This is a genomic window from Xanthomonas sp. 1678 (genome assembly GCF_031455575.1).
Classification (GTDB): domain Bacteria; phylum Pseudomonadota; class Gammaproteobacteria; order Xanthomonadales; family Xanthomonadaceae; genus Xanthomonas_A.
Window position 1 is genome coordinate 114,583 of sequence record NZ_JAVDSZ010000011.1, and the last position, 57,671, is coordinate 172,253.

Consider the following 57,671-nt stretch of genomic DNA (forward strand, 5'->3'; position numbering starts at 1 on the left):
CCAGGCGGTGCCGTGGACGATCCAGGTGCCGGTCAACTTCACCGTGCCGCAACCGCGCCCGGACCGCTGCTTCGCGCTCGACGCGCAGGCGCACGGCGCCGGCTGAGCCAAGCCGCCGGCCGCCCCCGAACGCACCGCCGACGCGGCGGCGCGCCGTCTTCACACTCCGCCAGCCTCGCGCCCGCTTTCATCGCTGTCCCGACACAGGAGCCGCCTGGCGCATGCTGGAAATTTCGTCGCACAACGTCTGGATCGCCTTGGCGGTCACCCTGGCCGCCGGCCTGGCCACCGCCCTGGGCAGCGTGCTGGTGCTGTTCACCAAGGGTCCCAACCCGCGCCTGCTCGCGTTCGGCCTGGCCTTCGCTGGCGGCGCGATGGTGTACGTATCGCTGACCGAAATCCTCGGCAAGTCGATCACCTCGTTCACCAAGGCGTTCGATCCGAACCTGGGTTACGCCTACGCCACGCTGGCGTTCCTGGCCGGCATGGCGCTGATCGTGGTGATCGACCGGCTGGTGCCCAATCCCCACGAAAGCCTCAACGCCAAGGATCCGCTGTTCCGCGACGACAACCGCGCCTACATCAAGCGCGTCGGCCTGCTGACCGCGGTGGCGATCACCGCGCACAACTTCCCGGAGGGCCTGGCGACGTTCTTCGCGACCCTGGAAAATCCCACCGTGGGCATGCCGCTGGCGTTCGCGATCGCCGTGCACAACATCCCCGAAGGCATCGCCATCGCGGTGCCGGTGCACTACGCCACCGGGCGCAAGTCCTATGCGTTCGCCGCCAGCCTGTTGTCCGGCCTGGCCGAGCCGATCGGCGCGATCATCGGCTATGCGGTGCTGTCGCGGTTCCTGTCCGAAGCCATCTTCGGCGCGGTGTTCGGGGTCATCGCCGGGGTGATGGTGTTCCTGGCCCTGGACGAACTGCTGCCCGCGGCCAAGCGCTACGCCAAGGGCCACGAGACCGTGTACGGCCTGGTCGCCGGCATGGCCACGCTGGCGCTGAGCCTGGTGCTGTTCCGCCTGTCCACCACGCCCTGAGCCGGCTGTCGCGCACTGGCTGAACGGACACCAGGCACGTCGTCGTGGCGATGCGGCGAAGAAAGCTGGCAGACATGCAACCCGGAGCATGCTGCGCGCGTCTTCAGCAATGCCACGTCGAAGAGGTGCCGCATGGATCTCCGCTCCCTGCCATCAACCAGGTCGGCGTTGGCGCTGGCCACCGCCATGAGCGTGCTGACGCTGGGTGCATGCCAGCAGCAACCGACACCAACGCCCGCACCCGCCACATCTGTGGCCGCACCCTACGTGCCGCCCAGCGCCGACCAGTTGTACAAGCTGGTGGCGCCGATCGCGCTGTTTCCCGACAAGTTGCTCGCGCAGACCCTGGCCGCTTCGGTCTACCCGGACCAGGTCGCCGACGCACAAGGCTGGTTGCGCAGCAACAGCGGCCTGGCGGCGGCCAACCGTCTGCAGGCCGCCGCGGCGCAGCCCTGGGATCCCAGCGTCAAGGCGCTGATCGCGTTTCCCGATGTGATCGAGCAGTTGGCCGGCAACGGCGACTGGACCCGCGCGCTCGGCGATGCCTATGCGCACGACCCCAACGAGGTCCTCGACGCGATCCAGGTCATGCGCGGACGCGCGCAGGCGCAAGGTCATCTGCGCAGCAGCCCGCAGCAACGGGTGCAGGTGGTGCAACGCACGCTGGTGGAACCGACCTATGCCGATGCGCGGATCCCGCCGCCGCGCCAGACCATCGTCGTCGAACCGGCGCAACCGGATGTCGTCTACGTCCCGCGCTACGATCCGGACGTGGTCTACGGCGCGCCGGTCGACGTCTACCGCGAGTATCGCTACCGCCCGCGCTACTACAGCGAAGGCGATCTGGTGACCGCCGGCATCGTCTCCTTCGGCGTCGGCGTGCTGGTCGGCGACGCGCTCGAGCATCGCCGTCACGGCCCGATGGCCTGGCTGGAGCCGGAACCGGCCTGGCATCGCTGGGGCTGGAACAGCTGGGGCATGAACTGGAACGGAGCGCCCTCGGCACCGCACTACGTGGTCTACCAGAACCATGTCTACGCGCCGCGCACCACCATCATCAACAACACCATCACCAACAACCGCATCGACGCGCGCAGCTTCGTGCACAACGACAACCGCAGCTTTCCACAGCAGGCGGCGCTGGCAGCGATGCCTGCGGCGGCGGCCGCCGCACTGGCGCCGCGTCTGGCGCAGAACCCGCGCGGCCCCGCGCCGCAGGTCGCGCCGGCGGCGGCGCCACGCCACACGGTCGACTATGCGCAGCTGTCCACGCCGCAATTCAACGAACGGATGCTACAGCCGGGCCGTCCGGTCGCGGCGGCGGCGGCGCAGCGGCCGCCGCTGCCCGTGCTTGGCGGCCCCAATGCAGCCGGCACCGCACGCGATGCGCATGCGCATGCGCAGCCGCCATTGGCGCAAGCGCCGCACGCGCCGATGCCGATGTCCGCGGCCGATCCCCGCCACGCCATGCCGATCGCCGACGCCGCAGCAGCGCGACGGCGCGACATGCCGCAGGCAGCGCACACCAACGCGCCGATGCCGATGGGGAACATGCAGATGACGCATGCAACGCCGCAGCACGCGATGTCCATGCCCGCGCCGCACCGGGAGGATCCGCGCGCGCCGCAGGCCCGATTTGCCCAGTCCGAACCGCCACGGCCGGCGCCGCACGCGTTCGCCGCCTCCAATGCCCCGCAGCCGGCACCTGCGCACCGGCAGGCGCCGATGCGGGAGTTTCCTGAGCGCGTTCAGCCCATGCCGCGACAAGAACAACAGCAGCGGCCGCCGATGCAGGAGCAGCGCATGGCCCGGATCGCGACGCCGCGGCCGCAGCCGATGCACGCGGCCACGCCGCGCCCTGCCCCGCGGCCGGCGCCAGCGCACCCCGAGCCGCACCACGCGCACGACCACGACAAGCACAACGGATAGAAGGCGTCGGCCGGGGCGGCGTGCGTCTCCGCCGCCCGGTCGCGCTCGTTCAGCCGCCGAGGCGGTTCAGCGCCTCGGCCAGTTCGTCGGCCAGCGGCGCATTCAGCAGGTACGGGGTCTTGCCGCCGTCGAGGGTGAATTCCAGCGAGGCGGCATGCAGGAACAGGCGCTTGAGCCCGATCTGCTCGCGCAGGCGCTTGTTGATCGCCTCATCGCCGTACTTGTCGTCGCCGGCGACCGCATGCCCCAGGTGCTGCGCATGCACGCGGATCTGGTGAGTGCGGCCGGTCTCGATCCGCACCTCGCAATAGGAATGCCCGCCACGCCGCTCCAGCACCCGGAAGTGGCTCAGCGATGCCTTGCCGGCCGCATTCACCTGCACATGGCGCTCGCCACCCTGGCGCAGGCCGATGTGCAACGGCGCGTCCACGCTCATCACCCCGTCGGGCATGCGCCCGACCAGCAGGGTCAGGTAGCGCTTGCTGATGCCGCGGCCCTCGACCCGGTCGTCCTCGCGCATCAGCGCCTGCATCTCGGTCAGCGCCGAGCGCTTCTTGGCCACGATCAGCAGCCCGGAGGTGTCGCGATCGAGCCGGTGCACCAGCTCCAGGGTCTGGTTCGGGCGCAGGGCGCGCAGGGTCTCGATGGCGCCGAAGCTGATCCCGCTGCCGCCATGGCTGGCGACCCCGGACGGCTTGTTCAGCGCCAGCAGCCGCGCGTCCTCATAGACGATCGCCGCCTCCAGCCGGGCCATGAACGCGTCCGGCGGGGCGGTCTTCTCGCCCTCCTCGTGCAGCTTCACCGGTGGGATGCGCACCTCGTCGCCAGCCTCCAGCTTGCGCTCGGCCTTGGTGCGGCCGCCGTTGACTCGGACCTGGCCGCTGCGCATCAGCTTGTAGATCAGGCTGCGCGGCGCGCCCTTGAGCTGGCCGAGCAGGAAATTGTCTACGCGCTGTCCAGCCCTGTCTTCCGGGACCTTGAGAATGCGCACCGCGCTGGTCGCGACATCGCGCGGCTTGGGGGGGATCGGGGGGGAAGTCATCGGGCAGTTTATTCTGTTACACTCGGGGGGCGAGATAAGGGTTTGATTTCGTTGGAAGTTAGCTAAGGGCCAGAAGCCCGGCTTGCGACGATTCCGGCACAGTGCGCGACCACCGCCCCCGGGGCGGCCATGTTAGCGGCTCACCGGCCTACCCGGCCATCGCCGGACGCCACAAGCGTCCGCGCTGAACATGCCCCGTGCGGCGCCCAGCCTGGCTGGAGTCGCCGCCGGTCCTGAACCACCTAAAAGAAAGAAGCGCTCCCGCGGCTCGCCGTGGTGTCGTAGCGCTGGAAACCCAAGCCGCCCTCCCCGCGCCTGCGCGATGGGCGGCGAAGCGTGACCAGAAGCGAAACCCCATGGCGTTCCGCGCGGTAGCAGCGCGAGGAACGCAACTAATGAAGCGAATGCTGATCAACGCCACGCAGGCGGAAGAACTGCGTGTGGCCATCGTGGACGGCCAGACCCTGTACGACATCGACATCGAGCAGCCGTCCAAGGAACAGAAGAAGTCCAACATCTACAAGGGCCGCATCACGCGACTCGAACCCTCGCTCGAAGCCGCCTTCGTCGAATACGGCGGCGAGCGCCACGGCTTCCTGCCGCTGAAGGAAATCTCCCGCGACTACTTCCAGGCCGGCGTCGACCACAACAAGGCGACGATCCGCGAACTGCTGCGCGAGGGCCAGGAAGTGGTGGTCCAGGTGGACAAGGAAGAACGCGGCAACAAGGGCGCCGCCCTGACCACGTTCATCTCGCTGGCCGGCCGCTACATGGTGCTGATGCCGAACTCGCCCAGCGCCGGCGGCGTCTCGCGCCGGATCGAGGGCGAGGACCGCGCCGCGCTGAAGGAAGCGCTGGACAAGCTGAACATTCCCGACGACATGGGCGTGATCATCCGCACCGCCGGCGTCGGCCGCGATGCCGAAGAGCTGCAGTGGGACCTGGACTACCTGCTGCAGGTCTGGAAGTCGATCGCCGAGGCCGCGCTGGCCAAGCCGGCGCCGTTCCTGATCTACCAGGAATCGCGGCTGATCATCCGCGCCCTGCGCGACTACCTGCGCGCCGATATCGGCGAGATCCTGGTCGATACCCCCGAGATGTACGGCGATGCCCAGGAGTTCATGCAGCAGGTGATGCCGCAGAGCCTGCGCAAGCTCAAGCACTACACCGACGACATCCCGCTGTTCAACCGCTTCCAGATCGAATCGCAGATCGAGGCGGCCTACGAGCGCAGCGTGCGCCTGCCCTCCGGCGGCTCGATCGTGGTCGACCAGACCGAGGCGCTGACCGCGGTGGACGTCAACTCCTCGCGCGCGACCAAGGGCAGCGACATCGAGGACACCGCGTTCCAGACCAACCTGGAGGCCGCCGAAGAGGTGGCGCGCCAGCTGCGCCTGCGCGATCTCGGCGGCCTGGTGGTCATCGACTTCATCGACATGGCTTCCAACAAGCACCAGCGCGAGGTCGAGAACCGCCTGCAGAACGCGCTCAAGTACGACCGCGCACGGGTGCAGATCGGCCGCATCTCGCGCTTCGGCCTGCTCGAGATGAGCCGCCAGCGCCTGCGTCCGTCGCTGGGCGAGTCCAGCCAGATCGTGTGCCCGCGTTGCGACGGCCATGGCCGCATGCGCAGCGTCGAGTCGATGTCGCTGTCGATCATCCGCGTCGCCGAAGAGCATGCGATGAAGGAGAACACCGGACAGGTGCTGGTGCAGGCCCCGGTGGAGATCGCCAACTACCTGCTCAACGAGAAGCGCCGCGCGCTCAGCGAGATCGAGAAGCGCCACGACGCGCCAATCGTCATCGTCGCCGACGAACAGCTGCACACCCCGCACTACGAAGTGACCCGCCTGCGCGAGAACGAGCTCGGCGAGGAAAGCGCCAAGCCCAGCTACCAGCGCAACACTCCGCGCAAGCTGCCGGTGCATGCGCTGACCAAGGCGCAGCTGAACATTCCGGCGCCGGCGGTGACCAATGTGAAGCACTCGCAGCCGGCCCCGGTGCGCGAAGTGGCCGACGTGCAGGAACCGGTCGCCGCGCCCGTGCAGGTGCAGGCCCCGGCGCCCGCCCAGGTCGCGGCCCCGGCTCCGGCCACCGGCGTGGTCGGCTGGCTGAAGCGGATCTTCGGTGCCGGCGAAAGCCCAGCCCCGGCGCCGACCGCCAGCGAACCGGCGCAGCGCCAGCGCGCCCATGACGGCAACCGCAACCGCAACGACCGCGGCGACCGCAATGCGCGTCGCGACGGCAGCCGCGGCGGCCAGGGCGGCAATGCCGCGCGCGGCAACGGCGGCAACGTGCGCCGCGACGAGCGCCGTCCGGGCAATGGCGGTGGCAACGCGCAGGGCAGCCAGCAGAACCTCGCGTCCAAGCCGCCGCGCAACGAGCAGGCGCCGCAGCAGGCCAAGCCGCAGCAGCAGAACCCGCAGCAGCAGCCCAAGGCGCCGAAGCAGCAGCAGCCGCAGAACCCGCCGCGCCAGCCCAAGCCGCAGCAGGACCCGGCACAGGCCGCGCTGCAGGGCGACAGGCCGCCGCGCCAGCCGCGCCAGGACGAGGCCGCAGCCAAGCCCGCCACCGCACCGGCCGCCGTTGCGCAGGACGCCACCACGATCGCGGCAGCCGCCGTGGCCGGCGGTGCCGCCGCGCTCAGCAACGATGCGCCGACCAGCGAGGTCACCACCACCGCGCCGGCACCGGTCGCGCAGCAGGACGTGGTCCAGGCGAACATCGATGAACGCGAGAGCGCCGCGGAAACCGCACAGGCCGTGCCGGCTGGCGAGAGCGGCGATGCCGACGACGCCAACGGCGAGGCCGGCGGCCGCCGCCGTCGTGGCCGTCGTGGCGGCCGTCGCCGCCGTCGCGGTAACGGCGAAGCCGGCAGCGGCAGCGAGGGCGCAGCGTTCGACGACAACGACAACGAACTGGATGCCGGCGACAGCGACAGCGACGGCGAAACCGCGCCGGCGCCGAGCCGCAGCCAGCCGGAGTTCGACTTCGACGACGACGCCGCCCCGGCCGAAGCCGCCGAGGCCAAGCCGCAGCAGGCGCCGCGCGCGCCGCGGGAAAAGCGCGAGCCGCGTCCGCCGCGGCACGAGCAGGCCGCTAACGCCCCGGCGCCGGTCGTCGCAGCTGCAACCGCGGTGCCGCAGGCCGAGGGCAATACCGCGCCGACGCAGCAGGCCGCACCGGTAGTTGCAACCGCAGCGCCCCAGACCGAGGACGACACCGCGCAGGTGCAGGTCGCGCCAGTCGCAGCGATCGCAACTCCGCCCTCCGTTGCCGAGACCGCAGCGGTCGACGCAGCATCGGTCGGCACCGCGCAGGCAGAAACGGTGCCGCCGACAGCGGCAGCACCGCTGCCGCCCGTCCGCGAAGCGCTAGCGGCGCGTTCCGAGGCAGTGCCTGCCGCGGAGCCTGCTCCGTCGATCGTCACCGAGTCGGCCGCTTCCGAAGCGGCACCGCCGGAGACCATCGAGGACGCGCTGCAGCCGACACCTGCGCCGATCGTCGAGCAGCCCGTCCCGGTCGCCACGACGCAAAGCGCCGCCGGAACGGAAACCGTTGCAGCGTCGGCCGCGCCGGTCGAGCAACCGGCAACGGCGGCTACCGAGCCGCGGCAGGACGCCGCGCCGGCAGCGCAGCCGCTCGCCGAGGAAGAACCCAGCAAGCCGGCCTACATGCCGGTGCAGACCACGCTGCTGGACGTCTTCCCCGAGGAGCCCGCCGCGCCCGTCGAACCGACGACCCCGGCGCCCGCGCCGATCGCCGCAACCCCGCAGTCGAACGCCGCCGAAAGCAGCCATGTCGGCAGCGCAGAGCCGGCGCCTGCCGATACGGCCGGCAGCGGCCTGTTCGACGCACCGCCCGCCCCTCCGGCGGATGCGCCGGTCGCGGTCGCCCAGCACCAGCCGCCGCGCCCCAAGAGCGACGACAGCGAGGGCGGCGACGACAAGGAGCACAAGGAACGCGCCAGCTGATCGGCGCCGTTCTTCGCAACAGAAAAAAGCGGCCTTCGGGCCGCTTTTTTTTGCCTGTCGTCCGCGCGCCTTGCAGCTATTACGCAAGACGATGCGAATGTGGTTCGGGCACGATGACCCAGGGCTCGACCTCATACAGCCGGACGACAAATAGCGCGCCTGCCATCTCGCCGCACAATACCCGACACCCAATTCAGCCAAAGATCCCAATCCCGCTCCCTGTAGGAGCGACTTCAGTCGCGACAGACGCCATCCGCACGCTGCCTTGCAGGCAATCAACCCGGAACCGGCTCTTGCGTGTGGGAGCGACTTCAGTCGCGACGGCCTTATGCATAACGCAAAGCGCGGCCGAAAAATCGAGACTGCACGATCTTGAACAGGTAGCGCCCTCGTCCAGTCGATCCAAGGGATACGATCACAATGGCACCGCCAAGCCGCGCCGGACGCATATGGCGCGGCACAAAAAAAGCGACCGGTCGGGTCGCTTTATTTTTGTGCATGACGCAAGCGCGCCGGCTACGGCTACAACGGATGCGCCGGATCCAGCAATCCGTACTGCGTCGCCAGCCGCGCCAGCGCGATGTTGTCGTGGATGCCGACCTTCTCGAACAGCCGCGCCTTGTGCGTGTTGACCGTCTTGGCGCTGAGGCTCAAGCGCTTGGCGATGTCTTCCTGGCGCAGCCCGCGGGTCAGCAGCAGCGCGACTTCCAGTTCGCGCGGGGACAAGGCGTCGAACGGCGAACCGCCGCCCTCCAGGTTCGCCAGCGCCAGGTTCTGCGCGATGTTGGCACCGAGATAGCGCTTGCCCATCGCCACGTCGCGCACCGCGCGCAACAGTTCCTGCGCGTCGCCGGCCTTGCCCACATAGCCGGACGCGCCGGCCTCGAGCAGGCGCTTGGGCAACGGACCATCCTCCAGCACCGAAACGATGATGACCTTGGTGCCGTGATCGCCCTTGACGATGCGCTCGGTCACTTCCAGTCCGCTGACCCCGGGCATGTGCAGATCGCACAGCACGATGTCGGGCTTCAGCTGACGGATCTGCGGCATCGCGGCCTCGCCGCTCTCGGCCTCGCCGACGATTTCGATATCTGTTTGATTCGAAAGGATCAGCTTCATCCCGGTACGGACAAGAGCGTGATCGTCGACCAGAAAAACCCTGATGGCCATCTCGTATAACCCCAACGCAGCGAACGCCACGCGATCAGACTAGCGGCGTGAATTGTTCAGGGCAACAAGAATCTGTAGACAAATCATCCAGATTTCACACCACGCTAAGTAAGCAGCAGGGCGCTGTCATCATGGCGAAAAAAACACCACGCCGAGCTTACTCAAGGCTCGGCACGCAGGGCGAGTGACCAGCCTGTTCGCTCCTCTAGGAAAGCGCGGCGGTACCTGCGTCAGGCAGGTGCAGTATCGCGACCTGCCGGCGACAACGTTATCAGGACAAAGCCTGATGTCGGGTCAGATTTCCCTGACCTCGCGCGATCCGAAATCCGAGTTTCAATGCATCACTTGTACGCCGTACCGAAGCGTAATTTTCTGACGCTCCACAACGACCACATTTCAGGCGCGCATGGCGCATGCATCCAGCGCAATCGCACATGCGAAGAACGCGCTCGGCGCTTGTCGAAGAAACAGGTCGAAACCGAATGGCGGAGAGAGTGGGATTCGAACCCACGGAAGGTTTGACCCTTCGCCGGTTTTCAAGACCGGTGCCTTAAACCGCTCGGCCATCTCTCCGATTGCAACCAGACCGCCTCACGCTGGACGAACGCAGACAGGATAGTGCCCTGCTCTTTCGGCCAATACGTCATCGCGCAACGTGGCCGCACCATCGCCAGGCATCGCGATGGTGCGCGCCAGCGTGCGGCCGCGCATTTTCGCACGGCCGCGCGGGTTTTGCTCAGCCGGCTTCGACCGCCATCGCGCCCAGGGTCGAATGCTTGACCTTGATCCGCTCCGGGCAGCCGCTGCAATCCAGGCGCGAAGCCTCGATCTGCCGCGGCAGGTGTTCGGCGAGGAAGTCGATGAACACGCGCACCGCCGGCAACAGGCCGCGGCGCGAGGCGAACACGGCGTGGCAGATGCCCTGCGGCAGCGACCATTCCGGCAGCACCACTTCCAGCTCGCCGTTGCGCACGGCGTCGGCGCAGACGGTTTCCGGCAGCAGGGTGATGCCGAAGCCGTCCTTGACCATCGACTGCAGCAGCGGGAAATCGAAGCCGGCCACGCGCGGTTGCAGGTCGACGCGGCGCACTTCGCCGGCCGGTCCGTGCAGTTCCCAGCGCTGCCGCGCCTCGTCCTCGCTGATGCTCAAGGTGACGTGCGAGGCCAGTTCTTCCGGATCCTTGGGACGACCGGCGCGGTCCAGATATTTGGGGCTGGCCACCAGCAGTTCCTGCACCTGGCCGAAGCTGCGCATCACCAGACTGCCGTCGTCGTCCAGGCGCGAGCGCACGCGCAGTGCGACGTCGTAGCCCTCGTTGATGATGTCCACGCGGCGGTTGCTGATGTTCAACTGCAACCGCACTTTCGGGTACTGGTCGAGGAACATCGGCAGCAGCTTGGGCAGCTGCATCTGCGCCAGCGACACCGGCACGCTGACCCGCACCAGGCCGCGCGGCTCGGCGCTGAGCCGGTCCACCACCTCGCGCGCGGCCTGCGCTTCGGCCAGCATCGTCTGCGCGTGGCGATGCACGCTCATGCCCAGGTCGGTGACGGCGAAGCGGCGTGTGGAACGCTGCAGCAGGCGCACGCCCAGGTCGGTTTCCAGCTGGCTGATGCGGCGGCTCAGGCGCGACTTGGGGATGCCCAGGGCACGCTCGGCCGCGGCGAAACCGCCGTGGTCGACCACCATCGCGAAGTAGTACAGGTCGTTGAGATCGTGCATGTTCTTTCGATATTTAGAACGATGAATGAAATCGCATTGGGTTCATTCTACTCCCACAACGATCCTGGCTGTGCAATCGGGCTCTTGTCGTATTGCCCGCCCTACCCGCAGCTTGGGTGGACAAGAGCGCGGCGAGTGCCCGAGTCGCTCTACACCCGTGTTCGACATCGGCCGGCGGGATCTACCTGAGCTGATGGTGCGCGACTCTCCGCACTGGTCGTGCCTTGCTGGCTGGAACGGCTGGCCTGGAAGAGATGAGATCGAAGTGATTCAAGCACCAGGCGGCAGCGGCGTCTTGGTCGACGGTGCGCCAATGCGATCGGATATATCCGGCTGACCGCGGAGTCCGCGCTGCGCTTGGTATGCCCGGAGCTGCCGGACAGCGGCCATGGTTCTGGACACCCGGCAGAGGCTTTTCAGATGGTGCATTGTGGGAGCGGGTGCAGGCGGCGGGTGTCTCAGTAGAGCCCGTCGCGACTGAAGTCGCTCCCACAAAAGGCGAATCCGGGCCGAATGCGCCGGAGCGATCGAACCGGTGGTCTGCCACCAATTCTGCGAAGCCGCCCCCGCTGCGTTTGCGCAGTCGAGGCCTGAGGCTCAACCGATGCGGTCGAGGCCGCCCATGTACGGGCGCAGTGCGTCGGGCACGCTGATCGAACCGTCGGCGTTCTGGTAGTTCTCCATCACCGCGATCATCGCGCGGCCGACCGCGGTGCCGGAGCCGTTGAGCGTGTGCAGCAGTTCCGGCTTGCCGGTAGCGGGATTGCGCCAGCGCGCCTGCATGCGCCGCGCCTGGAAGTCGCCGCAGTTGGAGCACGAGGAGATCTCGCGGTAGGTCTGCTGCGACGGCAGCCAGACTTCCAGGTCGTAGGTCTTGGTCGCGGCGAACCCCATGTCGCCGGTGCACAGCAGCACCTTGCGGTACGGCAGCCCCAGCGTCTCCAGCACCACCTCGGCGCAGCGGGTCATGCGCTCATGCTCGGCGGCGCTGTCCTCGGGACGGCAGATGCTGACCAACTCCACCTTCTCGAACTGGTGCTGGCGGATCATGCCGCGGGTGTCGCGGCCGCCGCTGCCGGCCTCGGAGCGGAAGCACAGCGAATGCGCGGTCATGCGCAGCGGCAGGCGCTCGCCCTCGACGATCTCGTCGCGGACCAGGTTGGTCAGCGAGATTTCCGAGGTGGAGATCAGGTAGCGCTTCTGCTCGCCGAGCTGGGTGGCGAACATGTCCTCTTCGAACTTGGGCAACTGCCCGGTGCCGTACAGGCTGTCGGCGTTGACGATCACCGGCACGTTGGTTTCCTGGTAGTCGTGCGGACCGGTATGCAGGTCGAGCATGAATTGCGCCAGCGCGCGGTGCAGGCGCGCGATCGGCCCGCGCAGCACGGTGAAGCGCGCGCCGGACAGCTTGGCCGCGGTCTCGCCGTCCAGCCAGGCATGCCGCGCGCCCAGTTCCACATGATCCTTGACCTCGAAATCGAAGGCGCGCGGCGTGCCCCAGCGCTGCACTTCGACGTTGTCGGCCTCGTCCTTGCCGGCCGGCACGTCGGCCTGCGGCAGGTTGGGAATCTCCAGCGCCAGCGTTTCCAGCTGCGCGCGGATCTCGTCCAGGCGTTGCTCGGAGGCCTTCAGTTCGTCGCCGAATCCGGCCACTTCGGCCATCAGCGCGGCCACGTCCTCGCCCTTGGCCTTGGCCTGGCCGATCGCCTTGGAGCGGCTGTTGCGCAGGCTCTGCAGTTCCTGGGTGCGCACCTGGATGCGCTTGCGGTCGGCCTCCAGGGCTTCCAGGGCGGCCACGTCCAGCGCGTAGCCGCGACTGGTGCGCAGGCGCTCGGCGAGGTCGGCGGGCTGTTGGCGGAGCAGGACGGGATCGAGCATGGGCGCGGCACGTGGATGGATCGGAGCCGCGCATTATCGCCTGTCGGCCGCGCTTTTGCCGAAACGGCGAGGCCGCCGCCGGCCACGCGCAGGCGCTGCGCGACCGATTAACCGCGGCTATGCCAGAATCCAGCGGTTCCCTACGGTGAGTCCCATGTCCACGTCGCCTCCCTCCTCCAACACCGGCATCGTGCTGCGCCTGCCGCGGCGCCTCCTGCTGATCGTCGGCATCGCGTTCTGCGCCGGGCTGCTGCTGTTCCTGGCGGTGTGGCTGGCCGGGCGCAAGGACAACGACTTCTACAAGCCGCAACCGGCACAGGTGCAGCAGGACACGGCGGAGATCAAGCCGCTGCCCGAGCCGCTGCCCGCCGGCAGCGGCGCCAGCGACATGCCGCAGGCCAAGCCGGCCGCTGCGGAGGACACGCCGAAGCTGGTCGAGACCGCACCGCCTGCCCCGCCCCCCGCCGATGCGATGGCACCGGTGCCCGGTGGCGCCGAAGGCGCAGGTGCGGGGACGAACGCCACCGCGCTGGCACCCGGCGATCGTCCGGTGCCGCTGGAAGGGCAACCGCCGCCGCGTTATCCGTCGGCAGCCTTGCGCCGCGGCGACAGCGGCACGGTGGTGGTGCGGGTCGAGGTGGACGCCAGCGGCAACCCCGGTGGCGTGGCCCTGGTCAAGCGCAGCGGCTCGCGCGAACTGGACCGTGCGGCGATGGAGGCCGTGCGCCGCTGGCGCTTCCGTCCGGCGCAACAGAAGGGCCAGGCGGTGGCCGGCAGCCTCGAGATTCCGTTCGATTTCAAACCGGCTCAGTAAGCTGAACCACGCTTGCGGCGCGCGCCCCGCATTCACGGGCGGCTGACACACGCCGAACCGGATCGAGGCAAGACTGGTCGCGTCCTAAAGACGCAGGAGCACGACCATGTCCAGACCGCACGATACCCAGGAGCTGTACGCGCGGAAAAACCATGCCGAGGCACGTTCGCATGCCCATCGCGGATCGCCGTGGGCATGGATTCTTGTCGTCGCGCTGGTGGTGGCGGCCGGCGGCTGGTGGCTGAGCCGCGATCGCGCAAACGACGTCCCCTCCAATGCACCGGCTCCGGCGACGCCCGCCAACGATCCGCCGCGCGCGCCGTAGCGGCGCGCCCGCCAGCTTCGCCGCGACGCGGCGATCGATTCACGCACCGCGCGGCCTGCGCCCTGCGGGCCGCGGTCGTCCCTCAACCGGCAGCGACCAACCCGAATCCCGCGTCGCGCGCCAGCGTGTCGAAGCCTGGGAACGAGGTCGCGACGTTGGCCACGTCGTTGATCCGCACCTGCCCATCGGCCAGCTGGCCGGCGATCGCGAACGCCATCGCGATGCGATGGTCGCCGTGGCTTTCGATCACCCCGCCGCCCAGCGCGCCACCATGGATCGTGGCGCCGTCGGGCGTCTCGTCGACGACGATGCCCAGGCTGCGCAGGCCCGTGGCCATCGCCGCCAAGCGATCGGATTCCTTGACCCGCAGTTCGGCGGCGCCGGTGACCACAGTGCGGCCCTGCGCCGCGGCGGCGGCGACGAACAGCGCCGGGAACTCGTCGATCATGTCCGGCACCACTGCCTCGGGAATCTGCGCCCCGCGCAGCGGCGCGTAGCGCACCCGCAGATCGGCCACCGGCTCGCCGCCATGTTCGCTGTGGTTGTGCTCGACGATGTCCGCGCCCATCAGCCGCAGCGCGGCGAGCAGACCGGTGCGCCGCGGATTGAGGCCGACCGCCTTGAGGGTGATCTCCGAGCCAGGAATGATGCTGGCCGCGACGATGAAGAACGCCGCCGAAGAGAAATCGGCCGGTACCGCGATATCGGTGGCACGCAGGCGCTGACCGCCGCGCAGCCGCGCCTGGCCTGGCGCGAAGTCGATCTCCACGCCGAACGCGGACAGCATGCGCTCGGTGTAGTCGCGGGTCGGATGCGGTTCCTGCACCGTAGTGACGCCATCGGCGTACAGCCCGGCCAACAGCACCGCCGACTTGACCTGGGCGCTGGCCACCGGCGAGACGAAATCGATCCCGTGCAGCGGTTGCCCGCCGTGGATGCGCAGCGGCGGCACGCCGTTGGCGTCGGTCTCGATCCGCGCGCCCATCAGCGCCAGCGGCTCGGTCACCCGGCGCATCGGCCGCTTGGACAGCGACGCGTCGCCGACCAGCACGCTGTCGAACGGCTGCGCCGCCAGCAGCCCGGCCAGCAGCCGCATGCCGGTCCCGGCATTGCCGCAATCCAGTTCGCCCTGCGGCGCCTGCAAGCCATCGACCCCGACGCCATGCACGATCCGCTGCGACGGCGACGGCGTTTCGATCCTGACCCCGAGCCTGGCGAAGATCGCCGCGGTCGAACGCGTGTCCTCGCCCTCCAGGAACCCATCGATCCGCGACACCCCATCGGCCAGCGCAGCGAACATCACCGCCCGATGCGACACCGACTTGTCGCCCGGCACATTCAACGTCCCCTGCAAAGCAGAGCCCTTCGTCGCGATCCAGTACTGCTCGTTGCTCATCACCGTTCCTGAGATATCCGTCACCACCCGCAAGCGGGCCCCGCTGTCGCTCTTGCCATCGCCGTCAATCTTGCCGTTGCCGTTGCTCTTGATCTTGCTGTTGATCTTGCCGTTGCTGTTGCATGCGCTCTTCAGGGGCCCCCATTGAGGGTCGGCGAGCGACCTGGGAAAAACCCCGCAGGGGCGACGCGCAGGATGCGCGTCGTTTTTCGCTGGCACATGGATGTGCCATCGAAAAATCCCAGGTTGCTCGCGGACCCCGCGCGCAGCGCGGGGCGACCCGACTGGGGCGGCCTTTCTTTTGCTTACTTTTCTTTGGCCGTTCAAAGAAAAGTAAGTCGCGCAACGCGCGAAAGCCTTTGCCTTTGCATCTGCTGTTGCTATTGCTGTTGCATCAGCGGTCGCAGTTACACAGCAAGATCAAGGCACCGCCACCGGATAAGACCCCAACACCTTGATCTGCGCCGAATGCGCCTTCAACTCCGCCAACGCCTGCTTCATCGCCTCGTCCTCCACATGTCCGGCCAGATCGATGAAGAACCCATACTCCCACTTCGCCTGATGCGAAGGCCGCGACTCGATCCGGTTCATGCTGATCCCATGCCGCGCGAACGGACTGAGCACATCGAACAACGCACCCGGCTTGTCGTGGATGAACACCAGCACCGACGTCCGATCGTGCCCCGACGGCGGGAAAATCTGCCGCCCGATCACCAGAAAGCGCGTCGTGTTGTCGTCGTCGTCCTCGATCGACTTCATGATCACCTTCTTCAGCGCATACACATGCGCCGCGCTCTCCCCGCCGATCGCCGCCGCATCCTCCGCATTGCGCGCGCGCCGCGCGCCCTCCGCATTGCTCGATACCGGGATCTTCTCCACCTTCGGCAGATGCGCGCGCAACCAGCCCGCGGTCTGCGCGAACGACTGCGGATGCGCATAGATCCGCTCGATCGCATCGAGCCGGCCGGTGCGCGACAGCAGATACTGGTGCACGCGCAGCTCGGTCTCGCCGCAGATCTTCAGGTTCGAGGTCAGGAACATGTCCAGGGTCACCTGGATCGTGCCTTGCCCGGAGTTCTCCACCGGCACCACGCCGAAATCGGCGTTGCCGCTTTCCACTTCCTGGAACACCTCCTCGATCGTCGCCATCGGCAGGCCTACCGCCGAGCGGCCGAAGTGCTTGAGCACGGCCTGCTGGCTGAAGGTGCCTTCCGGGCCGAGATAGCCGATCTTCAGCGGCTCCTGCTGCGCCAGGCAGGCGGACATGATCTCGCGGAACACGTGCACCAGCACCTCGTCGCTGAGCGGACCTTGGTTGCGGTCCACCACCATCCGCAGCACCTGCGCCTCGCGCTCGGGGCGGTAATAGTCCACCGCCGCGGCGAGCTTGCCCTTGGCCTTGCCGACCTGGTGCGCGAACTGCGCGCGCTCGGCGATCAATGCCTGGATGGTGCGGTCGATCTGGTCGATCTTGGCGCGCACGTCGGACAGCGCCGGCGTGGCCACCGCGGGCTTGGCGGCGCCGCTGGATTTCGGCTTGGCCGGCTTGGTCGGCTGCGCATCTGCGGCGGGGGATTTCTTCGGCTTTGCGGCCATGGATCGTGGTTCCTCGATGTTCCGGAGCCTGTGAAGCATCCGGTCGCGGCTGAAGCCGCTCCTACATGGGGGGATGGCTCAGCCGTTGCGTTGCTGGAAGTCGCGCATGAACGCGACCAGCGCCTGCGCGCCGGCCACCGGCATCGCGTTGTACAGCGAGGCGCGGATGCCGCCGACCGCCTTGTGGCCCTTCAGCGCCAGCAGTCCGGCCGCCTTGGACTCGGCGACGAAGCGCGCGGTGAGGGTGTCGTCCGGCAGGAAGAACGGGATGTTCATCCGCGAGCGCGCATCGGCCATCACCTCATTGCGATAGAAGCCGCCGGAGCCGTCGATCGCCGCGTACACCAGCGCCGACTTGGCCTGGTTGCGGCGCGCGAACTCCTCCACCCCGCCCTCGGCCAGCATCCACTTGAACACCAGCCCGGCCAGGTACCAGTTCCAGGTCGGCGGCGTGTTTAGCATCGAATCGCGCGCGGCGTGCGAGCGGTAGTCGAAGATGTCCGCGCGCGGCTGGCCGCTGCGCTGCAACAGGTCCTTGCGGATGATGACCACCGCCACCCCGACCGGCCCCAGGTTCTTCTGCGCGCCGGCGTAGATCACCGCGTACCTGGACACGTCGATCGGCTCGGCGGCGATGCTGGAACTGAAGTCGGCGAACAGCGGCACCTCGCCCACGTCCGGCGCGTCGCGGAACTCGACGCCGTGGATGGTCTCGTTGGCGGTGATGTGCACGTAGGCGGCATCGGCGTTGAGCTGCCAGCTGGCGCGCGGCGGGATGTCATGGAAGCCGCCGGCTTCGCTGCTGGCGGCGATGTGCACGTTGGCGTATGGGGCGACCTGCTTGATCGCGGTCTTGCCCCAGTGCCCGGTCACCACATAGTCCACGGTCTGTCCGGGCGCGGCGAAATTCAGCGCCAGCAGCGCCTGCTGGGTGGTGGCGCCGCCGGACAGGAACAGCACGGCATAGTCGTCGGAAATGCCGATCAGGCGCCGCAGGTCGGCTTCGGCTTCGGCGGCCACCGCCATGAATTCGGCGCCGCGGTGGCTCAACTCCACGATCGAGGCGCCCACGCCGTTCCACTCCAACATCTCCGCCTGCGCCTGGCGCAGGACCGATTCCGGCAATGCAGCGGGGCCGGCACTGAAATTGAACGCGCGCGTCATGGGACACCTATCGGACAAGACGCCTAGTATGCCGCAGTGCACCAGCTTGCGGCCCGGGCAATTTAGGTTGCATTTGCATCCATTCCGCCGGCGCAAGCGTAGTCTGTTATCGAAGCCGTCAGCCGTCGCCCGCCCCCCAGGAGTCAGCCATGTCATTGCGCGATGCACTCAACATTCCCAGCCGCGAGATCACCGACGAGGCGGTCTACCGCGACCGGCGGCGCCTGCTGCAGGCCCTGGCGCTGTTGCCGACGATCGGCCTGGCCGGCTGCGCCGACGCCGAACCGCCGGCCCCGCCGAAGACCGTGGTGACCCCGGAACAGGCACGCAGCGGCTTCCGCACCAGCGAAGAACTGACCCGCTACGAGGACGTCACCAGCTACAACAATTTCTACGAGTTCGGCACCGACAAGACCGATCCGTCGAAGGCGGCCAAGACCCTGCGCACCGCGCCGTGGTCGGTGAAGGTGTCCGGCGAATGCGACAAGCCTGGCACGCTGGCGCTGGACGACCTGCTCAAGGGCAACACGCCGGAGGAGCGCATCTACCGGCTGCGCTGCGTGGAGGGCTGGTCGATGGTGATCCCGTGGCTGGGGGTACCGCTGGCTGCGGTGCTCAAACGCTTCGCCCCGACCTCCAAGGCCAAGTACGTCGCCTTCACCACGCTGGCCGACCCGCAGCAGATGCCCGGCATCCGCTATCGCTCGATCGACTGGCCGTACAAGGAAGGCCTGCGCATCGACGAGGCGATGAACCCGCTGACCCTGCTCGCCACCGGCCTGTACGGCAAGCCGCTGCCGCAGCAGAACGGCGCGCCGCTGCGGCTGGTGGTGCCGTGGAAGTACGGCTTCAAGAGCATCAAGTCGATCGTCGAGATCCGCTTCGTCGAGCGCATGCCGGAAACCGCCTGGCACGAATTGCAGGCCTCCGAGTACGGCTTCTTCTCCAACGTCAATCCGGCGGTGGACCATCCGCGCTGGAGCCAGAAGACCGAGCGGCGCATCGCCGGCAAGGCCAGCAAGCTGTTCGCCGAACGCATCCCGACCCGCCCGTTCAATGGCTATGGGGAGCAGGTGGCGGGGATGTATGCGGGGATGGATCTGAAGAAATGGTATTGAGCCGGGATTGGGGATTCGGGATTCGGGATTCGGAGCGCGCGGCCGCTATGCGGCCTTCCAACTCGCGTCCGATCTGCCTCGCCACCGCCGACCTACCGAGACCGCATGGCTAAGACATCCGCTTCGTTGATCGCGGCCAAGACGCTGGTGCATGCGCTCGCGCTGGCGCCGTTGGCCTACCTGGGTTGGCAGTTCTGGCAGGTGTGGCAGGCCGGCAGCGATGCGCTGGGCGCCGATCCGGTGGCCGAGATCGAGCACCGCACCGGGCTGTGGGCGCTGCGCCTGTTGCTGCTGACCCTGGCGATCACGCCGTTGCGGCAGGTGACCGGGCAGTCGGTGCTGCTGCGCTTCCGGCGCATGCTCGGGCTGTACGCGTTCTTCTATGCCTGCGTGCACCTGGGCGTGTACCTGGGCCTGGATCTGCGCGGCTACTGGGCGCAGATCTTCGAGGAGATCGTCAAGCGCCCCTACATCACCGTCGGCTTCACCGCCTGGCTGCTGCTGATCCCGCTGGCGATCACCTCCACCCAGGGCTGGATGCGCCGGCTCAAGCGCAACTGGGGCAAGCTGCACAAGGCGATCTACGCGATCGGCGTGCTGGCGGTGCTGCACTTCTGGTGGCTGGTGAAGTCGGACATCCGCGAACCGCTGCTGTACGCGGCGATCCTGGCGTTGCTGCTGGGCTGGCGGGTCTGGCGGGCGCTCAGCGCGCGCCGAACCACAGCAGCCCGCTGAGCGCGGCCGCCAGCAGCAGGGCACTGAGCAGCAGCCACGGCCAGCGCAACGCGGTGGCCGCGCGCGGCGCGGCTTCGGGCGCGGCGGCGGACGCGGCGCTCGCCGGATCGTGCTTCAGCGGCTCGCCGACCGCGGCCTGCGGCACTTCCAGCACGAAGCGGTGTTGCGCGTCGAACACCAATTGGTCGCCCGGCTGCAGCCAGCAATCGCGTACCGCATTGCCGTTGACCTGGGTCTGCGCATCGCCGAGCCCGCGCAGCAGCACGCGCTCGCCATGCCGCTCCAGGCGCGCGTGGCGCTCGGCGAAGGCCGGATCGTCGATGCAGATGTCGCAGTCGCGCAGGCGGCCGATGCTGCGCACCCGGTCCAGGGTGTAGCTGCGGCCATGGTGCTGGCCGCCGACGCCGCGCAGCACCAGCCGCGGGTCGTCGCTCTCGCCTTCCGCCACGTCGGGCAGCCGCTGCAACGGCTCGCAGACGCCCTGCACCACCATTTCCACGCCATCGGCATAGACCGCATCGCCGGCGCGCAACAGCGCCATGCGCCGCACCGGACGTCCGTTCACATGGATGCCGCGGGCGCCGTTGGCCACCTGCAGCCACAGCCCGCGCCGGTCCAGGCAGAACTGCGCCAGCAGCAGCGCGCCCTGGGTGTCGTCGACCACGCGCACATGCCCGGACGCCTGCCGCACGATGCGGTGCACGCCCGCGCGCAGGGGCCGGTCGGGTTGCTGGCGGTTGCTGAAATGGACTTGCAGGTCGGGCACGGCGGGGAGCCTAGCAGGTTGCCCGCGCTTGAAGAAGCGCGCCGCACCTGGACAACACTCCGCGCATACGCACAATGCCTGATCGTTTACGCGGGCCGCATGCCCGCACAGGAGCCAGCATGTCCAGCATCGACATCCGCCACGACCACGACAAGACCCCCGCGCAGGCGCGCAAGGCGATCGAAACCGCCGCCAAGAAGCTGTCCGAACGTTTCGACCTGGAATCGCGCTGGGACGGCGATGCCCTGCTGTTCTCGCGCTCCGGCGTGGACGGGCGCATCGAGCTGCTGCCCAAGCAGGTGCACGTCACCGCCGAACTGGGCTTCCTGCTGTCGGCGCTGAAGGGCACGGTGGAAAGCGAGATCCGCCGCGTGCTGGTGGAAAAGCTGGGCTGAGCAGCAATAGCCCCTCTCCCACCGGGAGAGGGGTTGGGGTGAGGGTACGGCGCGAAGCGTCTCGCTGATTTGGGAGCACGTGGCTACGCCCGTACCCTCATCCGCCCCTGCGGGGCACCTTCTCCCGGTGGGAGAAGGAACGGCCGCTAGCCCCTCTCCCACCGGGAGAGGGGTTGGGGTGAGGGTACGGCGCGAAAGCGTCTCGCTGAGTTGGGAGCACGTGGCTTCGCCCGTACCCTCATCCGCCCCTGCGGGGCACCTTCTCCCAAGGGGAGAAGGAACAGCGCTAGCCCCTCTCCCACCGGGAGAGGGGTTGGGGTGAGGGTACGGCGCGAAAGCGTCTCGCCGAGTTTGAGTGCACGAGGCTGCGCCCGTACCCTCATCCGCCCCTGCGGGGCACCTTCTCCCAAGGGGAGAAGGACGGCGCAACTCAGTCGAAAGCGAACGGCTGCGGGTGCCCTGCGAACAGGCGCCGCGATACCTCGCGCTCGGTGCCCTCGATGTCGCCGATGAAGCCTTCGGCATCGCCGAGCTTGGAGAACGCGTCGAAGCCGCGCTCCAGGAATCCCTGCAGCTCCGACAGGCCCGCCGCCTTGGCCGGGCCGCGCGCGAAGCGCAGCAGCATGCGCACGCCTGGGGTGTGCACCGCGTTGGCCAGACCCAGGCCGACGCTGGCGATCAGGTCGATCTGGTGCAGGCGCAGGCGACGCAGGCCGGTCTGTTGGTACGCCTCGGCGTAGAGCGCATCGTCCAGGCGCTTGCGGCGCGGCGCCAGCGCCTGCAGCGCCTCGGCCATGCGCAGGTCCAGCGCGTGGGTCAGCACGCCCAGCTCGATGCCGTCGGCGACCGTGTCCAGCAGCGTGGCCGGCATCAGCCGCTGCATCATCGGCAGCACCTTGACGATGTCGGCGTCGCGACGGCTGAAATCGCGGTCGCCATAGACATCGGTGAGGAAGAACATCGCCGCCGGGCGCCGCTGCGGGTCTTCCAGGAAGTGCTCGAAACTGCGCTCCAGCCGCTGCGACTGCCAGCGCCGCAGTTCCTGCAGCCAGCGCAGCGCATTGCGCGGCTCGTGTGCCGGATCGTGCACGGCCTGGTGCCACGCCAAGCGGCGACCGAGTCGTTCGAGGACGGGATTGCTGCGCGCCATGGGCGCCGATGATGGTGGCAGCCGCGCGCGACCGCAAGCATCATGCCGCTCGGCTACACTCCAGCCAACGCCTCTTGCGGACCGCGCATGCTTTCCCTCCACAGCGCCTCGCCACGCCCTCGTTCCCATGGCCGCATCGGCCTGGCCATCGCCGGCGGCGGCCCGATCGGCGGCATGTACGGACTCGGCGCGCTGCGCGCGCTGGACGATGCCCTGGACGGGCTCGATCTGACCCGGCTGGACTGCTACGTCGGGGTCAGTTCCGGCGCGTTCCTGACCGCCGGGCTGGCCAATCGCATCAGCAGCGCCGAGATCTGCCGGATCTTCGTCACCGGCAACAGCGACGATGCGCATTTCCGGCCCGAGGATTTCCTGCGTCCCAACGTCTACGAATACCTGCGCCGCGCCGCGACCCTGCCCAAGCTCGCCTACGGCTGGTGGCACGACCTGCTGACCGAGCCGCGCAAGACCCGCTGGTCGGACCTGATCACCCGCTTCGGCGGCCTGGTGCCGAGCGGGCTGTTCGACAACGCCGGGGTCGAGCGCTTCATGCAGGACGTGTTCAGCCGGCGCGGCCGCAGCAACGATTTCCGCACGCTGGACGCGGACCTGTTCGTGGTCGCGGTGGACCTGGACAGCGGCCGCACCGTGCGCTTCGGCGAGCCGGGCCTGGACCAGGTACCGATCTCGCTGGCGGTGCAGGCCAGCGCCGCGCTGCCGGGGCTGTACCCGCCGGTGGAGATCGGCGGCCACCACTACGTCGACGGCGCGCTGCGGCGCACGATGCACGCCTCCACGCTGCTGGAGCGCGGCATCGACCTGATGATCGGGATCAACCCGCTGGTGCCCTACGACGCCACCCACGCGCCGCGCCGCAACGGCCAGATCGACCGCGCGCGCCTGCTCAGCGGCGGTCTGCCGGCGGTGCTGTCGCAGACCTTCCGCACCCTGCTGCAATCGCGCATGCAGGTCGGCCTGGAGAAGTACGCGCGGCAATACCCGCGGGTGGACCAGTTGGTGTTCGAGCCCAATGCCGACAACAGCGAACTGTTCTTCACCAATCTGTTCAGCTATGCCGCGCGCCATCGCGTCTGCCAGCTGGCCTACCGCAACACCTTGGCCGACCTGCGCCGCAACGCCGAAGTGCTGGAGCCGATGCTGGCCGCGCACGGCATCGCCCTGCGCCACCAGATCCTCAACGATCGCCACCGCACCTTCACCGATGGCGTGGACGTGCAGCCGCGGCGCATGACCGAGACCACCGCGCGCCTGCGCCGCGCGCTCGACGACGTCGACCAGGTCATCGCCAAGCGCCGCGCCACCCGCCGCACGCGGCGCCCATCGCCGCCCGCCGACTGACACGTCGCGACGCTGGTGTGATTACTCTAACCAACGTCGTGAGTCTCGAACCCAGCCACCCAACTGCCGAAGGAACCGCACCGCCATGGCCACCCTGAAGAAGTCCGCACGCAAGAAGAAGACTGCCGCCAGCGACGAGGGCCTGCAGGCGCAGGCGGAAAAGCTGTCCAAGCGCCTGGGCGAATCGGCGCAGCAGGTGTGGTTGGCCGGCGTCGGCGCGTTCGGCCGCGCCCAGGCCGAAGGCGGCAAGCTGTTCGAGACCCTGGTGAAGGAAGGCCTGACCCTGGAACAGAGCACGCGCAAGCTGGCCGGCGGCGGCGTGGAGGCGGTGCGCGATGTCGTGGAGAACCGGGTCGGCCAGGCGCGCGAACGCGCCGCCGATACCTGGGACCGGCTGGAAAAGGTGTTCGAGGACCGGGTGCAGCGCGCATTGCGTCGGCTGGAAGTGCCCAGCCGCGAAGACCTCGGCACGCTGGTCGAGCGCGTCGACGCCCTGAACGCCGAACTGCGCAACCTCGGCGGCGGTCGCAGCGCACGCAAGGCCCAGACCAAGGCGCCAGCGGCCAAGAAAGCGGCGAAGACCGCCGCACCCAAGCCCCGTGCGGCCAAGCAACCGGCACCGGCACGGCGCCGCGCCGGTCCGGTCGTCGCCAGCGCCGCCCCCGCGCCGAAACGCGCCAACCGCAAGCGCGCGGCGGCACCTGCAACGTCCGAATGACGTTTTGTTGCAAAGCAGCAGGTTTTTTCCGACAATCGGAACGGGCCCGCCAGTCCACCTGAAGACCGTTTGCTCCCCTCCCCTCACGGCTTCGGACTGGCGGGTCTTCTCCTGTCCGCCGTTCCCCGCTGTCGCCTTGCCGGCGCCGTGACACGCTGGCGATAAACTGGCGTCATCGAATAGCGTTACGCGGGTACGAGCATGGTTTCCTGGATAGTGGCAACGGTCTTGGCAGTCGGAGCATGGCTCGCTGCCACGCTCTACCTGTGGCTGGTCCGCCGCCGCGAGAACGAGACCACCGCCGGACTGCACGCCCTGGCCGGACTGCATTGGCGCGACTTTTCGCGCATGGTGCGCCGCGCGATGCGCGAGCAACGCGACCTGCACGACGCGGTCGACGAAGATGCGGCGCTGGAACCGCAAAGCGATTTCGTGATGACCCGCGGCGACGCGCGCTGGCTGCTGTCGTGCAAGCACGGCCGCGCCTACCGGATCGGCTCGGCCGCGGTCAACGAACTGGGCGCGGCGGCGCGGCTGATGGGCGCGCAGGGCGGCATCCTGGTCACCGAGGGCAAGGTGCAGCGCGACGGCATCGCCGCCGCCGACAAGCAGTCGGTGGAGATCCTCGACGGCCGCCGCATCTGGCCGATGCTCAAGCGCTACCTGCCCAGCGAACTGGAGGACGGCGTGATCGGCGCTTCCCGCCGGCGCGCGCAGCGGCATACCGCCATCGCCGCGCTGGCCGCGCTGACCCTGGGCCTGCTGGTCGGACTGGGCGGGCTGGCGCTGCAGCAGCGCAACGCCGATGCCGCGTCCAGCGCCGCCCTGCCCGCGCCTGGCACCACCCCGGCTCCTACCGCTCCTGCAGCGCCCGCGCCTGCTGCGGCCACGCCCGCCGCGCCCAAGCCGACACCGGTCGCCGCGCCAGGCGCTGCGCCGGTCGCCGCCGCAACACACCCCAGCTCAGCGGCCGAGGCCGCGCCGTCGGCCGCAGAACCCGACGCCGCCACCGAAGCCGGCCATCGCCGGGCGGTTTCCAAGGCCATGGCCAGGACACCCGGGGTGATCCGCGGCATCTGGCAGACCCAGATGACGCTGGTGATCGACCGCAGCGGCGACGACGCACAGGTGCTGCCGCTGATCTGCAAGGAAGTGGAACGCTATCCCGCGCTGCGCACCGTGCGCATCCAACTCAATCCGCGTCCCGGCCACGACGAGCCGGTCCGCTGGCGGCAATGTAGAACGTTCTGAGCCGAGATTCGGGATTGGGCATTCCGGATTGGTAAAAGCGGATTCGCCGCGCCGGATGCAGACAGCGGGACGATGAATTCGCAGGCGCCACGCTCTTGCGAATCCCCGATCCCGACGCGCAAATCCCGGCTCATCACCAATGCACCCCCCGCATCAAAGCGGCGAACGCGATCTGCTCCTGGCTCGGCTTGGCTTCGCGCAGCGCCTTGCGGTCGCCCTTGGCCGCGGCCGAGTCGGGGAACAGTTCGAAGGCAGTGTTCATCACCACTTCGTAGGCCTTCGGCGCGACCGCGTTGACCAGCGCGGCGAAGATGCCCAGGCGCGTGGCCACCCGGCTCGGGCGCTCGATGATCGCCTTGACCATCAGGTCCGCGGCCTCGTCCACGCTCAGCGTGGGCACGCTGTCGTACATCTTGGTCGGCGCGATCATCGGCGTCTTCACCAGCGGCATGTTGACCGTGGTGAAGCTGATGCCCTTGCCGGACAGTTCGCCCTGCGCGCAGCGGCTCCACGCGTCCAGCGCCGCCTTCGACGCCACGTAGGCGGAGAAACGCGGCGAATTGGCCAGCACGCCGATCGAGCTGACGTTGATGATGTGGCCCTTGCGCCGCCCGGTCATGCCCGGCAACACGCCCATGATCAGGCGCAGGCTGCCGAAGTAGTTCAGCTGCATGGTGCGCTCGAAATCGTGGAAGCGGTCGTAGCTGAGCTCGATCGAGCGGCGGATCGAGCGGCCGGCGTTGTTGATCAGCACGTCGACGTGGCCGTGCGCCTCCAGCACGGTCTTGAGCAGCGCGTCGCAGCCGGCCAGGTCGGAAAGATCGGCGGTATAGGCGAACACCTTGCCGCCCTTGGCGTTCATCGCATCGCGTGCGGCGAACAGCTCCTGCTCGCCGCGGGCGACGATGATCGTGGTGGCGCCGGCCTCGGCCACGCGCTGCGCGGTGGCCAGGCCGATGCCGGAGGACCCGCCGGTGATCAGCACCACCTTGCCGCGCACCTTGCCCTTGAGCGTGCGGTCGACGAACAGGTCCGGATCCAGGTGCCGTTCCCAGTGGTCCCACAGGCGCCAGGCGTAGTCTTCCAGCCGCGGCACGGCGATGCCGCTGCCCTTGAGCGCACGCTCGGTCTCGCGGCTGTCGAAGCGCGTGGGATAGGTGATGAACTTCAGCACCTCGCGCGGGATGCGGAAATCGCGCAGCAGCATGCCGGTGAAGCGGCGGATCGGCGGCAGGCCGCCGAGCGCGGCGCGGATGCCCGACGGCACGAACGCGAACATCCGCGCGTCCACCCGCAAGGTCATCTCCGGCGCGTGGCCGGCGCGGCAGAACACGTTGAGCACCTCGCCCACGCGCAACGGCTCAGGATCGGTGAGGTGGAAGGTGTGACCGTCGAGCTTGGGCTTGTGCGCGATGTGGTCCATCGCGTCGGCGACGAAATCCACCGGCACCAGGTTGATGCGCCCGCCTTCGATGCCGAGCATCGGCGCCCACGGCGGCAGCAGCTGGCGCAGCTTCTTGATCAGCGGGAAGAAGTAATACGGCCCGTCGATCTTGTCGATCGCGCCCGTGCGCGAATCGCCGACCACCATGCCGGGACGGTAGATGCGCCACTTGATCCGGGTTTCCGCGCGCACCAGCGCCTCGGCGTCGTGCTTGGTGCGCAGGTAGGGATCGTCCAGGCCTTCGGCCTCTTCGAACATGTCCTCGCGGAAGATGCCCGGATACAGCCCGGCCACCGCGATCGAGCTGGTGTGGTGGAAGATGCCGGCATCGAGTTGCGCGGCCAGTTCCAGCGCGTTGCGGGTGCCGTCGAGATTGGCCACGCGCTGCGCCTCGGCCTTGGCGGTGAGGTCGTACAGCGCGGCCAGATGGAAGAAGTGCTTGACCTTGCCGCGCAGCGCCTGCCGCTGCGCCTCGTCCAGGCCGCAGCACTCGGCGCCGACATCGCCATGCAGCACCACCAGGCGCTTGGCGTCCCAGCCCTGCTCGCGCACCAGCGCATCGAACTTGCGTTGCGACTCCTTGCGGACCAGGACGTGGATGAGGCCTTTGCGCCGCATCAGGTTGGCCATCAGATAACGGCCGATGAAACCGGTGGCGCCCGTAACGAAATACGTCATGCCGAACCATCCCTCGTTCTGCGGCCGTGGCCCCTCGCCGCGTCCGTCCTGGACGCTAACTTGCCAGAGTGCGGCAGGCAGGACAAACGCACGCTGCGGCGCGAGCGTGCGGCGGCGCAGCATCGGACGCGGCCGACGCGGCCGACGCAGCCGATCAACGCCGCGCCGCCGGGCTCAGCGCGCGCCCGGCGAGAACCGCGCGACCAGGTCGTAGGTGTCGCCGAGGAACACCTGGCGCACGAAGGTGACGGCCTGTTCGCCGCGCCAGGTCTGGCGGTCGATCAGCAGGCAGGCGGTGCCGGCCGCGACCTGCAAGCGCGCCGCCTGCGCGGGGTTGGCGCCGACCGCGCTGATGCGGTGTTCGGCACGGGTCCACGGCACGTGCTGCAGCAGCCAGCTGCCGGGCACGGTCACCGCGAAATCCATCTGCAGCGCTTCCGGCACCGCCACCGGATTGATCACCCGCTCCTCCAGCGCGAACGGGCGCCCGTCGGCGAAATGCAGGCAGTGCAGCGACAGCAGCGTGCCGGCGGCAGCGACCTCGGCCTCCTGCGGCAGCTCGGAACGCGGCGCGCGCTGGCGCCGCTCGAGCAGTTCGAAACGGTAGGCGTGGCCGCGCGCGGCGACCTCGACCGGAATGTCTGGGATCTCCAGCGCCACCTGTTCCATGTGCGGATGCGGCCGCGCCACGAACGAGCCGGCGCGGCGCCGGCGCTCGATCATGCCGGCGTCGGCGAGCATCGCCAGCACCTTGTTGACCGTCATCCGCGAGCAGGCGTACTGCGCCATCAGTTCGTGTTCGAACGGGATGCGATGGCCCGGCGGCCATTCGCCGCTGCGGATGCGGCCTTCGATGTCGCTGCGGATGCGGTGGTTGAGCGTCGCCGCGGGCCGGGGCTGGCTCATCGGCGCGCCTGCGCTGCGGCGCGCAGCGGACGGCGCCGGATCATGCGTCCAACAGCGCGGTCAGCGCCCGCGCGTAGGCCGCGGCGACCGCGTCGCGGCGATGATGGCGGCCATCGCGCACCAGCGCGCGGCCGTTGCGCCAGACCGAACGCACCGCACCGCGCCGCGCGGCGAAGATCCAGCTGTCGAGCAAGGCATCGCCGTTGCGCGCGCACAGCGCCGGGTGCGCGGGATCCAGTTCGACCAGGTCGGCCGGCGCGCCCACGCGCAGGCCCTGCTCCACGCCCAACGCCTGCGCGGCGCCCTGCGCCGCGGACTGGAACAGGAAGCGGCCGCTGGAAGCCGCGGCGTCGCCGGCGAGCACGTTGCGCCCGCGCAGCTGCAGGCGCTGGCCGTATTCGAGCAGGCGCAGTTCCTCGGCCGCATCGATCAACACGTTGGAATCGGAGCCGACGCCGAAGCGCCCGCCGGCATCGACGAACGCACGCATCGGGAACAGTCCGTCGCCGAGGTTGGCCTCGGTGATCGGGCACAGGCCGACCACCGCGCCGCTGGCGGCGATCGCCTGCACTTCGCCGGCATCGACATGGGTGGCATGGACCAGGCACCAGCGCGCATCCACCGGCGCGTGCGCGAGCAGCCACTGCACTGGCCGATGCCCGCTCCAGGCCAGGCAGGCGTCGACCTCGCGGGTCTGCTCGGCGATGTGGATGTGCACCGGGCCGTCGCACAGCGGCAGCAGCGCGGCCAGTTCGTCCGGGGTGACCGCGCGCAGGCTGTGCGGGGCGATGCCGAGCACCGCGTCGTCGAGGCTGCGCAAGGCGCGGCGGCTGCCGGCCAGCAGGTCGGCATAGCCGTCCACGTCGTGGATCAGCCGCCGCTGCGCCGGGTTCGGCGCGGCGCCGCCGAAGTCCGCATGCGCGTAGAACACCGGCAGCAGGCTCAAACCGATGCCGCTGGTCTGCGCCGCGGCAACCAGGCGCTGCGCCATCTCGGCGCGGTCGGCATACGGCCGGCCGTCGGCGGCGTGGTGCAGGTAGTGGAATTCGCCGACGCGGGTGAAGCCGGCCTCGAGCATCTCCACGTAGGCCTGCTCGGCGATGGCCTGCATGCTGTCCGGATCCAGCCGCTGCACGAAGCGGTACATCAGCTCGCGCCAGCTCCAGAAGCTGTCGCCGCTGCGGCCGCCAAGCTCGGTCAGCCCGGCCATGCCGCGCTGGAAGGCGTGGCTGTGCAGGTTGCCCAGCCCGGGCACGGCGATCGCCAGCGTCGAGTCGCCTGGCACCGCGGCCACGCCGGCCTGCACCGCAGCGATGCGCCCGCCGCGGACCTCGATCCGCACGTCGCGCGCCCAGCCTTCCGGCAACAGCGCCTGTGCGCACCAGAAACCGCTCGCCTGCCCGTTCCCGCCCACCTGTTGCTGCGCCAGGGTCTGCACTGGACACCCTCCGTCGACCACAATATTGTATATACAAAATAACCGACGAGCCTGCCCGTGACCATGCCCTGCGACACGCTCTGGCACAACGCCCACCTGATGACGCTGGATGCCGAAGACGGCGGCCTGGGGCTGGTCCGCGACGGCGTGGTCGCCTGCCGCGATGGCCGCATCGTCTACGCCGGCGCCGCCGCGGCGCTGCCGGCACCGCTGGCCGCGCTGCACAGCGTCGACTGCGGCGGGCGCTGGATCGGCCCCGGCCTGATCGACTGCCATACCCATCTGGTCTACGCCGGCAACCGCGCCGGCGAGTTCGAACAGCGCCTGCTCGGCGCCAGCTACGCCGACATCGCCCGCGCCGGCGGCGGCATCGTCTCGACCGTGCGCGCCACCCGCGCCGCCGACGAGACCGCGCTGCTCGCCGCCAGCCTGCCGCGGCTGGACGCGCTGCTGGCCGAGGGCGTGACCACGGTGGAGATCAAGTCCGGCTACGGGCTGACCCTGGACGACGAACTGCGCCTGCTGCGCGTGGCGCGGCGGCTGGGCGAACTGCGCCCGGTGGCGGTGGCGCCCACCTTCCTCGGTGCGCACGCGGTGCCGCCCGGCGTCGACGCGCAGGCCTACATCGACGAGGTCTGCGAACGGATGATTCCCGCAGTCGCCGCGCAGGGCCTGGCCGAGGCGGTGGACGTGTTCTGCGAGCACCTGGCCTTCAGCCCGGCGCAGACCGAGCAGGTGTTCCAGGCCGCGCAACGGCATGGCCTGGCGCTGAAGATCCATGCCGAACAGTTGTCCAACCAGGGCGGCGCGGCGCTGGCGGCGCGCTACGGCGCGCTCTCGGCCGACCACGTCGAATACCTGGACGACGCCGGCGTCGCCGCGATGGCCGCCGCCGGTACCGTGGCGGTGCTGCTGCCGGGCGCGTTCTATTTCACCCGCGACACGCAGCTGCCGCCGATCGCCGCGCTGCGCGACGCCGGCGTGCCGCGCGCGCTGGCCACCGACTGCAATCCCGGCACCTCGCCGCTGACCAGCCCGCTGCTGGCGATGAACCTGGCGGCGACGCTGTTCCGCATGACCGTGGCCGAATGCATCGCCGGCTTCACCCGCGAGGCGGCGCGCGCGCTGGGACGCCAAGCGCAGGTCGGCCGGCTGCGCGCCGGCTTGCAATGCGACCTGGCGATCTGGGACATCGAACAACCGGCCGAACTGGTCTACCGCATGGGCTTCAACCCGCTGCATGCGCGCATCTGGAGGGGACAATGAACGACCACGAGATCCTGCTGCGCCCCGGCGCGGTGAGCCTGGCGCAATGGCGCGACGTGTACCGCGGCGCCGGCGTGCGCCTGGACCCCGGCTGCGCCGAGGCGGTGCTGCGCAGCGCGCAGACGGTGGAGGCGATCGTCGCCAAGGGCGCGCCGGTGTACGGCATCAACACCGGCTTCGGCAAGCTGGCCAGCGTGCGCATCGAGCGCGAGGACCTGGACACCTTGCAGCGCAATATCGTGCTGTCGCACGCGGCCGGGGTCGGCGAGCCGATGCCGGCGCCGGTGGTGCGGCTGATGATGGCGCTGAAGCTGGCCAGCCTGGCGCAGGGCGCCTCCGGCGTGCGCCCGTCCACGCTGGCCCTGCTGGAAGCGCTGCTGCGCCACGACGTGGTGCCGGTGGTGCCGTGCCAGGGCTCGGTCGGCGCGTCCGGCGACCTGGCGCCGTTGGCGCATCTGGCCACGGTGATGATCGGCGTCGGCGAGGCCTTCGTCGGCGGACGGCGCCTGCCGGCGCACGAGGCGCTGGCGCAGGCCGGGTTGCAGCCACTGGCGCTGGGCGCGAAGGAAGGCCTGGCGCTGCTCAACGGCACCCAGTATTCCACCGCCTACGCGTTGGCCGGGCTGTTCGAGATCGAGCGCGTGTTCCATGCCGCGCTGGTCGCCGGCGCGCTGTCGACCGAAGCGGCGAAGGGCTCCGATACCCCGTTCGATCCGCGCATCCACGCCTTGCGCGGCCAGCACGGGCAGATCGCCACCGCCGCGGCGCTGCGCGCGCTGATGCAGGGCTCGGCGATCCGCGACTCGCATCGCGACAACGACGTGCGCGTGCAGGATCCGTACTGCCTGCGCTGCCAGCCGCAGGTGATGGGCGCGGCGCTGGACGTGATGCGCCAGGCCGCGACCACGCTGGCGATCGAGGCCAACGGCGTGTCCGACAATCCGCTGGTGTTCAGCGACACCGGCGAGGCCCTGTCCGGCGGCAACTTCCACGCCGAACCGGTGGCCTTCGCCGCCGACATGCTGGCGCTGGCGGTGTGCGAGATCGGCTCGATCAGCGAGCGCCGCGTGGCCATGCTGGTGGATCCGGCGCTGTCCGGGCTGCCGGCGTTCCTGACCCCGAAGCCGGGGCTCAACTCCGGCTTCATGATTCCGCAGGTCACCGCCGCGGCGCTGGTGTCGGAGAACAAGCAGCGCGCCTACCCGGCCAGCGTCGATTCGATTCCGACCTCGGCCAACCAGGAAGACCACGTGTCGATGGCCGCGCACGGCGCGCGGCGCCTGCTGGCGATGGCCGAGAACGCGGCCAACGTGGTCGGCATCGAGCTGCTCGCCGCCGCGCAGGGCTGCGACTTCCATGCGCCGCTGACCTCCAGCGCCGCGTTGGAAGCGGCGCGCGCGCTGCTGCGCGCGCAGGTGCCGGCGCTGCAGGACGACCGCTACTTCCATCCGGACATGCTCGCCGCCACGGCGCTGGTGCGCGATGGCGCGCTGGCGGGCGCGGTCGATGTGTCCCTGCCCGATGCAACGTCCGGATCATGACCCCTTGTAGGAGCGGCTCTTGTCCCCTTTTCGGGATCAGCCGCGACCAGCCGTCACCAGTGACATCCGGTCGCGGCTGAAGCCGCTCCTACAAAAGAAGCAAAGCGAGGCCTCGCATGACATCCCTGCCCGACTGGCTCAGCGTCCACCGCGGCGATGCGCCGCTGATCGTCAGCTTCCCGCATACCGGCACCGAGCTGCCGGATGGGTTGGCCGCGCGTTTCGTGTCCCCCTGGCTAGCCCGCCGCGACGCGGACTGGTGGGTGCACGAGCTGTACGCGTTCGCCGGCGACATGGGCGCCACCACGCTGCGCTCTGCGGTGTCGCGCTCGGTGATCGATCTCAACCGCGACCCGAGCGGCGCCTCGCTGTACCCGGGCCAGAACACCACCGGCCTGTGCCCGCTGACCACCTTCGACAACCAGCCGCTGTACCGCGACGGCGAGCGCCCGGACGCGGCCGAGATCGCTCGCCGCCGCGACACCTGGTTCGCGCCCTACCACGCCGCGCTGGCCGCGGAGATCGCCCGCCTGCGCGCGATCCACCGCACCGTGGTGGTGTACGACGCGCACTCGATCCGCTCGCATATCCCGCACCTGTTCGACGGCGAGCTGCCGCAGTTCAACATCGGCAGCGCCGGCCGGTCCGGTGCGCCCGATACCAGCTGCGACCCCGCGCTCGCCGATGCGGTCGAGCGGCTGTGCGCGGCGAGCGGCATGGGCTATGTGCGCAACGGACGCTTCAAGGGCGGCTACATCACCCGCCACTACAGCGATGTTCCCGGCGGCGTGCACACGCTGCAGATGGAACTGGCCTGCCGCGGCTACATGCACGAACCCGAGCACGTGAACGAGCGCACCTGGCCCACGCCGCTGGACCCCGACCACGCCGCACCGCTGCGCCGCACGCTGCAGCAGGTGCTCGCGTCCTGCCTTGAATTCGCCCACTCCCGGAGCGCCGCATGACCCGCCTCGACACCACCCGCACGATCCACGCGTCCACCGGCAGTACCCTCAGTTGCAAGAGCTGGCTGACCGAGGCGCCGCTGCGCATGCTGATGAACAACCTGGATCCCGACGTGGCCGAACGCCCGCAGGAACTGGTGGTGTACGGCGGCATCGGCCGCGCCGCGCGCGACTGGGAATCCTTCGATGCGATCGTGGCCGCGCTCAGGCGCCTGGACGACGACCAGACCCTGCTGGTGCAGTCCGGCAAGCCGGTCGGCGTGTTCCGCACCCACGCCGATGCGCCGCGCGTGCTGATCGCCAATTCCAACCTGGTGCCGCGCTGGGCCACCTGGGACCACTTCAACGAACTGGACAAGAAAGGCCTGGCCATGTACGGCCAGATGACCGCCGGCAGCTGGATCTACATCGGCGCGCAGGGCATCGTCCAGGGCACCTATGAAACCTTCGTCGAGATGGGTCGCCAGCACTACGCCGGCAGCCTGGCCGGCAAGTGGCTGTTCACCGGCGGCCTCGGCGGCATGGGCGGCGCGCAGCCGCTGGCCGCGGTGATGGCCGGCGCCTCGTGCCTGGCGGTGGAATGCCGCAAGAGCAGCATCGAGATGCGCCTGCGCACCGGCTATCTCGACACATGGACCGACGACCTGGACGAAGCGCTGCGCCTGATCGAGGCATCGTGCACGGCGAAGAAGCCGCTGTCGGTGGGCCTGCTCGGCAATGTCGCCGACGTACTGGACGAACTGCTGGTCCGTGGGGTCAAGCCGGACCTGCTGACCGACCAGACCTCCGCGCACGACCCGGTCAACGGCTACCTGCCGCAGGGCTGGAGCGTCGAAGAGTGGGACGAAAAGCGCGCGAGCGCGCCTAAGGAAGTCGAAGCCGCCGCGCGCGACTCGATGGCCAACCACATCCGCGCCATGCTCGCCTTCCACGCGCTGGGCGTGCCGACCGTGGACTACGGCAACAACCTGCGGCAGATGGCGCTGGAAGAAGGCGTCGAGAACGCCTTCGACTTCCCCGGCTTCGTGCCCGCCTACATCCGCCCGCTGTTCTGCCGCGGCATCGGCCCGTTCCGCTGGGCGGCGCTGAGCGGCGATCCGGAGGACATCGCCAAGACCGACGCCAAGGTCAAGGAACTGATCCCGGACAACCCGCATCTGCACCGCTGGCTGGACATGGCCGCCGAGAAGATCAAGTTCCAGGGCCTGCCGGCGCGGATCTGCTGGGTCGGCCTGGGCGATCGCGACCGGCTGGGCCTGGCCTTCAACGAGATGGTCGCCAACGGCGAGCTGAAGGCGCCGGTGGTGATCGGCCGCGACCACCTGGATTCGGGCAGCGTCGCCTCGCCCAACCGCGAGACCGAAGCGATGGCCGACGGCTCCGACGCGGTCTCCGACTGGCCGCTGCTCAACGCCCTGCTCAACACCGCCAGCGGCGCCACCTGGGTCTCGCTGCACCATGGCGGCGGCGTCGGCATGGGCTTCTCCCAGCACGCCGGCATGGTCATCGTCTGCGACGGCACCGAGGCGGCGGCCAAGCGCATCGCCCGCGTGCTGTGGAACGACCCGGCCACCGGCGTGATGCGGCACGCGGACGCCGGCTACCCGATCGCGCTCGACTGCGCGAAGGAAAAGGGACTGGATCTGCCTGGCATCCTGGGCTGAGCCGCGCCAAGGCCGCTCGCGCCGTCCGGAGCCAGGCAGCGCCTGGCCCCCGGGCGCCCCAACGATCGCTAGCCCGGCGCGCTTCGCGACGGGCGCCAGTCGCGAAGCGCGACCGCGGTTGCTTGCCGTTACACCTGGATCCCCTACAATCCGGCCACGATGTAAGCGGGTCTGCGTTGGCCGGGTGCGCGCCAACGCGTCGACGTTGATCGACTCATGAAATAACGCTATGCCTTCTGGCCGCGCGCCGCTCGAGGCAGCGTGCGGGCGCGGGGCATGGATGCGATTGACTCGCCATTGTCACGGAGATGCCCTCGATGGGTCAGGAACAACGGATCGATTCGCTCACCGGCATCCGCGGCATGGCCGCGCTGCTGGTGGTCTATGCGCACCTGGCGGAGGAGCATTTCTTCGCGATCAGCCCGCTGCACCCCGGCGAGATGGGGGTCATGGTGTTCTTCACCCTCAGCGGCTTCCTGATGGCGTTCCTCTACGGCGAAAAGCCGTTCGACTACACCGCTGTGGCGCGCTACGGCATCTCCCGCTTCTCGCGCATCGCCCCCGCCTACCTCACGGTGGTGATCGCGTCGTACCTGATCTACAACCTGGTCGACTCCAACTTCGTCTACGCGATCACCCATCGCAACCTCGCCCGCCACCTGCTGTTCTCCGGCAATGTCTCGGCCCTGTGGAGCATTCCGCCCGAAGTGCAGTTCTACGTGGTCTTCGTCGGCTTGTGGGCGGCGCTGTGGTCGCTCGGCAGCCGCGGCAATGCGGCGCTGCTGATCGTGGCGCTGGTCGCCGTGTTCGCCCTGATGACCCAACGCGCGGCACTACCGGGCACCTTCGTCGGCTCCAAGATCCATTACTTCTTCACCGGCGTGCTGTTCGGCCTGCTGCGCAGCCGGGTCGCCGCGGGCGTCGGCCTGAGATCCCTGGGCGCCATGCAGGCGCTGACGTTGGCCGCGATCGGCCTGGTGGTGGCCGGCGTGATCGACATCGACCTCGGCACCAAGCGCGAGCTGTATCTGGGCCTGGAACCGGCGCTGTTCGCCGGCGTCTTCGTATTCCTGTTCTCGTTCGACACCGGCCTGAGCACGCGCCTGTTCGGCAACCGGTTCATCACCATGTGCGGCGAATGCAGCTTCTCCATGTACCTGCTGAACATTCCGCTGATCTACGCGGCGATGGCATTGCTCGGCGACGACGTCCGCCCTAGCCCATGGCTGGCGGTGCCGGTCACCGCGGCGATCCTGGTGGCGGCCTGGGCGATGTACCGGCTGGTCGAGATGCCGGGCAACACGCTGCTGCGCGGCCTGGGCACGCGCCTGCTGCTGCCCAAGCGCCCTGCCGCGGCCGTGGCCGCGGTCACGCCCGGGCTGGCGGTACCGCTGGCGGCGGACGCGACCGGCGGCGATCCGACCTAGGCCTGCGCTGCGGCGCGTGCTGCAGCGCCCGCGGTGCTTCCGCCGGCACGAACCCGGCTGGCATGAACCCGGCATGCGAAACGACCTGTGGCGGGACGTGCGCGACCGCCTCCGCATGGCAGACAGAGCCGCGGGCTGAGACCACGGCGCGTGACGCGTCGGACGCCTACTGTAAACTTCCCGCCCCCGATGCCAGTTGACAGGCCGAGCCGGCGACGCCGCTCGGGCAGGCATCACCTTCCTGCTCTTCGTTTGGCTTGCCTGGTCCTGTTGCGGACGCCGCAACACGCGGCTCGGCCGGAGCGGGCAGCCGAGCGAGCATCCAACGAAAGATAGTGCTTGCCCATGTTCGTTCTGCCTCCCCGCCGGCTTTCCCACGGTTCTACACAGCTTTCCCTGCGTTCCATCGCCGTCCTGGGCGGCCTCGCCACCATCGCGCCCGCCACCGCGTCCGAGCAGGCGACCACCCTCGACACCGTCGAGGTCACCGCGACCGATGCCGGCGACCGCGCACGCGCGGCGCTGCGGCGCGTTCCCGGCGCCGGCAACGTCATCGACATGACCGACCTCAGCCAAGGCCGCCTGGCCGGCAGCGCCGACGTGCTGGCCTATCAGCCCGGCATCAACGCGCAATCGCCGGGCAACGAGGGCGTCAAGGTGTCGATCCGCGGTTCGGGCATCAACCGTGCGCCAGGCGCGCATGCCTCCGGCCTGTCGGTGTCGCTGGACGGATTGCCGCTGACCGGCCCCGGCGGCACGCCCTACGAATTGCTGGAGCCATCGTGGCTGAGCCGGGTCGAGGTCCTGCGCGGGGCCAACGGCTTCGAGCGCGGCGCGCTGGCGCTGGGCGGCGCGATCGACTACGTCAGCCGCAGCGGCCGCGATGCGCCCAGCCTGGAACTGCAGTACGAAGGCGGCAGCCATGGCTACCGCAAGCGCAGCGCCGGCATCGGCGGGGTGCGCGGCGCGCTCGACTACTACCTCGCCTACACCGACACCGCGTACGACGGCTACCAGGCGCATGCCGCCGGCGACGGCCGCGGCGCGATGGCCAATGTCGGCTGGCAGGTGACCCCCGCGCTACAGACCCGCTGGTTCCTGCGCTACCGCGAGACCGAGCACGACACGCCCGGCCGGCTGACCCGCGCGCAGATCCGCCACCGCCCGCGCGACGCCAACCCGGCCAACCTGGCGATCGACGCGCGCCGTCCGCAGCCGGGCAGCACCTGGATCGGCAACAGCACCACGCTGCAGCTGGACGAACACTCCACGCTGCAGGCCGGGCTGGTCTACCACAAGTACCCGATGGACTTGAACGAGAGCCTGTACCGGCAGCAGCTGGACTACGCCGACCTCAACGGCACGCTGGACTATCGCCACCGCCATGCGCTGTTCGGCCACGACAGCGTCAGCCGCGTCGGCCTGCGTGTCGCCCACGACCTGCGCGCCGACGTGCGCGAAACGCTGCGCTTTGTCAGCAACGGCTACCCGGCCGGCACGCACACGCGCGACTTCCGGCATCGCGGCAGCAACAGCGTGCTGCACCTGGGCAACGACCTGGCGCTGAGCGACGCGCTGCGCGTGCAGACCGGCCTGGCCCTGGTGTACACCCGCAGCCAGGTGCGGGTGACCTGGCCGACCACCGGCGAGGGCTTGTCCCGGCGCGATTGGGACTACGCCCCGCGCCTGGGCTTCACCTGGCAGGCCAGCCCGCACCTGCAGTGGTTCGGCAACCTGAGCCGCTCGGTGGAACCGGCGCATCCGTGGTCGATGCTCTGGGGGTCCAACAAGTACTTCGCTGCCGGCAACGGCGCCGCCAGCGGCCGCCAGCGCGCCGCGGTGCCATTGCGGAACCAGACCGCGGCCACGCTGGAACTGGGTGCGCGCGGTGATGGCGCGTTCGGCCGCTGGGAGCTGACCGGCTACTACGCCCAGGTTCGCCACGAACTGCTGAGCGTGGAACTGCAGCCCGCGCCCAACCTGCTGGTCGCCGAATCCAACGCCAGCCCCACCGTGCATCGCGGCCTCGAGGGCGGGTTGGACAGCACGCTCTGGCAGGGCGCGGCCGGCCGGCTGGCGCTGCGCCAGGCCTATACCTTCAGCGACTTCCGCTACCGCGACGATGCGCGCTTCGGCGACAACCGCCTGCCCGGCCTGCCGCGCCACTACTACCAGGCCGAACTGCGCTACGCGCATGGCGCCGGCGCGTACGCCGCGCTCAGCACCGAGTACGCCTCGAAGATGGCGGTGGACTACGCCAACAGCGTCTATGCCGACAGCCACCTGATCGTCGGCAGCCGCCTCGGCTACGACGCCCCCGGCGGCCGCTGGCAGGGCTGGCTGGAGCTGCGCAACCTCGGCGACCGCCACTACGCGGCCACGGTGACGCCCGGCTACGACGACGCCGGCAGGGACGCCGCGCGCTCCACGCCCGGCGAGGGGTTCGGCGTATATGCCGGAGCGCGCTGGCGCTTCGAGTAGGCCGGGCGTTTCGGCGAGCACCGCGGAGCGCGCGCAGGACCAACGCGGTCACGCCTCGCCACACCCGGGCTCAAGTTCGCGCGCCTGGCGCCGACAAAGGATGCAACGTTTCGAGGAGCCTTCATGGGCATCCTGATCTACCTGACTCCCGCCATCGCGCTCTGGGCGCTCACCGCCAGCGTGCTGGCCTGGATTTTCTTCGGGCGCCTGCGTCGCGAACAGCAGCAGCAGGCCAGTGCGCAGGACAGCCTGGCGCGCCATCAAGCCGCGCTGTCGCAGATGAAGGCGCGTGCGGCGGTCAGCGCGCGGGAGCTGGAGACGCTGCAGCAGGCCTACGCCAGCCTGCGGCAGACGCTGGAACTGCAGACGCAGGAACAGGCGCCGGCGCAGGACACCGTGGAGCGGCCGCCGGTGCCGATCCTGGTGATGGAACGCCTGGACATCGCCACCGAGGTCGGCACGCTGCTCGCGCACGTGGCGCGGGTGGCCAGGAGCATCCGCCGCTACAGCGCCTACAGCCGCGGCCACAACGCGCCTGAACTGAGCAGCGCGCGCTACGACCTGCATTGGCTCTCCGACTGCCTGCACAGCCTCGACCAAATCGGCCATGCCTTGGCCACGGGCAATGTGGACACGCTGACCGCCGCCTGCACCGAACTGCTGTCGATGTACGAGCAGTACCTCAAGGACGGCTCCGGCTACAACAGCCGCGACACGTTCCAGCGCCTGAGCAGCCACGTCCCGCTCGCCGACGTGACCGACGCCATCCGCTCGATCGCGGCCAAGGCGTCGCTGGCGCGGCAGGCGCAGACGCAGATGCTGGCCAGCGCGCAGGCGCCGGCAACGTCGCTCGCCTGACGCGCGCGCGCCGCGAAGGCGCGCGACCCTGACGCCAGCGGGGCGTGGCCCGCAGCGAACGCAAGCAGGCAGGCCGATCGCATCGCGACGGCCGCCGCGCCGGCCGCGCCCGCGTTGACCGGGCCGGTCGCCCGTGCTGTGATGCGTCCCGATCCGGGCGGGAGCAGCGACATGGCAGACATCAAGGCGGCCTTCGAGAAAGCGGCCAAGGACATCAAGCAACGCGAGGAGCGTCCCGACAACGACACCTTGCTGCGCCTGTACGCGCTGTACAAACAGGGCGCGGAAGGCGACGTCGCCGGCGCCAAGCCGGGCTTCTTCGACTTCGTCGGCACCGCCAAGTACGAGGCCTGGGCCAAGCTCAAGGGCATGCCGCAGGCCGAGGCGCAGAAGAAGTACGTGGACCTGGTGAAGAAGCTGCTGGCCTGATGGCGCGCGACACCCGCCGGCGCATCCTCGACACCGCCCTGGCGATGTTCAACGCGCAGGGCGAGCCGCACGTCACCACCAACCACATCGCCGACGAGCTGGAGATCAGCCCCGGCAACCTGTACTACCACTTCCGCAACAAGGACGACATCATCGAGCACCTGTTCGCGCGCTACGAGGAGCGCATGGACGCGGCGCTGGAGCTGCCGAGCGCGCGCCTGCCCGGGCTGGAGGACATCTGGCTGCAACTGCACCTGGTGTTCGAGTGCATCTGGGACTACCGCTTCCTGTACCGCGACCTGATTGAGATCCTCAGCCGCAGCCGGCGCCTGCGCCTGCGTTTCGCGCGCATCCTGCGCCGCGCCGACGACAGCACCCAGGCGGTGTTCCAGGGACTGGCGCAGGCCGGCGCGATGCGCGCCACCGCGCAGGAACTGGGCGGCATCGCCACCAACGTGCTGGTGGTGGCCACGTTCTGGCTCAACTACGCCGCCGCGCGCGGCGAGAAGGACGAGCAACTGGCGATCCGCCACGGCATCGTGCAGGTGATGCTGCTGATCAGCCCGTTCCTGCGCGAGGCCGAACGCACCCATCTGGCCACGTTGATGCAGGCCTATCTGGACTGAGCGCGGGACGCACGGCCGGCTGCGGTTGGCATCGAGCGCCGTTCGCTGCGCCACCCTGGCGACAACAGCGGTGATCGGGACTCGCTCCCGTTTGTCCGCGCATCGCGCGCCCCTGGGTGCATATGCAGGCGATGCAGCGATGTGACGCCGGACGGGCAGACCGCATCGATCGCGAGCGACGGCACTCGCTAGCGATCACGCGCAAAGCGCTCGGTTCCGGCGCAGGCGCGACTAAGATCAAGGAGCAGATCGAGCAGGCACGGGCCGAACTGGAAGCGGCGCATCGGCGCCAGGACTACGCCAAGGTGAGCCGGGACTGTCGTCGATGGCGCGCGCCATCGAAGGTTGGTCCCCGTCGCGACGAACTGGACCGATGCGTCTGCGCAACGTAGCAACGCAGCACCACGGCACCGTCTGCCTCGCGCACCGCGTCCACCGATTCGCCAAGCGCCGCCGGCATCGGCTAGGCTTGCCGCCCTGCCCTCGCCATCGCCCGGAACCCGTGTGAGAACCGTCGTCGCCACCCGCTACGTGACCCCACTGCGCGAAGGCGGCTCGCTGCCGGCGGTGGTCGAGGCCGACGACGACGGCCTGTACGTGCTGAAGTTCCGCGGCGCCGGGCAAGGCCCGAAGGCGCTGATCGCCGAACTGCTCGGCGGCGAACTGGCGCGCGCGCTCGGCCTGCCGATGCCGGAACTGGTGTTCGCGCTGCTCGACCGCGAGTTCGCGCGCACCGAGCCGGATCCGGAAATCCAGGACCTGATCCGCGCCAGCGAGGGCCTGAACCTGGCGCTGGACTACCTGCCCGGCGCGATCAACTACGACCCGGCGGCATTGCGCCCGGATCCGGCGCTGGCCTCGGCGATCGTCTGGTTCGACGCGTACGTGACCAACGTCGACCGCACCGCGCGCAACACCAACCTGATGGTCTGGCACGGCAAGCTGATGCTGATCGACCATGGCGCGGCGCTGTACTTCCACCACGACTGGGAGCATGCCGGCAACGCCTGCGCCTCGGCGTTCGCGCGCATCCGCGACCACGTGCTGCTGCCCTACGCCAGCGCCATCGCCCAGGCCGACGCGGAACTCGCGCCGCGGCTGACCGATGCGGTCATCGATGCGATCGTGGCGCGGATCCCGGACGCCTGGCTGCAGGCCGAGGCCTGCTTCGACGACCTGGACGCGCATCGCCAGGCCTATGCCGACTACCTGAAACGGCGGCTCGCGCTGCGCGCCGCGTTCGTCGAGGAGGCGCTCCGTGCTCACGCCGCACACCTATGACTACGCGGTCATCCGCGTGGTGCCGCGGGTGGAGCGCGAGGAATTCGTCAACGTCGGGGTGATCGTGTCCTGCCCGACCTCCAAATTGCTGCAGGCGGCGATCGAACTGCAGCCGGCGCGGTTGCATGCGCTGGACCCGACCCTGGACATCGAACGCCTGCGGCCCTACCTCGATGCGATCCCGGCGATCTGCCGCGGCGATGCCGACGCCGGCCCGATCGCGCTGCTGCCGCCGCGCGCACGCTTCCACTGGCTGACCGCGCGGCGCAGCTCGGTGATCCAGATGTCGTCGGCGCATGTCGGCCGCACCGCGCAGCCCGAGCGCGTGCTCGAGCACCTGCTCGAGCGCATGGTGCGGACGCCGCGCTAGGACGGTCGAAGCGGCATTTTGATGTCCGTTGTAGGAGCGACTTCAGTCGCGACAGGCGTTCCCGGGAACGCCCCGTCGCGACTGAAGTCGCTCCCACAGGGATATCCAGCGATCCCATGATCCCGCACAGGCCAGGCGCCTTCTCGCAAAGCGGATCCTGCTGCCAGACCACCGCCTCGTCGCGTCGCCGCCGCCTTCCGCCAGGTCAAGGCCGACGGCGGCTCCTTGCGATTGCGCCGCCGTCCTCGCCTCACCGCGCATCCGGATGTGCGCGGAGAAACAGCCGCGGTGCGGCCTGTTGATGCCACAGGCCACGACCGACACCGGAAAACCCGACGCGCTACCGTCGCCGCTTGCCGCCGCTGCTGCGGCTACTGCGAACGCGCGCTGCGCTTGGTGGCCGCGCCACGCGGGCGCCGCGCAACGGCGGTCTTCTTCACCGCCCGCTTGGCGGTCTTGGGCGTGGCGGCACGCTTGCGCGGCGCAGCGTGTGGCGCGGGTTGCAGGCCGAGCTTGACCAGTACCGGCTGCAGCCGCGCCTCGACCTCGGCGCTCAACGGCTGCACCTGGCCACGCAGCGCCGCGGCGCCCTCGCGCACGCTGGCTTCGGCGCCGTCGGCCAGCTGCGCCACCAGCGCCTTGAGAGTATTCGCGCCGACCGCGGCATCGGCCGCGGCGGCCAGCGCACGCTTGCGGGTCAGCGACACCAGGCCCAGGCCGGCCAGCCACAGATGCCGCGGCGCCAGCGTGTCGGAACGGTGTGCGGAGGTGGAACGCTTCTTCGTCGCCATCGCAGGTCTCCCGGGTGCCGACAGCGGCACCGATGCGACGCATGCTGGCGGCAGCGGCTTGAGCAAACACACTATCCGCAGTGCAGCTTGCCAGGCGGCCATGGCGGCGCCATGCTCGGCGCGACTACAGGGAGGCCACGCATGGCAGCAAAACCGACCGCATGGGCGCCGTTTCCGCACGACGCCAAGGCCTACGCCTACCCGGGCGAGGCGTTGAAGAAGGCCTGGCCGAAGCTGCACGCCGGCGACTGCGAACCGTACCCGGATCCGGCGCGCGCGCAGGCGCTGATCGACGCCGCCGGCAAGGCCGGAAAAGGCCACGACGCACAGACGCTGTCGGCGGCCCTGATCGAGGCCTGGCGCGCCTTCCACCAGGGCCAGTTCCAGCAGGCCTACACCGCCGGGCAGGCGCTGGGCGTGTTCGGCGCCTCGGTCGCGGTCAAGGCGCTCGGCATCCACGCCGGCTATCTGGTCGAGGACGAGAAGGAACAACTGCAGCGCCTGCAGCAGGCCGCGACGCTGGCCGAAGCGGCGATCGCCGCGCTGCCGGACGAAGCCAACAGCCACTATCGCCACGCCTTCGCGCTGGGCCGCTACAGCCAGGGGCTGAGCATCGTCAAGGCGCTCAAGCAGGGCATCGCTGGCAAGGTGCGGCAATCGCTGGAGACCACGCTGGAATTGCAGCCCAAGCACGCCGAGGCGCACATGGCGCTGGCGCTGTACCACGCCGAGATCATCGGCAAGGTCGGCGCGATGATCGGCGGACTGACCTACGGCGCCAAGGCCGCGACCGCCGAGCAGCACATCCAGCAGGCACTGAAGCTGGCGCCGGACACGCCGATCGCGCATGTTGAACACGCCAACGTGCTGTTGCTGCTGCACGGCGACAAGCGCGAGGACGCGGCCGCCGGCGCATTCGAGAAGGCAGCCAAGCTCAAGCCGCGCGATGCGATGGAAGCGCTGGACGCGGCATTCGCGCGCGAGCAGTTGGAGTAGCGCGACACCGGAGATCCGCCACCGCGGTTCGCGTGTGGGTACACCTGTGGGAGCGACTTCAGTCGCGACGGGCGCTATCGGTAAAGCCCGTCGCGACTGAAGTCGCTCCCACAACGCTATCGGTTACCGTGAATATCCGATCGGAACGCTGCAACGGCGCACACCGAGTCGCGCTTTCCATGCGCTTCGACACAGCGGAGTAGCGCGGCACCGGAGATGGACCGCCGCCGTTCGCGTGCAGGTACATCTGTAGGAGCGGCTTCAGTCGCGACAGGCACTACTTCCCCGCCACACATGGCACGCCGCGCATCGCGACACGAGCTGCGCGGCGGCGGGACCGACCCCGCACGCCGCGCACACTGCCTTGGCGCCGGTTACGACGTCGGCAACGCATAGGCGATCACGTAGTCGCCCTTCTTGGTCTCCATGAAGTGGTGGCCGGCGGCCACGATCACCAGGTATTCGCGGCCGTCGACCGCATAGAGCATCGGCGTGGCCTGGCCGCCGGCCGGCAGCTTGGCCTCCCAGACGCGCTTGCCGGTGGTCAGGTCGATCGCGCGGATCATGTCGTCGGTGGTGGCGGCGATGAAGATCAGGCCGCTGGCGCTGACCACCGCGCCGCCGTTGTTCGGCGTGCCGATCTCGATCGGCAGGCCGGAGTGGATGCCGAACGGGCCATTGCCGCGGGCGCTGCCCAGCGGGCGGTCCCACAGGGTCTTGCCGCTGGCCAGGTCGATCGCGCGGATGCCGCCGTACGGCGGTTGCTTGCACAGCAGGCCGGTGAACGGCAGGCGCCAGCCGGCGTTGACGTTGATCGCGTACGGCGTTCCCGCCTGCGGATCGCCGGCGCCTTCCGCACCGCCGGCGTCGCCGCGCACCTGGTCGCGCGGCGCCCAGCCGAGCTTGTCGGCCTTGGCCCGCGGCACCAGCCGGTTGTAGTTCGGCATGTCGTTGTAGTTGGCCACGATCACCCCGCGCTGCGGATCCACCGCCACGCTGCCCCAGTCCGAGCCGCCGTTGTAACCGGGATATTCGATCGAGTGGCGATCGGCCTCCGGCGGGGTGTAGATGCCCTTGTAGCTGGCGCTGCGGAACTGGATGCGGCACACCAGCTGGTCGATCGGGGTGATGCCCCACATGTCGCGCTCGGTCAGGTCCGGCTTGCGCAGCGAGTGGTACAGCGAGAACGGCTGGGTCTTGGCGCGGCGCTGCGGTTCGACGCCGCCGCCGGGCACCGGGCGCTCCTCGGCCCCGACCAGCGGCTGGCCGTTGCGCCGGTCGAGCACGTAGATCTCGCCCTGCTTGCTCGGCAGGATCACCGCCGGCACCTTGCCGCCGCCGTGCGGGAAATCCACCAGCGTCGGCTGCGAGCCCAGGTCGTAGTCCCAGACGTCGATGTGCGTGGTCTGGAAGTTCCACACCGGCTTGCCGGTGGTGACGTCCAGCGCCACCAGCGAGGTCGCGTACTTGTCCTCGGGCGCGGTGCGCGAGCTGCTCCAGTAGTCGGCCGTCGAGTTGCCCATCGGCAGGTAGACGTAGCCGAGTTGTTCGTCGCCGGCCGCGGACGTCCACATGTTCGGCGTGCCGCGGGTCCAGCTCTGCCCCGGCGGCGGTGCGCCGTTCCATTGCGGATGGGTCATGTCCCAGGCCCAGCGCAGCTCGCCGGTCACCGCATCGAAGCCCTGGATCACGCCCGACGGTTCGTAGCGCTGCTGCCCGTCCAGCACCTGGTGGCCGGTGACGACCACGCCGCGGACGATGGTCGGCGGCGAATTGATCGACACGTAGCCCGGCGGCGTGTCGCCCATGCCGGCGGTGATGTCGACCTGGCCATGCGTGCCGAAGTCCTCGCACGGCTTGCCGCTGGCGGCGTCGACCGCGATCAGGCGGCCATCCAGGGTGCCTTCGATGATGCGGCGACGGCAGGCGCGCTGGTCGGCGGTCAGCGCGACCGGCGCCGCCGTACCGTCTGGCGCGTTCGCCGCGTCCGGCACCTCGTAGTAGCTGACCCCGCGGCAGGCGGCGGTGTACGGAATCGACTTGTCCGCGACCTTCGGATCGTAGCGCCAGCGCTGCCGCCCGTTGCGCGCGTCCAACGCGATCAGCTGGTTGCGCGCGGTGCACAGATATAGGCTGTCGCCGATCTTCAGCGGCGTGGTTTCCGCGCCCCAGCGCTTGGCCGGCAGGTCGCCGGTGCGGAAGGTCCAGGCGGTCTGCAGCTGGGCCACGTTGCCGGGGGTGATCTGGCGCAGCGGGCTGTAGCGGCTGCCGGCGTTGTCGCGGCCGTAGGCGGCCCAGTCGGCGTCGGCCGGCGCCTCGGCCGGCTGCGCGCCGGCACGCGGTGTGGTGACCGCCGCCGCCATGCCGGCGGCGTGCGCGAGCAGGCCGTCGGCCTCGGTCACGCCGTACGGCACGAAGGCCAGGGCGAAGGCGACCACGAACACCAGCGCCAGCGCGCCGGCCAGGGCGCGCGACACGCCGCGCGAGACCGGGCGGTCCAGCCGCGGCAGCAGCAGCGCCAGCAGCAGGCCCAGGAACACCATCAGGCCTATGCGCGGCACCCAGCGCCAATAGTCGGCGCCGGATTCCCACCCCGCCCACAGCAGCGACAGCACGAAGGTCGCCGCGAACCACGCTGCGCCGCTGCGTCGGCCGCGCGCCAGCAGCACGCCCGACAGCAGCAGGCCGAGCCCGCCGACCAGGTAATACCAGGAGCCGCCCAGCGCCAGCAGCCACGCGCCGCCGGCGGCCAGCGTCAGGCCGATCAGCGCGCAGGCGCCGCCCAGGAGCCGTAGCGGCCAACTGCCGCGATGCTCCGTTCGATCAAGATTGTTCATTGCCGTTCCTCGCAGGAAAAACCGCCGCGCGGAGCATCCGCTGCGGCCGGGGCGCGATGCGCCGCGCACCGTTATCCCAAGCCGGCGGTGAACGGAGCGCGTTCTATCGCCGTGGGCGATGGCACGTACTGTTGCTATGCAGTGCTTGCGTAGCAGCTGGTCCCAGCTCCCCTTCTCCCGCTGGGAGAAGGTGCCCCGAAGGGGCGGATGAGGGTGCGGGCGAAGCAGCGTGCAGTCGGGCAGCGCGAGGCTTCGCGCCGTACCCTCATCCCAACCCCTCTCCCGGGGGAGAGGGGCTTTGGTTCCGCTGCGTGCTTTTCATCGTGCGCGCCGCGGCGATGTCTGCGACATGGCATGCGCGCCCACATTGCGTGGCGGCGGTTGGCATTGCCGCACTCGTGCGCGCCGCAAACGACGACGCCGGCATTGCGCCGGCGTCGTCCTGTCCCGCTCGGGCCCGACTCAGTCCTGCGACGGCGCCTCGCTGGCAACTTCGACGCTGCCTTCCTCGCCGGCGATCGGATCGACCGGCTCTTCCTCGGCCAGCGATCCGTCCAGGCGTTCCACCGCCTGCAGCTTCTCGCCCTTGGACAGGCGGATCAGGGTCACGCCCTGGGTGTTGCGGCCGACGCGGGAGATCTCCGAGGCGCGGGTGCGCACCAGGGTGCCGCCATCGGAGATCAGCAACACCTCGTCCTTGGTGCTGAGCAGCACCGCGCCCACCAGCTTGCCGTTGCGCTCGCTGGTCTGGATGCCGATCACGCCCTGCGTGCCGCGGCCCTTGCGTGGGTACTCGGCCAGCGGGGTGCGCTTGCCGTAGCCGTTCTCGGTGGCGGTGAGGATGTAGGCATCGGGCTCGTCGCCGTTGCGCACCACGGCCTCGGTCTCGACGTCGGCCTCCGTCTCCGGCGCCGTCTCGATGTCCTCGGCATCCTCGTCCTGGCCCTCGGCCGGCTCGGCCACGATCAGGCTGACCACGTATTCGCTCTTGGCCAGGCGGATGCCGCGCACGCCGCGGCTGCTGCGGCCGGTCGGCTTGACCCCGCCGCGGCTCTTGCGGCGCGGGCTGCGCGCGTCGTCGCCGTCCTCGACGGCCTCGGCCAGCGCGACCTCATCGTCGCCGTTGTCCTCGCCCGTGCCCTCGTCGATGGCGCCGTCCTCGGCCTCGTCGTCCTTGGGCCGTTCGGAGAAGCGCACGGTCTTGCCGTTGGACGCGAACAGCAGCACGTCGCGCTCGCCGTCGGTCAGGCCCACGCCGACCAGGGCGTCGCCCTCGTCGAGGTTGATCGCGATCTTGCCGGCCTTGCGCTGGAACGCGAAGTCGCTGAGCGGGGTCTTCTTGACCATGCCGTTGCGGGTGGCGAAGAACACGTAGCGGCCGCCGGCATAGTCGCGCACCGGCAACACCGCCTGCACGCGCTCGCCGTTCTCCAGCGGGATCCAGTTGATGATCGGGCGGCCGCGCGCGTTCGGGCCGGCCTCCGGCAACTGGTACACCGGCAGCGCGAACACCTTGCCGCTGCTGGTGAAGGTCAGCAGCGTGTCGTGGGTGTTGACCAGCCACAGCTGGTCGATGAAATCCTCTTCCTTGGTCGCCGCCGCGCTACGGCCGCGGCCGCCGCGGCGTTGCGCGCGGTAGGCGCTGACCGGCTGGCGCTTGGCGTAGCCGGCATGCGACAGCGTCACCACCACGTCTTCCGGCGCGATCAGGTCGAGGATGTCGAGGTCTTCCTCGCTGTGGCGGATCTCGGTGCGGCGCGCATCGCCGTATTCCTCGCGGATGCTGATGAGTTCCTCGCGGATCACCTGCAGCAGCACGTCGGGGTTTTCCAGGATCCGGATCAGCCCGGCGATCGTCTCCAGCAGTTGCTTGTATTCCTCTGTCAGCCGCTCCTGCTCCAGCCCGGTCAGGCGGTGCAGGCGCATTTCCAGGATCTGCGAGGCCTGTACGTCGGTCAGCTGGTAGCCGTCGGCGAGCAGGCCGACCCCGGCCGGCAGGTCTTCCGGCTGCGAGGCATCGGCGCCGGCGGCGCCGAGCAGCGCGCCGACCAGGCCCGCGTCCCAGCGCCTGGCCAGCATGCGCTCGCGCGCTTCGGTCGGGTTGGCCGAGGTCTTGATCAGCTCGATCATCTCGTCGATGTTGGCCAGCGCGACGGTCAGGCCTTCGAGGATGTGCGCGCGGGCGCGCGCCTTGCGCAGTTCGAAGATGGTGCGGCGGGTGACCACTTCGCGGCGGTGGCGGATGAACGCCTCCAGCATCTGCTTGAGGTTCATCAGCTGCGGGCGGCCATCGACCAGCGCCACCATGTTGATGCCGAACACCGACTCCATCTGGGTCTGCTGGTACAGGTTGTTCAGCACCACATCGGCGGCTTCGCCGCGCTTGATCTCGATGTAGATGCGCATGCCGTCCTTGTCGGACTCGTCGCGCAGTTCGCTGATGCCTTCGAGCTTCTTTTCCTTGACCAGCTCGGCGATCTTCTCGATCAGCCGCGCCTTGTTGACCTGGTACGGGATCTCGTTGACCACGATCGCTTCGCGGCCGTTGTCCTGGATCTCGATCTCGGCCTTGGCGCGCATGCGCACGCGGCCGCGGCCGGTGCGGTAGCCGGCGACGATGCCGCTGGTGCCGTTGACGATGCCGGCGGTGGGGAAATCCGGGCCGGGGATGTACTCCATCAGCCCGTCGACGTCGATCTGCGGGTTGTCGATCAGCGCCAGGCAGGCATTGATCGATTCGGTCAGGTTGTGCGGCGGGATGTTGGTCGCCATGCCCACCGCGATACCGGCCGAGCCGTTGACCAGCAGGCTCGGGAACCGGGTCGGCATGACCGTCGGTTCCAGTTCCTTCTCGTCGTAGTTGGGCTGGAAATCGACGGTTTCCTTGTCGATGTCGGCCATCATTTCGTGGGCCAGGCGCGACATGCGCGCCTCGGTGTAGCGCATCGCCGCCGCCGAGTCGCCGTCGACCGAGCCGAAGTTGCCCTGCCCGTCCACCATCAGGTAGCGCAGCGAGAACGGCTGCGCCATGCGCACCAGCGTGTCGTACACCGACTGGTCGCCGTGCGGGTGGTACTTGCCGATGACGTCGCCGACGATACGCGCCGACTTGTAATAGGGCTTGTTGCTGTGCGCGCCCAGCTCGTTCATCGCGAACAACACGCGGCGATGCACCGGCTTGAGGCCGTCGCGCGCATCCGGGAGGGCACGCCCCACGATCACGCTCATCGCGTAATCGAGGTAGCTCTTGCGCATCTCGTCTTCCAGGTTGACCTGGATGATTTCCTTGGCGGATTCTGCCATTCGGGTTCCGTAAGTCTGGTGGCTAATCGACCAGGACGCCGGCCCGCGGCAAGCGGGCCTGCCGGCGCCGGAAATCTACGGCGCGCAGCGGTCGATCGAACCGCCGGATTCTATCATGACAGGCGCGCGAATGCCCGGTTTTTGCCGGCCCGAACAAGCACTTGCGTGGATTTGCGGGGCCGTGCAGGGGGTCTGGCGCGGTTGCCGCGGCTCAGCCGCCGAACGCGGCGCGCATGCGCTCGGGATCCGGCCGCTCGATCACCCCGCGCTCGGTGACGATGGCATCGATCAGATCGGCCGGGGTCACGTCGAACACCGGGTTCCAGGCGGCGATGCCGTCGGCCACGGTGCGCACCCCGCCCACCCCGAACAGCTCGCCCGGGTCGCGCTGCTCGATCTCGATCTGCGCGCCGTCGGCGGTGTCCATGTCCACGGTGGACGACGGCGCCACCACCATGAACTTGACGCCGTGGTGGCGCGCGGCGATCGCCAGCTGGTAGGTGCCGATCTTGTTGGCGGTGTCGCCATTGGCGCAGATGCGGTCGGCGCCGACGATCACCCACTGCACCACGCCGGTCTTCATCAGGTGCGAGGCCGCCGAATCGGCGATCAGGGTCGCGTCGATGCCGTCCTGCTGCAGTTCCCACACGGTCAGCCGCGCGCCCTGCAGCCACGGCCGGGTCTCGCCGGCGAACACCTTGGCGATGCGGCCCTGGGCCATGCCGGCGCGGATCACGCCCAGCGCGGTGCCGAAGCCGGCGGTGGCCAGCGAGCCGGTGTTGCAGTGGGTCAGCACACCGCTGCCGGGCGCGATCAGGCCGGCGCCGAGCGCGCCCATGTGGCGGTTGGCGGCCAGGTCTTCCTCGGCGATGGCCTGCGCCTCGCGGGCGATCGCCTCGCGCCAGTCGGTGCCGGCCGCGGTCAGCGCCTTGCGCATGCGCATCAGCGCCCAGGCCAGGTTGACCGCAGTGGGACGCGCCGCATTGAGCCGCTGCAGCGCCGGTTCCAGCTTGGCCAGGGCCTGCGCGCCGTCGTCGGCCTGCACGTCGCGCGCGGCCAGCACCACGCCCCAGCCGGCAGCGATGCCGATCGCCGGCGCACCGCGCACCGCCAGGGTGTGGATCGCGGCGGCGACCTGGTCGCTGTCGGTGCATTGCACGTGCTCGACCACGAACGGCAGCTTGCGCTGGTCCAGCAGCTCCAGCGCGTCGCCGGTCCACAGGATCGGGCGGATATGGTCGTAGCGGGCGTAGTCGATATCGAGGGCGGCGTTCATCGGGCTATTGTAAACGGCCCGGGATTGAGGATGACCAGCCATACGGCTGTGGAAAAGCGGGGATTCGCAAATGCGACGCGGACCGGCGGCCTAGGACCCTCGCCTGAGCCCCGGCGGGACGTCGGCGACCGTGGCGACTTGCTCAGTTGACGCTGAATTCGGCGCGACAGCCCTTGTCGACCCAGATGCCGTCGCGGTCCCAGCCCCAGCTGTCGTCCTGCACGCAGGCGGTGCCGGACAGCTGCCGGCGCAGTTGCACGCTGCTGTGGATGCTGACCCCGCAGCGGCGCCGCGAGCGGCCCTTGGATTCGCACAGCACCGGACGCGCGCCGACCGGGAAGCCGGAGCCGTCGCTGGCGCCGATCTCGAATTCGCCGCGGCAGCCGCGCGACACCCAGATCTCGTTGCGGCGCACGCCCCAGCTGCGCTCCTCGCGGCACGGCACCGAGGACAACTGGCGCATCAGCCGCACCGGCGCGCCGCGCAGCATCACCGGGCAGCTTTCGACCCGGCCATCGGATTCGCAGCGCAACACGCGGCGCATCGCGCTGCGCGTGGGTTCGGGCGGATTGGAACGGAATTCGGCGCGACAGCCCAGCGTCACCCACACGCCGGTGCCGTCCGAGCCCCATTCGCTGCCGCGGATGCAATCGTTGTCGGACAGTTGCCGGACCAGTTCCACACCCTGCCCGGTCTGCATCGGGCAATGCACCCAGCCCATGTCGCGCGATTCGCAGCGCACCACCGCGGCCGCATAGGCGTCTGGCACCTGCGCCGGCGTCGCCGCCGGCCATGCCGCGACGGCCAATCCCAGCCAACACCAGCTGCCGAGCCCGTACGACCACTTCATGCTTGGCGCTGCCCCCATGCGTAGAACCTGAACAACGAGACCACTCCACCGCGCATCGACCGCATGCTTGGCTGGATCAAACCATCATCGGCATCGACAAAGCAAGGAAATGCTTGCTGAACGCTGCGCGGTTCAGGCTCGCGCGAAATCGTAGGCGAGCACGTCGCCGATCGATGCCGTGCCGCGCATGGCCATCAGCAGGCGATCCACGCCGACGGCGACGCCGGCGCAGTCGGGCAGCGCCGGCAAGGCCTGCAGCAAACGCTCGTCCAGCGGCGGCAGCACCGCACCGCGCGCGCTGCGCAACGCGTGATCGCGCAGGAAGCGGCGGCGCTGCTCGGCGGCGTCGTTGAGTTCGTGATAACCGTTGGCCAGCTCGTAGCTGCCCAGGTACAACTCGAAACGCTCGGCCACCGGCGGTTGCGCGTCGCGGATGCGCGCCAGCGCGCACTGCGTGGCCGGCCAGTCGTGGACCACGGTGATGCGATCGGCCGGAAATGCGGATTGCAGGCGGTGGGTCATCAGCAGATCGAGCCAGTCGTCGCGGGTGAGTCCCGCCGGGTCGATGCGCACGTCGCGCAACGGCTGCTGCAATGCCTCCAGCGGCGCCAGGAACGGATCCAGCTCCAGCGCCTGCAGGAACAGTTGCCGGTAGGTGACCACGTGCAGCGTCGCCGTGCGCGCGACCAGCGCCAGCGCCTCGCGCACCAGCGCCACGGTCTCGTCCACCAGTTGCAGGTGGTTCCAGCCGACCCGGTACCACTCCAGCATGGTGAACTCGGGATTGTGGCGGCCGCCGGCCTCGCCGTTGCGGAACACCCGGCCCAGTTCGTAGCAGTCGCCGACGCCGGCGGCCAGCAGCCGCTTCAGCGGATATTCGGGCGAGGTGCGCAGCCAGCGCAGCGCCGGACCGCCATCGACATGACCGCTGAAGCGGGTCTGGAAACTGTCGATGTTGGGCTCGGTGTTGCCGGCCGCCGACAGCATCGGCGTCTCCACCTCGAGCACCTCGCGCGCGGCGAAGAAGGCGCGGATGCGCGCGTTGAGCGCGGCGCGCAGGCGCAGCGCGGCCAGGTCCACGGCATCGCTCATCGCAGCGATCCGCTCGCGCGCGCCGCGTCCGGCGCCCGGCTCATCCCTGCCCCTCGTGCTCGCCGAGCAAGGCCAGCAGCTGCGCCTCGTCCCACACCGCAACGCCCAGCTCCTGCGCCTTGTCCAGTTTGGAGCCGGCCTCGGCGCCGGCGACGACGAACGTGGTCTTCTTCGACACGCTGCCGGCGACCTTCGCGCCCAGCGCCTCCAGCCGCGCCTTGGCCGCATCGCGGCTGAGTTGCTGCAGGGTGCCGGTCAGCACCACGGTCTGCCCGTCCAGCGGCGCGGCGCGGCGCTCGGCCTGCGCCGGCGCCGCATCGAGCAGGCGCCGCATCGCCGCATCGGCCTCGCGCAACGCACGCAGCCGCGCGTCATCTGCGAGATACGCGGCGAGATTGGCCGCACCCGCCGTCGATATCCCGGCGCCGGTCCAGCCGCTTTCGTTGGCGCGCAGCAGCGCGTCGAGCGTGCCGTAGGTCGACGCCAATCGCTGCGCGCTCTTGCCGCCGAGTTTGTCCACCGGCAGCGTGGTCAGCAGGTGCGCCAGGTCGAGGCGCTCGCGCAGTTCCGCCGGCGGCGCGTCCTCGTCGGCAAAGCGGATGCCGGCCTGGATCAACGCATCGACCACCGCGGCGTTGCCGGGCTGTTCGAAGAAGGTGGCGATCGAGCGCGCGACCTCGCCGCCGATGTCGGGCAGTGCCTGCAGCAGCACCGCCGGCGTGCTGCGCACGAACGCCAGCGAGCCGAGCCAGTGCGCCAACGCCTTGGCGGTGGTCTCGCCCAAATGCGGAATGCCCAGCGCGAACAGGAAGCGCGGCAAGGTGGTGTTGCGGCTGGCGTCGATGCCGGCGACCAGGTTCTCCGCCCATTTCGTCGCCAGCTTGCCGCCCAGGTCCACGGCCAGGTGCGCGCGCAGGAACTCGGCGCGCGTCCAGTCCGGCGTTTCCTGCGCGAGCGCCTGCTGCCCCTGCGCATCCAAAGCCAGCGCGCCCTTGCTGTCGGCCACCGCCTGCGCCAGGTCGGCCGCGGTCGCCGCATCCAGCGCGGCCTTCATCCGCACCAGGTCTTCGACGCTCAGCGCGTACAGGTCGGCCAGCGAATGCACGAAGCCGAACTCGACCAGCGCATCGGCCTGGCGATCGCCCAGGCCCTCGATGTCCAGCGCCCGGCGCGAGGCGAAGTGGCGCACCGCCTCCTTGCGCTGCGCCGCGCAGGCCAGCCCGCCGCTGCAACGCCAGGCCACCGCATCCTCTTCCTTGACCAGCTCCGAGCCGCACACCGGGCACGTAGCCGGCATCGTCCACGGCACCGTGCCGGCCGGCCGCCGCTCTTCGATGACCCGCACCACCTCGGGAATCACGTCGCCGGCGCGGCGCACGATCACGGTGTCGCCTTCGCGCGCGTCCAGCCGCGCGATCTGGTCGGCGTTGTGCAAGGTCGCGTTGGTGACGGTGACGCCGGCCACCTGCACTGGCTCCAGCCGCGCCACCGGCGTGACCGCACCGGTGCGGCCGATCTGCACTTCGATCGCACGCAACACGGTGGACTGCTCCTGCGCCGGGAACTTGTGCGCCAGCGCCCAGCGCGGCGCGCGCGAGACGAAGCCCATCGCCGCCTGCTGGTCGTAGTCGTCGAGCTTGTAGACCACCCCGTCGATGTCGTACGGCAGGCTGTCGCGCTTGGCGCCGATATGGCGGAAATACGCGATCAGGCCGTCGAAGCCGGTGGCGGTGGCGACCTCGGGCGCCACCGGGAAACCGAAGCGGCGCAGCAGCTCCAGCGTCTGCGAATGGGTCTCGGGCAGTTCCAGGCCGCGCACCTCGCCCACCGAATAGGCGAAGAACGCCAGCGGCCGCCGCCGGGTGACCGCAGGATCCAGTTGCCGCAGCGAACCGGCCGCACCGTTGCGCGGGTTGGCGAGCAGCTTCTCGTTGCGCTCCAGCGCCTTCGCGTTCCAGGCGGCGAACGCCGCGCGCGGCATGTAGACCTCGCCACGCACTTCCAGCACCGCCGGCGCCGACATGCCGATCTCACGCAGCTTCAGCGGCACCGACCGCACCTGGCGCAGGTTGGCGGTGACGTCCTCGCCGGTGCTGCCGTCGCCGCGGGTGGCGCCCTGCACGAACACGCCGTCCTCGTAGCGCAGACTGATCGCCAGGCCGTCCAGCTTCGGCTCGACCGAGAACACCGGCGCAGCCAGTTCCAACTGGCGCTCGATGCGCCGCTCGAAATCGGCGACCTCGGCGAAACGGGTGCGGTCGTCGGCGTCGTCGGCCACGCCCGCGGTCTCGAACGCATTGGCCAGCGACAGCATCGGGATCGCGTGGCGCACCTCCGGAAAGCCGCCGTCGGGACGCGCGCCGACCGTGCGGGTCGGCGAATCGTCGCGCGCCAGTTGCGGATGCTCGGCCTCCAGCGCCTCCAGCTCGCGCATCAGCGCGTCGTACTCGGCATCGGTGATCGACGGATCGTCGTGCACGTAGTAGCGATCGTTGGCGTCTTCGATGCGCTGGCGCAGCGTGGCGACGCGCTGCTGGAGATCGGATGAAGCGGTCATGCGCGGCCGGGACAGGTGACGGAGAGGGGGCGATAGTAACTGCGCGCCTGGCAAGGGGAAATGTTGGGCGGGGCCGGGATTCGGGATTGGGATTCGGGATTGCAAGCTCCTGAACGATGCCGAGATCACTCCCTTCTCCCCTCGGGACTCACGCCCCCTTTTGGGGGAAGGTGCCCCGAAGGGGCGGATGAGGGCAAGCCTGCCACCGAACGTCTTGCGTTCATGGACAGCCGTACCCTCACCCCAACCCCTCTCCCGGTGGGAGAGGGGCTAAGCGGACACTCCGCACTACCCGCACCTTCTCCACTCCCCGACCCTATTTCCCATCCGACCCCGAGTCCTGCGGTTCCGCCCTATCGAATCCCGAACCCCTGCATCTCCGAATCCCAATCCCAGTCCTGGCCACAAGCCTTGCCCCAACGTTAAGGGAACGTTAGCTTTGCGTTCCTGTTTCGACGTTCCGCCTGGAGAAGTGCCGTGTCGTTACCCGTTTCGCGCCGTTCCTTCCTTTCCCTCGCCACCTCGGGCCTGGCCGTCGGCGCCCTGGGCCTGGCGCCCGGCGCGGAGGCGGCAAAGCGCAAGGCGGCGGCCGCGGCTCCGGGCGTGGCGCCGGCCGTCGGCCCGGTCTACCTGAATTTCAACGAATGCCCGCTGGGGCCCTCCCCGGCCGCGCTGGACGCCGTGCAGACGATCCTGCCGCGCGCCGGCCGCTACCTGTTCGAGCTGCCCAACGACCTGATCGCGCTGTTCGCCGGCGAGCACCAGTTGCCCAGCAACCACATCGCGGTCTACCCCGGTTCCAGCGATCCGCTCAACCGCGCCGCGCGCGCATTCACCTCGGCACGCGCCGGCGTGGTGGTGGCCGACCCGACCTTCGAGGCGGTGGCCGACGTCGCCGCCGCCAACGGCGCCCCGGTGCGGCGGGTGCCGCTGCGCGCCGACGGCGGGCACGACGTCAAGGCCATGGCCAGCGCCGATCCGAACGCCGGGCTGATCTACCTGTGCAACCCGAACAACCCGACCGGCTCGATCACCGCGCGCGCCGACAT

44 protein-coding genes and 1 tRNA gene (2 of these 45 only partly in view) are annotated in these 57,671 nt (G+C 69.6%); 25 read left to right on the plus strand and 20 right to left on the minus strand.

Features of this window, described 5'->3' with window-relative positions; genetic code table 11:
• The 3 genes from J2Y70_RS18135 to J2Y70_RS18145 form a co-directional block, all read left to right on the plus strand.
• Positions 1-106, plus strand: partial view of an energy transducer TonB gene (locus J2Y70_RS18135; RefSeq protein WP_263394681.1) — the 3' end only. 338 nt of this gene lie to the left of the window's left edge; the window shows 106 of its 444 coding nt (coding positions 339-444); the start codon falls outside the window, past its left edge; the stop codon is at positions 104-106.
• A gap of 115 nt (positions 107-221) precedes the next feature.
• Complete coding sequence (zupT, locus tag J2Y70_RS18140; RefSeq protein ID WP_263394682.1) at positions 222-1,043, plus strand: zinc transporter ZupT; 822 nt, start codon at positions 222-224, stop codon at positions 1,041-1,043.
• A gap of 132 nt (positions 1,044-1,175) precedes the next feature.
• On the plus strand, positions 1,176-2,972 hold the full coding sequence (locus tag J2Y70_RS18145; protein WP_309920663.1) for a DUF3300 domain-containing protein: 1,797 nt from the start codon (positions 1,176-1,178) through the stop codon (positions 2,970-2,972).
• Between the two features lie 49 nt (positions 2,973-3,021).
• Here J2Y70_RS18145 and J2Y70_RS18150 read toward each other — a convergent pair whose 3' ends face one another.
• The gene (locus J2Y70_RS18150; RefSeq protein ID WP_309920666.1) at positions 3,022-4,014 is read right to left on the minus strand and encodes an RluA family pseudouridine synthase; all 993 of its coding nucleotides are present in this window, start codon (positions 4,012-4,014) and stop codon (positions 3,022-3,024) included.
• 395 nt (positions 4,015-4,409) lie between these two features.
• Between J2Y70_RS18150 and rne the strand changes: the two genes are divergently transcribed.
• Complete coding sequence (gene rne / locus J2Y70_RS18155) at positions 4,410-7,988, plus strand: ribonuclease E (RefSeq protein ID WP_309920668.1); 3,579 nt, start codon at positions 4,410-4,412, stop codon at positions 7,986-7,988.
• A 522-nt stretch (positions 7,989-8,510) separates the two neighbouring features.
• Here rne and J2Y70_RS18160 read toward each other — a convergent pair.
• The 4 genes from J2Y70_RS18160 to serS all read right to left on the minus strand — a co-directional run bounded on the left by J2Y70_RS18160 (position 8,511) and on the right by serS (position 12,759).
• A complete protein-coding gene (locus J2Y70_RS18160; protein WP_145706360.1) occupies positions 8,511-9,158 on the minus strand; it encodes a response regulator in 648 nt (215 codons plus the stop codon).
• Positions 9,159-9,641: 483 nt separating this feature from the next.
• Positions 9,642-9,731 (minus strand) — tRNA-Ser (locus J2Y70_RS18165).
• Positions 9,732-9,894: 163 nt separating this feature from the next.
• Positions 9,895-10,881 (minus strand): LysR family transcriptional regulator, encoded by a 987-nt coding sequence (locus tag J2Y70_RS18170; RefSeq protein ID WP_179564979.1) that lies wholly within the window; start codon positions 10,879-10,881, stop codon positions 9,895-9,897.
• Between the two features lie 597 nt (positions 10,882-11,478).
• On the minus strand, positions 11,479-12,759 hold the full coding sequence (gene serS / locus J2Y70_RS18175) for a serine--tRNA ligase (RefSeq protein ID WP_309920675.1): 1,281 nt from the start codon (positions 12,757-12,759) through the stop codon (positions 11,479-11,481).
• Positions 12,760-12,913: 154 nt separating this feature from the next.
• Between serS and J2Y70_RS18180 the strand changes: the two genes are divergently transcribed.
• Positions 12,914-13,573, plus strand: coding sequence for an energy transducer TonB (locus J2Y70_RS18180; RefSeq protein WP_263394686.1), 660 nt, complete (start codon positions 12,914-12,916; stop codon positions 13,571-13,573).
• 106 nt (positions 13,574-13,679) lie between these two features.
• On the plus strand, positions 13,680-13,898 hold the full coding sequence (locus J2Y70_RS18185) for a hypothetical protein (protein ID WP_263394687.1): 219 nt from the start codon (positions 13,680-13,682) through the stop codon (positions 13,896-13,898).
• Between the two features lie 82 nt (positions 13,899-13,980).
• Here J2Y70_RS18185 and aroA read toward each other — a convergent pair whose 3' ends face one another.
• The 3 genes from aroA to serC all read right to left on the minus strand — a co-directional run bounded on the left by aroA (position 13,981) and on the right by serC (position 18,054).
• Positions 13,981-15,294: a 3-phosphoshikimate 1-carboxyvinyltransferase gene (gene aroA / locus J2Y70_RS18190; RefSeq protein WP_309920680.1), complete on the minus strand. Its 1,314-nt coding sequence runs from the start codon at positions 15,292-15,294 to the stop codon at positions 13,981-13,983.
• Between the two features lie 420 nt (positions 15,295-15,714).
• Positions 15,715-16,890: a prephenate dehydratase gene (gene pheA, locus J2Y70_RS18195; protein WP_309920683.1), complete on the minus strand. Its 1,176-nt coding sequence runs from the start codon at positions 16,888-16,890 to the stop codon at positions 15,715-15,717.
• Positions 16,891-16,968: 78 nt separating this feature from the next.
• Complete coding sequence (serC, locus tag J2Y70_RS18200; protein WP_309920686.1) at positions 16,969-18,054, minus strand: 3-phosphoserine/phosphohydroxythreonine transaminase; 1,086 nt, start codon at positions 18,052-18,054, stop codon at positions 16,969-16,971.
• A gap of 149 nt (positions 18,055-18,203) precedes the next feature.
• On the opposite strand from serC, the gene msrP reads away from it, so the two are divergent.
• Together msrP and msrQ are read left to right on the plus strand one after the other, a co-directional pair.
• Positions 18,204-19,172 carry a protein-methionine-sulfoxide reductase catalytic subunit MsrP gene (gene msrP, locus J2Y70_RS18205; protein ID WP_309920689.1) on the plus strand — a complete coding sequence of 323 codons (969 nt, stop codon included), beginning with the start codon at positions 18,204-18,206 and terminating at the stop codon, positions 19,170-19,172.
• A 105-nt stretch (positions 19,173-19,277) separates the two neighbouring features.
• Positions 19,278-19,907 carry a protein-methionine-sulfoxide reductase heme-binding subunit MsrQ gene (msrQ, locus tag J2Y70_RS18210; RefSeq protein WP_309920692.1) on the plus strand — a complete coding sequence of 210 codons (630 nt, stop codon included), beginning with the start codon at positions 19,278-19,280 and terminating at the stop codon, positions 19,905-19,907.
• Here the strand turns inward: msrQ and J2Y70_RS18215 are convergent.
• Entirely contained in the window at positions 19,876-20,673 is a 798-nt protein-coding gene (locus J2Y70_RS18215; RefSeq protein WP_309920695.1) for an FHA domain-containing protein, read from the minus strand. The two genes, msrQ and J2Y70_RS18215, sit on opposite strands and share 32 nt — an antisense overlap.
• A gap of 119 nt (positions 20,674-20,792) precedes the next feature.
• Here J2Y70_RS18215 and J2Y70_RS18220 point away from each other — a divergent pair, with 119 nt between their 5' ends.
• Positions 20,793-21,068, plus strand: coding sequence for a polyhydroxyalkanoic acid system family protein (locus J2Y70_RS18220; protein WP_309920697.1), 276 nt, complete (start codon positions 20,793-20,795; stop codon positions 21,066-21,068).
• A 430-nt stretch (positions 21,069-21,498) separates the two neighbouring features.
• Here J2Y70_RS18220 and J2Y70_RS18225 read toward each other — a convergent pair whose 3' ends face one another.
• Positions 21,499-22,218: a hypothetical protein gene (locus J2Y70_RS18225; RefSeq protein ID WP_309920700.1), complete on the minus strand. Its 720-nt coding sequence runs from the start codon at positions 22,216-22,218 to the stop codon at positions 21,499-21,501.
• Positions 22,219-22,305: 87 nt separating this feature from the next.
• On the opposite strand from J2Y70_RS18225, the gene J2Y70_RS18230 reads away from it, so the two are divergent.
• The 3 genes from J2Y70_RS18230 (at position 22,306) to J2Y70_RS18240 (ending at position 25,546) form a co-directional block, all read left to right on the plus strand.
• Positions 22,306-23,577 (plus strand): patatin-like phospholipase family protein, encoded by a 1,272-nt coding sequence (locus tag J2Y70_RS18230; RefSeq protein WP_263394695.1) that lies wholly within the window; start codon positions 22,306-22,308, stop codon positions 23,575-23,577.
• 85 nt (positions 23,578-23,662) lie between these two features.
• Complete coding sequence (locus J2Y70_RS18235; protein ID WP_309920703.1) at positions 23,663-24,295, plus strand: phasin family protein; 633 nt, start codon at positions 23,663-23,665, stop codon at positions 24,293-24,295.
• Between the two features lie 201 nt (positions 24,296-24,496).
• Positions 24,497-25,546 carry a restriction endonuclease gene (locus J2Y70_RS18240; RefSeq protein WP_309920706.1) on the plus strand — a complete coding sequence of 350 codons (1,050 nt, stop codon included), beginning with the start codon at positions 24,497-24,499 and terminating at the stop codon, positions 25,544-25,546.
• A 133-nt stretch (positions 25,547-25,679) separates the two neighbouring features.
• Here the strand turns inward: J2Y70_RS18240 and J2Y70_RS18245 are convergent, their stop codons facing one another.
• From J2Y70_RS18245 to J2Y70_RS18255, 3 genes are all read right to left on the minus strand, one after another.
• Positions 25,680-27,668, minus strand: a complete 1,989-nt coding sequence (locus tag J2Y70_RS18245) for an SDR family oxidoreductase (RefSeq protein WP_263394698.1) — start codon at positions 27,666-27,668, stop codon at positions 25,680-25,682.
• Positions 27,669-27,842: 174 nt separating this feature from the next.
• On the minus strand, positions 27,843-28,574 hold the full coding sequence (hutC, locus tag J2Y70_RS18250; RefSeq protein ID WP_263394699.1) for a histidine utilization repressor: 732 nt from the start codon (positions 28,572-28,574) through the stop codon (positions 27,843-27,845).
• A 40-nt stretch (positions 28,575-28,614) separates the two neighbouring features.
• Positions 28,615-30,012, minus strand: a complete 1,398-nt coding sequence (locus J2Y70_RS18255) for a formimidoylglutamate deiminase (protein WP_309920712.1) — start codon at positions 30,010-30,012, stop codon at positions 28,615-28,617.
• A gap of 63 nt (positions 30,013-30,075) precedes the next feature.
• Here J2Y70_RS18255 and hutI point away from each other — a divergent pair, with 63 nt between their 5' ends.
• The 11 genes from hutI (at position 30,076) to J2Y70_RS18310 (ending at position 42,920) form a co-directional block, all read left to right on the plus strand.
• The gene (gene hutI / locus J2Y70_RS18260; protein ID WP_309920794.1) at positions 30,076-31,278 is read left to right on the plus strand and encodes an imidazolonepropionase; all 1,203 of its coding nucleotides are present in this window, start codon (positions 30,076-30,078) and stop codon (positions 31,276-31,278) included.
• Positions 31,275-32,819 carry a histidine ammonia-lyase gene (gene hutH, locus J2Y70_RS18265; protein ID WP_309920716.1) on the plus strand — a complete coding sequence of 515 codons (1,545 nt, stop codon included), beginning with the start codon at positions 31,275-31,277 and terminating at the stop codon, positions 32,817-32,819. The genes hutI and hutH overlap by 4 nt, the downstream gene beginning before the upstream one ends.
• A gap of 116 nt (positions 32,820-32,935) precedes the next feature.
• Positions 32,936-33,784, plus strand: a complete 849-nt coding sequence (gene hutG, locus J2Y70_RS18270) for an N-formylglutamate deformylase (protein WP_309920720.1) — start codon at positions 32,936-32,938, stop codon at positions 33,782-33,784.
• Entirely contained in the window at positions 33,781-35,448 is a 1,668-nt protein-coding gene (gene hutU / locus J2Y70_RS18275; protein ID WP_309920724.1) for a urocanate hydratase, read from the plus strand. The genes hutG and hutU overlap by 4 nt, the downstream gene beginning before the upstream one ends.
• A gap of 317 nt (positions 35,449-35,765) precedes the next feature.
• A complete protein-coding gene (locus J2Y70_RS18280; RefSeq protein ID WP_309920727.1) occupies positions 35,766-36,875 on the plus strand; it encodes an acyltransferase in 1,110 nt (369 codons plus the stop codon).
• A 345-nt stretch (positions 36,876-37,220) separates the two neighbouring features.
• Complete coding sequence (locus tag J2Y70_RS18285; protein ID WP_309920730.1) at positions 37,221-39,356, plus strand: TonB-dependent receptor; 2,136 nt, start codon at positions 37,221-37,223, stop codon at positions 39,354-39,356.
• 123 nt (positions 39,357-39,479) lie between these two features.
• Complete coding sequence (locus J2Y70_RS18290; RefSeq protein ID WP_309920733.1) at positions 39,480-40,214, plus strand: hypothetical protein; 735 nt, start codon at positions 39,480-39,482, stop codon at positions 40,212-40,214.
• A 171-nt stretch (positions 40,215-40,385) separates the two neighbouring features.
• Positions 40,386-40,643 (plus strand): acyl-CoA-binding protein, encoded by a 258-nt coding sequence (locus J2Y70_RS18295; protein ID WP_184410100.1) that lies wholly within the window; start codon positions 40,386-40,388, stop codon positions 40,641-40,643.
• The gene (locus J2Y70_RS18300) at positions 40,643-41,269 is read left to right on the plus strand and encodes a TetR/AcrR family transcriptional regulator (RefSeq protein ID WP_185816253.1); all 627 of its coding nucleotides are present in this window, start codon (positions 40,643-40,645) and stop codon (positions 41,267-41,269) included. Before J2Y70_RS18295 ends, J2Y70_RS18300 begins: the two co-directional genes overlap by 1 nt.
• A 504-nt stretch (positions 41,270-41,773) precedes the next feature.
• Positions 41,774-42,550 carry a HipA family kinase gene (locus J2Y70_RS18305; protein ID WP_263394708.1) on the plus strand — a complete coding sequence of 259 codons (777 nt, stop codon included), beginning with the start codon at positions 41,774-41,776 and terminating at the stop codon, positions 42,548-42,550.
• On the plus strand, positions 42,528-42,920 hold the full coding sequence (locus J2Y70_RS18310) for a DUF3037 domain-containing protein (RefSeq protein WP_309920740.1): 393 nt from the start codon (positions 42,528-42,530) through the stop codon (positions 42,918-42,920). The genes J2Y70_RS18305 and J2Y70_RS18310 overlap by 23 nt, the downstream gene beginning before the upstream one ends.
• A gap of 371 nt (positions 42,921-43,291) precedes the next feature.
• Here J2Y70_RS18310 and J2Y70_RS18315 read toward each other — a convergent pair whose 3' ends face one another.
• On the minus strand, positions 43,292-43,711 hold the full coding sequence (locus J2Y70_RS18315; RefSeq protein ID WP_309920742.1) for a hypothetical protein: 420 nt from the start codon (positions 43,709-43,711) through the stop codon (positions 43,292-43,294).
• A 141-nt stretch (positions 43,712-43,852) separates the two neighbouring features.
• Here J2Y70_RS18315 and J2Y70_RS18320 point away from each other — a divergent pair, with 141 nt between their 5' ends.
• Positions 43,853-44,707: a hypothetical protein gene (locus J2Y70_RS18320; RefSeq protein WP_309920744.1), complete on the plus strand. Its 855-nt coding sequence runs from the start codon at positions 43,853-43,855 to the stop codon at positions 44,705-44,707.
• 374 nt (positions 44,708-45,081) lie between these two features.
• Here the strand turns inward: J2Y70_RS18320 and J2Y70_RS18325 are convergent, their stop codons facing one another.
• From J2Y70_RS18325 to ligA, 6 genes are all read right to left on the minus strand, one after another.
• The gene (locus tag J2Y70_RS18325) at positions 45,082-47,544 is read right to left on the minus strand and encodes a membrane-bound PQQ-dependent dehydrogenase, glucose/quinate/shikimate family (RefSeq protein WP_309920747.1); all 2,463 of its coding nucleotides are present in this window, start codon (positions 47,542-47,544) and stop codon (positions 45,082-45,084) included.
• Between the two features lie 462 nt (positions 47,545-48,006).
• The gene (gyrA, locus tag J2Y70_RS18330; protein WP_309920749.1) at positions 48,007-50,847 is read right to left on the minus strand and encodes a DNA gyrase subunit A; all 2,841 of its coding nucleotides are present in this window, start codon (positions 50,845-50,847) and stop codon (positions 48,007-48,009) included.
• Between the two features lie 211 nt (positions 50,848-51,058).
• Positions 51,059-52,123 (minus strand): S-methyl-5-thioribose-1-phosphate isomerase, encoded by a 1,065-nt coding sequence (mtnA, locus tag J2Y70_RS18335; RefSeq protein ID WP_309920752.1) that lies wholly within the window; start codon positions 52,121-52,123, stop codon positions 51,059-51,061.
• Between the two features lie 142 nt (positions 52,124-52,265).
• The gene (locus J2Y70_RS18340; protein WP_309920755.1) at positions 52,266-52,973 is read right to left on the minus strand and encodes a DUF3011 domain-containing protein; all 708 of its coding nucleotides are present in this window, start codon (positions 52,971-52,973) and stop codon (positions 52,266-52,268) included.
• A 132-nt stretch (positions 52,974-53,105) separates the two neighbouring features.
• Complete coding sequence (gene epmA, locus J2Y70_RS18345) at positions 53,106-54,167, minus strand: EF-P lysine aminoacylase EpmA (protein WP_369011107.1); 1,062 nt, start codon at positions 54,165-54,167, stop codon at positions 53,106-53,108.
• Positions 54,106-56,622, minus strand: coding sequence for an NAD-dependent DNA ligase LigA (gene ligA / locus J2Y70_RS18350; protein WP_309920761.1), 2,517 nt, complete (start codon positions 56,620-56,622; stop codon positions 54,106-54,108). The genes epmA and ligA overlap by 62 nt, the downstream gene beginning before the upstream one ends.
• A 477-nt stretch (positions 56,623-57,099) precedes the next feature.
• Here ligA and J2Y70_RS18355 point away from each other — a divergent pair, with 477 nt between their 5' ends.
• On the plus strand, positions 57,100-57,671 hold the 5' portion of the coding sequence (locus tag J2Y70_RS18355; RefSeq protein WP_309920764.1) for a pyridoxal phosphate-dependent aminotransferase. It continues 550 nt past the right edge of the window; only the first 572 of its 1,122 coding nucleotides appear in the window; it begins with the start codon at positions 57,100-57,102; its stop codon lies beyond the right edge, outside the window.

Excerpts from the sequence above, each read along its gene's own strand:
- J2Y70_RS18245 (WP_263394698.1), bottom strand. The coding sequence starts at position 27,668 with ATGACGTATTTCGTTACGGGCGCCACCGGTTTCATCGGCCGTTATCTG.
- msrP (WP_309920689.1), top strand. The coding sequence starts at position 18,204 with ATGTCATTGCGCGATGCACTCAACATTCCCAGCCGCGAGATCACCGAC.
- J2Y70_RS18185 (WP_263394687.1), top strand. The coding sequence starts at position 13,680 with ATGTCCAGACCGCACGATACCCAGGAGCTGTACGCGCGGAAAAACCAT.
- rne (WP_309920668.1), top strand. The coding sequence starts at position 4,410 with ATGAAGCGAATGCTGATCAACGCCACGCAGGCGGAAGAACTGCGTGTG.
- hutI (WP_309920794.1), top strand. The coding sequence starts at position 30,076 with ATGCCCTGCGACACGCTCTGGCACAACGCCCACCTGATGACGCTGGAT.
- J2Y70_RS18230 (WP_263394695.1), top strand. The coding sequence starts at position 22,306 with ATGCTTTCCCTCCACAGCGCCTCGCCACGCCCTCGTTCCCATGGCCGC.
- hutG (WP_309920720.1), top strand. The coding sequence starts at position 32,936 with ATGACATCCCTGCCCGACTGGCTCAGCGTCCACCGCGGCGATGCGCCG.
- J2Y70_RS18160 (WP_145706360.1), bottom strand. The coding sequence starts at position 9,158 with ATGGCCATCAGGGTTTTTCTGGTCGACGATCACGCTCTTGTCCGTACC.
- J2Y70_RS18240 (WP_309920706.1), top strand. The coding sequence starts at position 24,497 with ATGGTTTCCTGGATAGTGGCAACGGTCTTGGCAGTCGGAGCATGGCTC.
- pheA (WP_309920683.1), bottom strand. The coding sequence starts at position 16,890 with ATGGCCGCAAAGCCGAAGAAATCCCCCGCCGCAGATGCGCAGCCGACC.
- hutH (WP_309920716.1), top strand. The coding sequence starts at position 31,275 with ATGAACGACCACGAGATCCTGCTGCGCCCCGGCGCGGTGAGCCTGGCG.
- hutC (WP_263394699.1), bottom strand. The coding sequence starts at position 28,574 with ATGAGCCAGCCCCGGCCCGCGGCGACGCTCAACCACCGCATCCGCAGC.
- J2Y70_RS18170 (WP_179564979.1), bottom strand. The coding sequence starts at position 10,881 with ATGCACGATCTCAACGACCTGTACTACTTCGCGATGGTGGTCGACCAC.
- J2Y70_RS18320 (WP_309920744.1), top strand. The coding sequence starts at position 43,853 with ATGGCAGCAAAACCGACCGCATGGGCGCCGTTTCCGCACGACGCCAAG.
- mtnA (WP_309920752.1), bottom strand. The coding sequence starts at position 52,123 with ATGAACGCCGCCCTCGATATCGACTACGCCCGCTACGACCATATCCGC.
- serC (WP_309920686.1), bottom strand. The coding sequence starts at position 18,054 with ATGACGCGCGCGTTCAATTTCAGTGCCGGCCCCGCTGCATTGCCGGAA.
- J2Y70_RS18295 (WP_184410100.1), top strand. The coding sequence starts at position 40,386 with ATGGCAGACATCAAGGCGGCCTTCGAGAAAGCGGCCAAGGACATCAAG.
- J2Y70_RS18150 (WP_309920666.1), bottom strand. The coding sequence starts at position 4,014 with ATGACTTCCCCCCCGATCCCCCCCAAGCCGCGCGATGTCGCGACCAGC.
- J2Y70_RS18235 (WP_309920703.1), top strand. The coding sequence starts at position 23,663 with ATGGCCACCCTGAAGAAGTCCGCACGCAAGAAGAAGACTGCCGCCAGC.
- J2Y70_RS18145 (WP_309920663.1), top strand. The coding sequence starts at position 1,176 with ATGGATCTCCGCTCCCTGCCATCAACCAGGTCGGCGTTGGCGCTGGCC.
- zupT (WP_263394682.1), top strand. The coding sequence starts at position 222 with ATGCTGGAAATTTCGTCGCACAACGTCTGGATCGCCTTGGCGGTCACC.
- hutU (WP_309920724.1), top strand. The coding sequence starts at position 33,781 with ATGACCCGCCTCGACACCACCCGCACGATCCACGCGTCCACCGGCAGT.
- J2Y70_RS18340 (WP_309920755.1), bottom strand. The coding sequence starts at position 52,973 with ATGAAGTGGTCGTACGGGCTCGGCAGCTGGTGTTGGCTGGGATTGGCC.
- J2Y70_RS18285 (WP_309920730.1), top strand. The coding sequence starts at position 37,221 with ATGTTCGTTCTGCCTCCCCGCCGGCTTTCCCACGGTTCTACACAGCTT.
- J2Y70_RS18315 (WP_309920742.1), bottom strand. The coding sequence starts at position 43,711 with ATGGCGACGAAGAAGCGTTCCACCTCCGCACACCGTTCCGACACGCTG.
- J2Y70_RS18280 (WP_309920727.1), top strand. The coding sequence starts at position 35,766 with ATGGGTCAGGAACAACGGATCGATTCGCTCACCGGCATCCGCGGCATG.
- serS (WP_309920675.1), bottom strand. The coding sequence starts at position 12,759 with ATGCTCGATCCCGTCCTGCTCCGCCAACAGCCCGCCGACCTCGCCGAG.
- J2Y70_RS18290 (WP_309920733.1), top strand. The coding sequence starts at position 39,480 with ATGGGCATCCTGATCTACCTGACTCCCGCCATCGCGCTCTGGGCGCTC.
- J2Y70_RS18180 (WP_263394686.1), top strand. The coding sequence starts at position 12,914 with ATGTCCACGTCGCCTCCCTCCTCCAACACCGGCATCGTGCTGCGCCTG.
- ligA (WP_309920761.1), bottom strand. The coding sequence starts at position 56,622 with ATGACCGCTTCATCCGATCTCCAGCAGCGCGTCGCCACGCTGCGCCAG.
- J2Y70_RS18225 (WP_309920700.1), bottom strand. The coding sequence starts at position 22,218 with ATGGCGCGCAGCAATCCCGTCCTCGAACGACTCGGTCGCCGCTTGGCG.
- J2Y70_RS18325 (WP_309920747.1), bottom strand. The coding sequence starts at position 47,544 with ATGAACAATCTTGATCGAACGGAGCATCGCGGCAGTTGGCCGCTACGG.
- J2Y70_RS18300 (WP_185816253.1), top strand. The coding sequence starts at position 40,643 with ATGGCGCGCGACACCCGCCGGCGCATCCTCGACACCGCCCTGGCGATG.
- gyrA (WP_309920749.1), bottom strand. The coding sequence starts at position 50,847 with ATGGCAGAATCCGCCAAGGAAATCATCCAGGTCAACCTGGAAGACGAG.
- aroA (WP_309920680.1), bottom strand. The coding sequence starts at position 15,294 with ATGAGCAACGAGCAGTACTGGATCGCGACGAAGGGCTCTGCTTTGCAG.
- msrQ (WP_309920692.1), top strand. The coding sequence starts at position 19,278 with ATGGCTAAGACATCCGCTTCGTTGATCGCGGCCAAGACGCTGGTGCAT.
- J2Y70_RS18220 (WP_309920697.1), top strand. The coding sequence starts at position 20,793 with ATGTCCAGCATCGACATCCGCCACGACCACGACAAGACCCCCGCGCAG.